The sequence below is a fragment of the Streptoalloteichus tenebrarius genome, from assembly GCF_024171885.1.
GTDB classification, from domain to species: domain Bacteria; phylum Actinomycetota; class Actinomycetes; order Mycobacteriales; family Pseudonocardiaceae; genus Streptoalloteichus; species Streptoalloteichus tenebrarius.
Genome location: NZ_JAMTCP010000004.1, coordinates 172,419 through 228,586, shown reverse-complemented (window position 1 = coordinate 228,586; position 56,168 = coordinate 172,419). Strand labels below are relative to the sequence as shown.

Genomic DNA, 56,168 nt, shown 5'->3' with positions numbered 1-56,168 from the left:
TCGACCTGCTCGGCGGGCGCGTCGGTGTCGGTGACCACCAGGTCGACCTCCTCCAGACCGCACACCCTGCCGAAGCTGGTGCGGCCGAGCTTGCTGCTGTCGGCGACCGCGATCACCCGGGCGCTTGCGGTGACCGCCGCGTGCTTGACCTGCCCCTCGGCCAGGTCGTGCGCGGTGACGCCGTCCCGCGCGCTGATCCCGCAACAGCCCAGCACCAGGGTGTCGAACCGGAGCTGGCGGAAGGTGTGTTCGGTCAGGGGGCCGGTGAAGGCCAGCTCGGTGGGGCGGACGTCGCCGCCGGGCAGCAGCAGGCGGACGCGGTCGGCCGCGGTGAGCACGTTGGCCGTGTGCAGGCACAACGGCAGGACGGTGAGTCGACGGTCGAGCAGCAGCCGGGCGACCTCCAGGGTCGTGGTGCCGCTGTCGAGCACCAGCGACTCGCCGTCGTCGATCAGGTCGGCGACGGCGGCGGCGATGCGCCGCTTGGCGGCGACGTGCTGACGGCCGCGCACCGGGAACGGGGTCTCCTCGCCGGTCAGCGCGCTCACCGCGCCGCCCCGCACCCGGCGGAGCAGGCCGTCGCGTTCCAGGGCGTCCAGGTCGCGGCGGATCGTCATCTCCGAGCAGCCGGTCAGCGTCGCCAGCTCGGCCACGCTGACCCGCTCCGCGTCCCGCAACGCGCGCAGGATCATCTCGTGCCGTTCCGAACTCTCCATGTGTTCATTCGAACAGCAGTGATGTTCGAAAGGCAAGGGGATTGGCGCTCGGCCCTCGCTCGTCCTCGTTCAGCTCAGGCCGGGGACGTCGAACACCAGCTCGGGACGTTCCCAGGGAACACGGGGCGGCTTCGGGGGCACAACCCCCGCCGGACGGGCGCCCATCCGGCGGTAGAAGCCCTCGGCGGGAGGGTGCGAGACCACCCGCACCGCCGGAATCCCCAGACGACGGGCCTGGTCCAGCATGTGTTGGACCAGCACGCGCCCCAGGCCGAGGCCCTGGGCGGCGTCGGAGACGAACAGCAGGTCCAGCTCCGCCGGCTCGACGATCAGGCTGTAGAAGCCCAGCAGGTCACCGTCGTCCTCCACCAGGAACGTGGGGCGGTCGGCGAGGTACTCCGGGGTGAGGCGGTAGCCGGCCAGGATCGAGGCGTAGGAGCCCCGGTAGGCGCCCGAGGCGTGCAGCAACGTCGTCAGGCGCTCGGCGTCCGCCCCCGTCGCCCGCTCAATGCAAAGATCTTGCACGAAGGCAGCCTATGGTCCGGACGAGCGGGCGAAACCGGACGGGTGAGGGGTTGACGCCCCGGGCAAAGTGGTATGGACCACACCGCCTCGCCCGCACGGAGGTAAGCCCTGATGCCGTCCAGCACCCCCAGCACCGGCTACGGCGAGGCGGTGCGCGCGCACCTGACCCGCCTGGAGGAGCACAACGCCGAGGCCCTGGACGAGGCGACCCGACTGGTGCTGGGATGCGTGCGCTCAGGCGGGATCATCCTCACCGCCGGGGCCGGGCACTCGCTGGCCGCCGTCGCCGAGACCTTCTTCCGCGCCGGCGGCCTGGCCTGCGTGCGCCCGCTGTACCACCCGGAGCTGTTGCCCCTGCACGGCGCGCGGGCCAGCACCGTCGCGGAGCGGCGGAGCGGCCTGGCCGAACAGCTCCTGACCGAGGTCGGCATGGGCGAGCACGACGTGGTGGTCGTCTTCTCCACCAGCGGGGTCAACCCCTACCCCGTCGAAGTCGCCCAGCACGCCCGCGCCGCAGGGCGACCGGTCATCGGCGTGACCTCCCCGGCCTCCACCGCCGCCGCGCCTCGCCGTGCCGGCAGCACGTTGGCGGAGGAGGCCACCGTCGTGCTGGACACGCTGGTGCCGCCCGGCGACATCGCCTACCCCGTCGAAGCGCCGTTCACCGCTCCCCTGTCGTCGTTGGCGGTGATGTTCCTGTGGAACTGCGTACTCGTGCGGGTGACGGAGCGAGCGGCGCAGCAGTCGGTGGAGCTGCCGCTGTGGCGCAGCTCCAACGTGGTCGGCAACGACGACTGGAATGCCGAGCTGATGCGCCGCTACCACGACCGCGTCCCACAACTGTGAACCAGCCCGGACACAGCACGGGGACCACGCGAAACCAAGTGGACGCAACCCGCGCCTCCGCGCGATAAAGTGCCAGGTCAGAAAGTGTCGCCCCCGCACCCGCGGGGATGGTTCGAGGTCGACCCGGCCAGGCCCACCCTGCACGACGTCGTCCCCGCACCCGCGGGGATGGTTCGAAGGCATTGTTGCTCGCGGACACGTTCGGCGGGTCGTCCCTGCACCCGCGGGGATGGTTCCTTCCGCTGTGCCTCCCGCATGTCCTCCACGAAGTCGTCCCTGCACCCGCGGGGATGGTTCTCGCTTTGCAGCCAGTGATCCGCCACGTGATGCGTTGTCCCCGCACCCGCGGGGGTGGTTCCGAGGTCGACACCACGGACTACGACAGTGAGGGGTCGTCCCCGCACCCGCGGGGGTGGTTCCTCCCGGACCGCCGCGATGAAGCGCTCGTGACAGTCGTCCCCGCACCCGCGGGGATGGTTCCTGGGCCAACGACCGGGTGTGCCGCGGGTGCCAGTCGTCCCCGCACCCGCGGGGATGGTTCGCAGTAGGTCTGCACATCTCCGCAGGTTCGGCGTCGTCCCCGCACCCGCGGGGATGGTTCGTCGCATGGTGGCCTGCTGGTGATGACCGAGCTGTCGTCCCCGCACCCGCGGGGATGGTTCTCGCGGCCGGGTTCTCCGCCTTCGCCGCCGGGGGTCGTCCCCGCACCCGCGGGGATGGTTCGCCCACGACCCGCCTGTCCGTGGTGCTGCGGGAGTCGTCCCCGCACTTGCGGGGGTGGTTCGCGTCTCCGGCATTGCGCCGCCGTGTTGCGTCGGTCGTCCCCGCACCCGCGGGGGTGATTCTGTTGTCCTGGTTCGACAGCGGGCGCTCGCGTTCACGGTGGTGCGGAGCCATCGACGGGTGGACGGCTCGGTCCTGGTGCGGCGCGTTGGTCGGGGTGGGTTGGCCTGGGTGACGCGTTCGACGGTGGGGCCCGGTGCTTCTCGGACGGTGACGCGGTTGCCTGGTCGGCAACGCGCTCGGATGCCCAACCCTCCAGTTCACCATGCTGGTCTGACGTTCTGGTTCGTCGTCCTCCGTTCGGGAGCGGAGTTGTCCACAGGCTCTCCAGTTGTCCACAGTGGATCTCTGTGCGGTTCCTCGCGGGGTCGTGCGCCGATAGGCTGGAGCGGGGCTCGCCCCCCGGGATGGGTGGGGGGTGTCCTGAGGTAGGGGAAGATCGGGCGGCTGGCGCCCGCCGGGGAAGTCAGGGCGTCGTTCGTGGTGCAGGATGCCGGTGCCCGATCGTCCTCGTAACCGCAGGGATGGCTCCCCGACCGACGGCACCTGGGTCACTGTGCGGTGCGCGAGGAATTCGTGGCGAGTGCCATGCAGAACACTGCCAGGGGCAGCTCCACCAGCACGGCCATGGCCAGCGCGGCCGCCATCTCACTCGATGTCGGCGAGGTGCAGACGTCGAACCACGCATCCACGCAAGTGAGGGTCGCGGTCGCCACGGCGACGAGCCCGGCCCGACGGTCGCTCCGCCGCCACAGCCACGCGGTGACGCCGAGCCCCAGCGCCAACGCGCAGTCCAGCCCGACCCACGCCACGTCCCAGCGCCGCGCCACCACGGTGGAGGGCAGGGTCACCGCGAGCACCACCAGCCACGGGACGAGGGCGGCCGCCGCGACCGTCAACAGCGGCACGGCGTGCCGGAGCAGCCAGGACGGACGACGCGGTGGGCGGGGAGAACAGGTCAACACGACGATCAGCGTTTCGTGTGGACGGCGGCGGGACAGCAGGGACAGCCCCGGCTTCGTCCCTGATCCACTCCCCGACCCCACCCCGGCAAATCCCGACCGCAGTACCTCAGGTGAGGCATGCGCCTCGGAGTCAGGTGGCGCTGGTCAGCCAAGCACAGGCCGAGCCAGGTGAACATCTGGGAAGATCCGCCTGGCACTAGCCGGCCCGGCCTTGCGCCGGACAGCCTTCAGCTTCCGAAACATGTGGACAAAATCGGCGACCACGCAAGATAAACGGCCAGGTCAGAAAGTGTCGTCCCCGCGCGAGCGGGGGTAGCTCGTCCGTTCGGCCTCCCGTGCGGCGAAGAGAAAGGTCGTCCCCGCGCGAGCGGGGGTAGCTCCTCACGTGCACGGTCGCGGTAGTCCTCCGCCGCGTCGTCCCCGCGCGAGCAGGGGTACCCAGCACAGCTCGTCCGTGCGGGTTACTCCCTGTGGTTTACCTCGCGACGATACGTCACATTCGCCGCCGCATCATGTGCGAGACTGCCCTGCGGATCTTGTGTGTACGAGGGGACAAGTTCATGTCAGAGAGCTTCCTGGACCGGATCTCGTTCACCGCCGGTCTGCCCGTGATGGGTGCCGTGGGTGACGCGGGTGGAGCGGTGGTCGCGGGCGGCGGCAAGTTCAGCGTGGACCCGGACCACGCCCAGCAGCTCATCGACGATCTCAGGGCGGTCGTGAAGGAGTTGATTGCGATCAACGCGCAGGCACAGATGCTTGCGGAAGTGACTCCGCCGGCGGAGGACCCGCACAGTCGGCGAGCCGCGCAGGAGATCAGCAAGGTCGCGGTGGGCAAGGATGGCTGCCATCACGAGGCGAACCTGGCCTACCAGGAGGCGATCATGGCCACGATCGCCAGTCTGGAGGCGTCGTTGAAGGCCTACCGTGAGGCGGAGCAGGCCAACATCATGCGGCAGAGGGGTTGAGTGTGCGGCGGGTTGTTGTGTCGGCGGTGGCGGGTTCTGCTTTGGTGGCCCTGGTTGCTGGCTGTTCGTCGAGTGTGGCGGGTCAGCCGAGTGCTTCGGGTGGTGGTTCGGGTTCGTCGGTGTCGGGTGGGTCTGGGAAGGAGCGGTTGTCGCCGCCGTTGGAGCAGCCGGTGCTGGATCTCAAGCCGTTTGAGACGAAGCCGTGCGAGTTGTTGAAGCCTGAGCAGGTCGCGAGTTTGACGAGGGCAGAGCCTCCCGAGTCGAAAGACGGGATCCTGGGTCCGGAGTGCGCGTGGCCTGCTGTCGACCCGGTTCGGGACACCCGTATCTCGTTGACTCTTAATGTCAAGACTGGGGAGGGTTTGGAAGGCACGTACAGGCGCAGGTCCAACTTCGGCCAGTTTAAGGAGTTCCGGGTTGCTGGTTATCCCGGGGTGCACGCGAATGAGAGCGAGAAAGCGGAGGGGATGGGCAACTGTGGCTCAAGGATAGGTGTGTCTGATTCAACGGCGCTCCTCATTATTGTTCAGGCCCGAAAAGGTAACCCTGACTACTCGACCTCGTGTCGCCTGAACGAGAAGATCGCGGAGATGATGATCCAGAACCTCAAGGCCGCGAAGTGACCGCAGCCGCACCTATCAGGGGGTGCGGAGAAGAAGCCACGGCCGCATCCTTGTGGGCTGGCAGCCGTGACTTCTTCGTCCGCCCCTCGGGTCGCCCGTGAACGCCACTCACGGCCGGTGCGCTCGTTCACGCCGACCATGGCTCAGGCCTGCCGGTTGGTGAGTCCCCGTTCCACCAGGGCGAGGCAGAACTCCCGCTCCCTGGCCAGCTTCCTCGGCGCGTGGGCCTTCGTCCTGTTCACCCGGACCTGGAAGTCCATCGCGTTCCCGAATTGTCAGGGCGTCGCGACGACCCCTGGAACTCAGGTCGAAGGCGCCGGGGTCTTTTCCGGGCGTGGGACAGAAGCGCGACAAGAGCGCGTCCACTGTAGACACACTCGCCGCGTTCGACATCGTGGGTCTAGGCCGGCTCCGCGTTCGTCCGCCCGAAGCCGCCGACGACCTCCTCCACCCGGTCCCGACCCCGGTACATCTCCCAGCACAGCTCCGCCAGCACGTCGGGATCGACCCGCTCCACCTCGGTGGACGGGCGCACCGTGGAGTCCGCGTCGAACAGTCGCTGGGCGTCGCTGCGCTCGATCAACGCGGCGATCAGCACCGCTCCGGCGTACACGCCCTCCTCGGCCAGGACGGCGTGCAGGTTGTGGATGTAGTTGCGCAGCCCGGCCAGGGCGATCCCGATGTTGCCCATCAGCGGCACCGGGATCTTCGCGGAGATGCCCAACCCGAACAACAGGGCGCCGTCGCCGCGCTCCCGCATCCCCGGCAGCACTGCGCGGGCCAGGGAGATCGGCGTGCGCACCATGAGGTCGAGGTGGCTGTCGAGGGCGTCGGGGTCAACGTCGAGCACGGGCACCGGCAGCAGGGCGGGCTCCAGTCCGGAGGGGCCGTAGTAGGCGACGTCGAGGGAGCCGAACCGCGCGCTGATCGCGTCGACGAGGGATGGGATTCCCTGGTGGTCCCGGAGGTCGGCAGGGAAGGCGGCGGCCTCGACGCCCTGGCCGGCGAGGTCGTCGACGAGCGCGTCCAGCCTGGTCTTGTTCCTGGCGACCAGCGCGACCCGGAAGCCCTCACGGCCGAACCGCGTCGCGATGGAGCGGCCGAGCCCGGGGCCGGCGCCGAGCACGGCGATGGTGCGTGACATGCGTGTGTGCCCTTCTGAGGAGGTGGGCCGCCTGACCCACCGTCGAAGTTGAGGTGATCCTCAAGTTCGACCGTAGCGCTAACCTGAGGGTGCCCTCAAGTTCTAGGATGGGGACGTGGTCACCGCACGTCCCCTCCGCCGCGACGCCCAACGCAACCGCGAGCTGCTCGTCGCCGCCGCCCGCGCGCTGTTCGCCGAACGCGGCATCGACGTGCCCCTGGAGGAGATCGCCCGGCGCGCCGGCGTCAGCATCGGCACGCTCTACAACCGCTTCCCCCACCGCGCCGCGCTCATCGACGCCGTCTTCGCCGACCGCGTGACGGCCACCGCCGCGTTGGCCGAGCACGCGCTGGCCATGGACGATCCGTGGGAGGGGTTCGTGTTCTTCCTGGAACGCGTCTGCGAACTCCAGGCGACCGACCGCGGCTACAACGACCTCGCGGCCCGGCGCATCCCTGAGGCCACCGCCACCGAGGAGGCCCGACGCCACGGTGAGCGGCTGATGCGGCGGATCGTCGCCCGCGCCCAGGAGGCGGGGGCGTTGCGGGCCGACCTCACCCTGGAGGACCTGGCCTTCGTGTTCTGGGGGCAGGCGCGCACGGTCGAGGCCACGCGGGAGATCGCGCCCGACGCGTGGCGGCGGCATCTCGCCCTGATGCTCGACGGCCTCCGCGCCTCGGCCGCCCACCCGCTCCCCGAACCGCCGTTGCGGCCGGAGGAGGCCATGCAGGCGATGGGCGGCTGCCGCGACTGACCGTCTGCCCGCCGGTGTTCCCGGTCTGCCCGGTGCGCCCGGCGCGCGGCGGACCTCAGGCGCTGTCGCCGGTGGGAACCAGGCTGACCTCGTCGTCCTCGGTCACGTCGACGGTGCCCAACGCCTCCCCCAGGTCCCGGTAGCGGTGGATCATCTCGATCCGCCCGTCCACCACGCGGAAGACGCTGGCCACCAACTGGGGCTCTGGCGGCTCGTCCGGCTCGCCGGGCTCCCCGCCGACGTCACGCCGTCGGACGTCCTGCTCCACCACCACGAACTCGCCGCGACGGAACACCCGACGCGGCACCAGGGTCAGCGCGGAGTGCCCGAACCACTGCCGCACCCAGTCGACGCCGCGCACGCCGCCGTAGGTGCCGCCCACCTCGACGTCCTCGTGCAGCAGCGGGCGGAGCCGGTCGGTCTGGCCGGCGTTGACCGCGTCGTGGAAGTCCAGGACGATCCGCACCTCGGCCGCAACCATGAGGCCCAGTATCGCGGCCGAGGCGCGTCGTCGCTGGTTACAGCCTTACCCAGACCTACAGCTCCACGCCGAGCAGCGCGTCGACCGCGGTGCGGACCAGGGCGGGCGCCGCGGGGTCGCCGCCGTCGCGGCGCGTCAGCGCCTCACTCGCCCAGGCGTCGACGGCGGCCAGCGCCGCCGGGGTGTCCAGGTCGTCGGACAGGTGGTCCCGCAGGCGCGCCACGACCGGCTCCGCCGCCGGACCGGTGGGCAGTGCCACCGCCTCCCGCCAGCGCTCCAGCCGTGTCTGGCCCTGCGCGAGCACGTCGTCGGTCCACGGCCGGTCGGCCCGGTAGTGGCCGGACAGCAGGCCCAGGCGCACGGCCATCGGGTCCACCCTGTCGGCGCGCAGCCGGGAGACGAACACCAGGTTGCCGCGCGACTTGGACATCTTCTCGCCGTCGAGCCCGATCATGCCGGCGTGGGTGTAGTGCCGGGCGAACGGGAACTCGTTGGTCAGGGCCTCGGCGTGCGCGGCGCTGAACTCGTGGTGCGGGAAGGCCAGGTCGGAACCGCCGCCCTGCACGTCGAAGGACATGCCGAGCCGGTTGAGGGCGATGGCCGAACACTCCACGTGCCAGCCGGGCCGGCCGGCGCCCAGCTCGGACTCCCAGGACGGCTCGCCGTCCCTGGCCATCCGCCACAGCAGGGCGTCCAGTGGGTGCCGCTTGCCCTTCCGCTCCGGGTCCCCGCCCCGCTCGGCGAACAACGCGGCCATCGTGGCCTCGTCGTAGTTGGACTCGTAGCCGAAGCGGCCCGAGGCGCGGTGGTCGAAGTAGATGTCGGGGTACTCGGGGTCGTCGACCCGGTAGGCCACGCCCGAGGCCAGCAGCTTGCCGACCACCTCGACGATCTCCGGGATCGCCTCGACCGCGCCCACGAAGTCGCGCGGGGGCAGCACCCGCAGCGCCTCCATGTCCTCGCGGAACAGCGCGGTCTCGCGCATGGCGAGCACGACCCAGTCCTCGCGGTCCCGCTCGGCGCGCTCCAGCAACGGGTCGTCCACGTCGGTGACGTTCTGGACGTAGTGCACGTCGTGGCCGTTGTCGAGCCAGACCCGGTGCACCAGGTCGAACGCCAGGTAGGTCGCCGCGTGGCCCAGGTGCGTCGCGTCGTAGGGGGTGATGCCGCAGACGTACAGGCGGGCGGTCCGCCCCGGCGCCGTGGGTCGCACCTCGGCGGTGGCGGTGTCGAACAACCGCAGGGGACGAGGCGTGCCGGGCACGCGCGGAACCGGAACCGACGACCAGGGTTGCATGTTTTCGACCCTAACGAGGAGCACCGTCAACGAGATGACCGGGCGTCTTTCCCGGTCCTGTCGGGGGCAACCACCCACGGCCGCCATCTGTTCCACGCCACCCGGACGAGTGAGATCACCGCCACGCCCCCGCCACGCCACGTGATCATCAGGTGGCGTGGCGCGGTCGCCGGTCGCGCCGACGGCCCTGCTCAGCGCTGGCCCCTACCACCAACCGGGCATACCGCCCTCGTGACGCTCCGGCCGCGAGACCCCCCACGTCCGGCGTCCCGTGGACGGCCCCGGGAGAGGGCCGTCCACGCCGGCTGCCCGCACCCAGCCTGCTCCTCGCCCAGCAGGGTCAGCAGGGAATCACGTCCGCGCGCACGAACCACGTGTCGACCTGGGCGCGGTGCAGGTGCCCGGACACGGCCCGGTCACCCCCGACCGCCATGGTCGCGTGGATGCGCACCACGCCGTCCTTGATCTCTCCCGACCCGTGCGTCTCGGCCGGAACGTCGTACGTGGTGATCACGTCCCTCGTCGGGTCGTCGGCCGGCATGGTCGAGACGGCGACGCTGTCGACACCCCCGATCAGGGCAACGATCGCGGCATCGGCGATCCCCCGCTCCCTCGCCTGCTCGGTGAGGGAGTCGATCAGTTCACCGTCGTTGACCTCGAACACCCGCACGGGCATTCAATTCCGATCACGGCACCGGACCGGTGGAGCACCGCAGCGGCACACCGCATCGCGCAGCGCGTCAGCGGGGCGGGCGGCGGTGGCGGAGGTAGTCGGCGACCACCGCCGCGCCCAGGCCGTCGACGGTCGGGGCCACGACCCTGCCGCCGGCACGCCGGGCCAGCAGATCCACAAACGCCGCCAGCCGGGGGTCCTCCCCCAGCATGAACACGGTGACGCGGGCGCCGAGGCGGGCGAGGTGGTCGACCTCGCGCAGGGTCACGGCGAGGGTCTCCGGTAGCGGCGGGTAGGCGAAGACCGGTTCGGCGTCGGCCTCCAGGTGGGCGGTGGGCTCGCCGTCGGTGACCACCAGGACCACCGGCAGCGCCTGCGGGTGCCGGCGCAGGTGACGGCCGGCGAGCAGCAACGCGTGGTGCAGGTTGGTGCCCTGCTCCCACACCCCCTCCAGGCTGGTCAGCTCGCCGATGTCCACCACGGACGCGCGCCGGCCGAAGGTGATCAGCCGCAGCGCGTCGGAGCGGTAGCGGGTGCGGACCAGGTGGTGCAGGGCCAGGGCGGTGCGCTTCATCGGCACCCACCGGCCGTCCTGCACCATCGACCAGGAGGTATCCACGCACAGCGCGACCGCCGCGCGGGAGCGCTGCTCGGTCTCCACCACCTCGACGTCGTCCACGGTCAGCAGGGGGCCGCCGCCGGTGGCGGCCCGGCGCAGCACGGCGTTGCCGACGGTGCGGACGGGGTCCCAGGGCTCGCTGTCCCCGAACTCCCACGGCCGGCTCGCGCCGGTGGGTTCGCCGGCCGCGCCCGCGCGGTCGGCCGCCCGGTCCCCGCGTCGGGTGCGCAGGCGGTCCACGACGTCACGCAGCGCGTTCTCCCCCAGTCGCCGCAGCGCCCTGGGGGTCAGCCGCAGCTCCCCGTCCGGGGCGCGTTCCACCAGGCCCCGCTCGCGGAGTTCGCGGTCCAGCTCGGCCAGCCGCCGCAGGTCGGCGACGGCCTCGGGGCCGAGATGGCGGGCCAGGGCCTCCCGGTCGACGTCCTCCAGGCTCGCCCCGGGGTAGGCCTGGCCGAGCTGGTCGACCAGCGCGTCCAGCTCCCCCAGCTCGGCGAGTGCGGCGGTGGCCTCGGCCAGGCCGAGGGGCTGTCGCCCCCGGAAGTGGGCCTGACCGGTCCAGTCGTGGTCCGGGCGGAGCTGGCGCAGGAGCGCGTCGAGCCGGCCCAGCTCGCCGGCCAACCGGGGGTCGCCGAACGCCTGCTGGGTCAGGGTGGCCAGTTCCTCCCGTTGCTCGGGTGTCAACGAGTTCGCCAGGCGTTGCGCGGCGGCGGCGCGCGCGGCGAGCAGGTCGACCAGCTCCTCGACGTCCCGGGGCTTCTCGGGGAAGAACTCGCCGTGTTTGCGGAGGAAGCGCTCGAAGCGTCGCGGTGTGTCGGCGTCGCCCCGGGCGTGCGCGGTCAGCAGGTCGTTGAGGTCGGCCAGCATGCGCCGGATGCGGTTCGCCTCGCCGGGGCCGCTGCGGCGCAGGGCGTCCCGCATCCCCTGGAAGCGTTGCTCCATCACCTGCTGGCCGAGCATCCGCTGGATCTCGGCGTAGTCGTCGCGGGCCTCGCCGGAGCGCCAGTCGTAGTCGGCCAGGTCGTTGACCGCGCGGCCGGTGTCGGGCGGCAGCGCGTCCAGGCGCAGCTCGCGGAAGCGGGCGTCCTCCCCGTCGTCGCCGGCCAGGGCCGCGCGTTCCCGGTCCAGCGCGCGGTCGAGGAGTCGTCGGGCCTCCTGGAGCGTGCCGTCCAGCCGGTGGCGGCGCCGGAGCTGGTCGCGACGCCGCCACAACCGCCGGGTCAGCTCGTCCAGTCCCCGGGCGCCGGCCGCGCCCCTGCGCAGCAGCTCCCGCAGGGCCGCCGCCGGGGAGGAGCCCTCCATGACGTCGCGGCCGATCTCCTCCAGCGCCGCGCGGAGGTCCGGCGGCGGGGCCAGCGGGTCGGGTCCGCCGCGCCAGGGGCCGTAGCGGTAGCGGGGGCCGGGCTCGGTCATGGCCGGTAGACCACCCGGTCGTCGACGACGTCCTTGCCGATGCGGCGGGTGAGGTAGAGCGTCTCCAGCGCCAGCTCGACGGCGGCGGCGATCCGGCCCGGCGGGTCCCCCGGCGACACGCCGAGGCGGCGGGCGACCTCGTGCAGCACGGGCAGCTCGGGCAGGGCCATCAGCAGCTCCCGGGAGGTGACCCGTTCACCGGTGGCCACCGGGTGGCCGTCGGCCACCACGTCGACCAGGGGACGCAGGTTCACCCCGGACAGGTGGGCGGCGGCGGTGTCGGCGAGCGACCGGCGCAGCAGGTGGGTCAGCAGCTCGTTCTCCCCGCCCTCCTCACCCGCCTCGAACTCCAGCTTGCCGCGCAGGACCGCGGGCACCGCCTCCAGGTCGACGGGGCGGGCGATCGCCGGGCGTTCCCCGGTCAGCGCGGCGCGGCGCATCGCCGAGGCGGCGACCGTCTCGGCGGCGGCGATGGCGAACCGGGCCGACACACCGGACCGCTGGTCCACCGAGGGCGCCTCCCGCAGGTGGCGCACGAACCGGGCCAGCACCTCCAGCAGGGGGTCGCCGACCTCGGCGACCAGGTGGGCCTCCTGCCGGACCACGGCGATCTCGGCCTCGATGGTGGAGGGGTAGTGGGTGCGGATCTCCGCGCCGAACCGGTCCTTGAGCGGAGTGATGATGCGGCCGCGGTTGGTGTAGTCCTCGGGGTTGGCGGTGGCCACGACCAGCACGTCCAGCGGCAGCCGGAGGGTGTAGCCGCGCACCTGGACGTCGCGTTCCTCCATGACGTTGAGCAACGCGACCTGGATGCGCTCCGCCAGGTCGGGCAGCTCGTTGAGGGCCAGCACGCCCCGGTGGGCGCGGGGCACGAGGCCGTAGTGGATGGTCTCGGGGTCGCCCAGCGCGCGCCCCTCGGCGACCTTGACCGGGTCGACGTCGCCGACCAGGTCGCCGACGGAGGTGTCGGGCGTGGCGAGCTTCTCGGTGTAGCGCTCGGTCCGGTGCCGCCACAGCACCGGCAGGTCGTCGCCGAGTTCGGCGGCGCGGCGGCGGGACGCCGGGGTGATGGGGGCCAGGGGGTGCTCGCCCAGCTCGGAGCCGGCGATCACCGGGGTCCACTCGTCCAGCAGCGCGGGCAGGGCCCGCAGCAGCCGGGTCTTGCCCTGGCCGCGCTCGCCGAGCAGGACCACGTCGTGGCCGGCGATCAGGGCGCGTTCGAGCTGGGGCAGCACGGTGGTGTCGAAGCCGAGGATGCCCGGCCAGGGGTCGCGTCCGTCGCTGAGCGCGGCGAGGAGGTTGCGGCGGATCTCCTCCCGCACGCTGATCGGGTGATGGCCGGCGGCGCGCAGTTCTCCCGCCGTGCGCGGCAGGTCCTGCGGTGGGGTGGGCACGCTGCTCACCGTCCCGACGCTACGCAGCTTCGGGCCCGTGGTCGACGTGGAGTTGCTCCAGCCCCGAGGGAATTCCTGTCATCACCGTCGGAGAAGAAGTGCTCGCGCGGTGTCGTCGAAGAGGAAGTCGAAGCTCCGAAGAGGAGAAGGAAAAGGAATTCCCGACCGCTCCCCCACGATGAATTGATCATTGCTGGGCGCCCGCGCGCGGTCGGCGTCGGCGCCCTCCCTGTGGCTCGCACCTCGGAATACGGAACTGACTCGTACCCCAAAAGTGTTACGCAGAGTGGCGTGCCCCTCAAAAGCCCCTCATATCCTGGCTCTTCTCCGGCAGCGCTGGCTACGTTGTGCCACGGTCATCGCCGGATAGCAGTTCTCCCAGCCACCCCCCCGACGGCCGCGAGAACCGGTCCTCATGTCGCTGCCCCCGCGACGCCGTCCGGCGGACCTCGTAAGGAAGGGATCTGCCGTGCGGCGTCTGCCGCCCATGTTCCGCGCCCTGGAACTCCGTAACTACCGCATGTGGGCCCTGGCCGACCTCGTCTCGGTCACGGGCACCTGGATGCAGGTCATCGCCCTCAACTGGCTCGTCATGTCCCGGACCGGCTCCGCGAGCGCGGTCGGCGGCGCCATCCTCCTCCAGGCGCTGCCCACCCTGCTGCTGGGCTCGTGGGCCGGCGCCCTGGCCGACCGGTTCCCCGCCCGACGCATCCTGGTCATCACCCAGGGCGCGCACGCCCTGCTCTCGGTCGGCATGGCCGTGCTCGCCGCGGGGCACGCCCCGCTGAGCTGGATCTTCGCCCTCACCTTCGGCGCCGGCCTCGTCGGTGTGTTCGACGGCCCCGCGATGGGCCGCTTCGGCTCGCAGGTGGTGGGCCGCGAGGGTCTGGGCAACGCGCTCGCCCTGGGCTCCATCCTCAGCTCGGCCGGCCGCATCCTCGGCATGAGCCTGGCCGGCGTGCTGGTCGCCGTCACCGGCGAGTCCGTGCTGTTCCTGCTCAACGCGGCCAGCTTCCTCGTCGTCATCGGCGCGATGTTCGTCGTGCGCCCCGACGAGCTGCACCCGCTGGCCACCAGCACCCCCGAGCGGGCCGGTGTCCGCGCGGGCCTGCGCATCCTGCTGCGGGACCGCACGCTGCTGACGCTGTTCGCGCTGGCGTTCGTGCTCTCCAGCCTCGGCCGCAACTACCAGGTCACCATGGCCGCGATGAGCCAGGGACCGCTGGGAGCCGGCCCCGCCGGCTACGGCATGTTGTCCACCGTCTTCGCGGTCGGCACCGTGCTCGGCGGCATCCTGGCGGCGCAGCGCCGCGAGCTGTCGGTGAAGCTGCTGCTCGTCGCCGCCGGCGCCACCAGCGTGCTCCAGTCGGTCAGCGGCACCTCCGGCGGGCTGTGGACCTTCGCCGCCTTCCTGGTGCCGATCGCCGCGGGCGCGGTGATCATCGACACCACGCTGAGCACCCGGGTCCAGCTCGACACCGCCGAGGACCTGCGTGGCCGCGTCGTGGCCGCGCACGGCATGGTCGCCGCCGCCGCCGGCGCGGTCGGCGGGCCGCTGCTGGGCTGGCTGTGCGAGCGGTTCGGCCCCGGCCACGCGCTGGAGAGCGCCGGCGTGGTCACCGGCGTGGCCACCCTGGTCGCCGGCGTGATGCTGCTCGGCCGCCCGCAGTGGCTGCCCCGCTTCACCCGGATCGCGCCGTCCACCGCACCCGGCGCGTCGGTCCCCGCCGTCGCCGCCGAGGAGCAGACCGCACCCCTGCCCGGCCTGGCCCTGGTCACCACCGTGCCCGCGGTGACCACGTCCGTCCCGTCCTCCGCCCCGTCTCCCGTCTCGGCCGGCGCCCCGCGACTGGCCACCGCGGAGGCCTGATCCCCACCCGAACCCCGACGACACGCGTTGAGCGCTCCCCGGCCTCCCGCCGGGGAGCGCTCACGTTTCCGCCGGCCCGCCAGACGACGTCGACGCGGTGCCGGGACACGGGGTAGCCCGCCTTCCCGAACACCGCCGCCATCGGGGTGTTGGTGACGACGACCGGGTCCTGGTGGTTGCGGCAGAGCACGACCAAGCCGACGAGGTCACCGTCGGGCGTGTGCCAGGCGCCACCACTCGCGCGGGCTGGGCACCCAGAGCAGCAGGTCCAGATCCTCCCGTGCGGCCGCGTCGAGACCGGATTCGGCGATCGCGCGACGGGCGTGGGCATGGGCGTCGAGGCTGCCCCGGGTGAACCCGCCGAAACACGTCGAGGAACACCGCGTCGTCCGGTTCGGGTCGGAACTCCAAGCGACCAGGTGGTTCCTGTAAGTCAGTGATCAGGGTGTCTGCGAGTTCTGGCGCATCGTTGGCCGCGGTGACCTGACCGATCGGGCGTGGGCGGCGATCCAGCCGCTGTGGCCGGTGTCGGGGCGTGGCCGCGGATGGCGGGATCACCGACAGGTGATCACCGCGATCCTGAAGAAGCCGCGCACCGGCGCTCGGGGGTGGGACCTGCCCGACCGGTACGGACCGTGGAAGACCGCGCACGAACGGCTGCGCCGCTGGACCACGGACGGCACCTGGCAGCGCATCCTCGACAAGGTCATCGTCAAGGACGACTCCGTCGGCGCGACTCCAGTGGACGATCAGCGTCGACTCGACCCACCCCCAGGCTCACCACCACACAACCGGCGCCCGAAAGGGGGGCTGCGCCAGCGAGTGGACCGAACGGCTCGCCGCCCGACGGCGAAGCCCTCGGCCGATCCCGCGGCGAGCTGACCAGCAAAACCCCACCTCACCGTCGACGGACGTGGCCTACCGATGTCGATCCCGCACACCCCAGGCCGGCGACAACCCACCCCTGCCGCCACCGCTGGAGGCGATCATGGCGCGGCGGGATGGACCCGGCCGGCCACGCACGAGACCGGAGCAGGTGATCGCCGACAGGGCCTCCTCCCATCCGTCGACCCGAGCCGCGCCGCGACCGCGCGGGATCGGGTTCACCAGTCCGGAACGCCCTGACCAGATCACCCGCCGCCGCCCGCGAGGCTCCTGTGGGGGCCGGCCGCCCGGGTTCGACCAGAACGTCTGTGTGGGTCGAAACGTCGTCGAGCGCTGTTGCAACCGGCTGAAGCAGTTCTGCGGCCTAGCTACCCGTTACACCACACGAGCTGCCTACTTCCGGGCCGAACTCACCATCGCCGCCACGGTCCTCTGGCTCCGCACAGACTTACACGGCACGCCCTAGGTGGTCGGGAAGGCCGCAGTCCGGCGTCCACCGGTAGCGGTAGCGCTCGACGAGCAGGGACAGGCTGGTTTTCGCGCGCGGTGTCCATGCGGGAGAGCGCGGCGCGTGACGTCGGGGGCTTCACGTCATGCCGGGGGCAGGCGGAGGGAGTACTCGGCGCGCAGTGGCGCAGCGCGCAGCAGGCGCACGGCCGCGTCGGGGTCGGTGAAGTCGAACTAGTCCAGCGCGAACGGCTTGTCGTCGTCCGGCCCGCTTCACCAGGCGTGGCGCGGGCGACGACCACGCCGTCGCGCGGCACCACCACGTCCATTCGGGGCGGTACTCGCCGTGGGCGGCCATGTTGCCGTAGCGGTCGCCGAACGCGGGAAGCCCACAAAGACCAGGGTCGGGCAGCAACGCGAACAGCGGTTCCTCGCCCGAGGTGTCCTCCCAGACCGGCGCGCTCCCCGGTCAGGTCCTCGACACCCTCGACGCGAGGTGGGAGCGCGTGGTCGTCGTCGTGGCCAGTCGTGGCCACGAGTCCCACCTCTTTCATCGGGCTGACGGCGCACCTGAACCGTCGGCGGTCTCCGCGCCCGACAGCGGAATGTCTGTGGCGGCTCCTCACGCCCGGACCGACCTCAGCGCGCGCTGCCGCTCGCGGTGGGACGGTGGGAACGCAACGCCCCGGTCATCAGGGCGGTCAGCTCCCGGCTGGGGGCGACACCCAGCTCGGCGGCGAACTGCAACCGCACGACCTCGTAGTGCCGTAACGCCTCCATGACGTTGCCCTGCGCCAGGTGGGCAGCCAACACGCAGCGGTGGCCGCTCTCCCGCAGGGGTTCCAGCCGCACGGCCTCCAGCGCGGCGTCCAACGCCTCGGCGTGCCGTCCCTCCCGCAACAGCCGGCGCGACAACGCCTCCATCGCGTGGATGCGGAGCTGCCGCAGCCGCTCCCGTTCGAACAGCACCCAGTCGTCGTACCAGCCGGGGAGCAGCTCTCCGCCGTTCAGACCGGCCAGGTCGAGGTCCTCACCCGACACCCTGGTGTCGGGGCGCAACAGCCGACGCGCCCGCGCGGTGAGGACCCGCATGTCCACCCAGACCGACCGGGCGAGGCCGAGCTGCTGACGTCCGATGTCCAGCGGGTCGCACGCGTACCGCCGTAACCGCCAGATCGTGGTGCGCAGGCTGCCGTACGCGTGGTCCTCGGTGACGTCGGGCCACAGCACCCCGGCGAGCACCGCGCGGTTGACCACGCCGTGCACCGCCAGGTAGGCCAGCAACCGCTGGCAACTGGGCGGCGGGTGCAGGGCGGTCCCGCCCAGTTCCAGGCGGAACCCACCCAGCAGGCACAGCCGGAACGGTCGGTTCGCGCTGACAGTGCCTGGTTCTTCTGGTCGAACACGCAGACCCATGGTTGCCCCCCACCGGACGCACGCTCGCGTCAACCAGGCTGTTCCGCCGTAAGAACCGCGTCAAGGAGACCGACCGGTGCGCGCGGAAAGTTGAACCTGTTGGACCAAACGCCAGCTTTCTCCCTCATCCGGTCGGCCCAGCGCGTTCGGGGGCGTCGTCGCGACCCGCCCTGGCCACCGGGAACGGGAGGATTCCGTGCGACGCGACCCACGGACAAGATCAGCGCAGGGGAACAGCCCCGAGAAGCGACTGGCTGGAGACGCGCCACGTCAGCGGTCGTCCCCTGCCGGCCAGCGTGCGCGCCCGCCTCGGCTGTACCAGGGCCAGCTCCGCCGGCACCGTCGCGCCAACTACCTGGTGGAGAGCGCGATCGTGGTGTTCGCGGCGGCGATCCCGCCACCGCCGCGCTCGGAGCGCCCGCCGCCGTCCCCGCCGTTCTCGGCATCGTGGTGACCGTCCTGACCGGACTGCGCCAGGTGCTGCGTCCGCAGGAGGGGTGGGTGCGCGTGGGGACGACATCGCTCGCGCTGGAACGGGAGGTCGTTCGCTGGAGCGCGGGCACCAGCCCCTACGACGGGGAGGACGCCGACCTCACGCTGGTCAGGACGGTGGAGGATCTCGTCGCGCAGGAGGCGGGCAGGGGGGCGTCCCGCCGCTCGGCCGCCGCCGAGCCCTTCCCACCCCGGCTCGACGGTCGCACCGAGGGCTGAGGCCCCGCCAGACTCGGCCGTGCGTCGAGCCGCGCTGTCGGCTCCTGCCCCGGGACGCCGCACCAGTGACGTCACCGTGACGGAACGAACCGCACACTCCACACCGGGCAACCCGATCGACGCGAACACCTCCCCGCCGAGATCAGGGCGCCCCACCCAGTCCGACGGAGCCGTCACGGGACGGGCGAGGGCCCGGCGGACACGGCCCTTGGTCGTGTCCGCCGGGCCCGGAACCCCGTCTGGTCCCCGACCTCGGCTCCCCTCACCCCGAGGCGCCACCGACCCTGGGGGCGAAGAGGGTGGCCACCAGGGCCCCGACGGCCAGCACACCACCGACCCACAGCACCGAGGTGACACCCAGCCCGTCCGCGACCCGTCCGCCGAGCGCGGCGCCCAGGGCGATCGAGGCGTTGAACACGCCGACGAACAGACCCGACGCCGCCTCCCTGGCGTGGGGCGCCGCGGCGAGCAGCCAGGTCTGGGTCGAGACCGACACGCCGCCGTAGGCCAGCCCCCACACGACCAGCAGCGCCGCGCCGGCGGTCACCGAGGTCCCCAACCCCGGGAAGAGCAGCACCGCGGCGGCCAGCACCGCGCTGATCACCAGCAGGGTGGCGCGGGGCGAACGTCCCGCCCCGGCCGCGCCCACGAAGTTCCCGACCACGCCCGCCACGCCGTAGGCCAGCAACAACGCGCCGATCACCGCGGGCTCGGCCCCGGAGACCTTCTCCAGCACGGGTCGGACGTAGGTATAGGCGGCGAAGTGGCCGGCGATCAGGAAGGCGAGCACGACCAGACCGGTCCGCACGGCCGGTTCCCGCGACAGGCTCGCCATCCCGCCCAGCCGCACCGCCTGGTCCACGGGCAGCCGCGGCAGGAGCACGGCCAGCGCGATCGTGACGACCAGGGCCAACAGGCCGGCCGTGGCCAGGGCGACGCGCCAGCCGGCGGCCTCGCCCACGTACGTCCCGGCCGGCACACCGAGGACCGACGCGACGGCGACCCCGCTGAACACCACCGAGGTGGCGGCCCCGACGGCCGCGGCGGGCACCAGCCTCGGCGCGAGCGAGGCGGCCAGCGCCCAGACACCACCCATCCCGACGCCCACCAGCACGCGACCGGCCATCATCACCGCGAAGTGCGGCGCCCACGCGGTCAGCAGGTTGCCGAGGGTGAGCACCAGCATGAACGCGCACAGCACCGTGCGGCGGTCCGTCCGACCCACGAGCAGCGGAACCAGCGGCCCGGCCACCGCCCCGACCAGCCCGGTGCCGGTCAGGGTCAGGCCGGCGACCCCCTCGCTGACCGCGAGATCCCCACTGATCGGCGTGAGCAGCCCCACGGGCAGCATCTCGGAGGTCACGACGGTGAAGGTGGCCGCGGCCACCGCCGCCACGGCCGCCCAGCCGCGCCCCGGGGACACACCGGGTTCCTCCCGGGGAACGCGGAGGGGCGCGCTTGAGGCTGTCTGTGTCATGGCCTCAGGCAACCGGGGCGTCGGTCGGGGAACAACGACCGGTCTCTCATGCTTCGATTAGTCGGGCTCATCAATGAACGGTCCGGCGGCCACCGGCGGAAGGGACAGCGGCGCATGAGCGGCCTGGACATCCGGGAACTGGAGTGCTTCCTCGTCCTCGCCGAGGAACTGCACTTCGGGCGGACCGGGGAGCGGCTCTACCTGACCCAGGGCCGGGTGAGCCAGTTGGTGCGCTCGCTGGAGCAGCGCGTCGGCGCGCGGCTGGTCGAACGCACGAGCCGGCGCGTGCGGCTGACCCCGCTGGGCGAGCAGTTCCTGGCCGGCCTCAGGCCCGCCTACGACGGGCTGCGCGCGGTGCTCGACACGACCAGGGCCGCCGCCCGTGGTGTGGAGGGCTCCCTGCGGCTGGGCTTCCAGTGCACCGCGAACGACCACCTGATGAACGCCGTCGCCCTGTTCCAGGAGCGGTATCCCCGGTGCGCCGTGGAGATGACCGAAGTGCCGCTGTCCGACCCGTTCGGCCCGCTGCGCCGGGGCGAGGTGGACCTGGCCGCGGTCCTGATGCCGATCGCCGAAGAGGACCTGGTCGTGGGGGCCGTGTTCTCCCGGGGGCAGCAGACCCTGGCGGTCTCGTCCCGCCACCCCTTCGCCCGGCGCTCCTCGGTGTCGGCGGAGGAACTCGGCGACTGCGTCCTGATCGGTGTGCGGAGTGCCGCGCCCCGGTACTGGCGCGCCACGTTGGCTCCCACCACCACCCCTGCGGGCCGGCCGATCCCGGCCGGTCCGACCATGGACACCCTCCAGGAGGGGCTGACCCTGGCGGCGGCGAACCGGGGAGCGTTGTTGCTCTGCCAGCCAACCGCCGAGTACCACCGGCGTCACGCCTTGACGTTCGTCCCGGTGACCGGTCTTCCGGACTCGGAGTTGGGCCTGACCTGGTGCAGGGACCACGAGACCGCACGCGTGCGGGCGTTCGCGCAGGTGCTGTCCGAGGTGGCCGAGCCGACTGCCGACGCCCTGAGCGCCTAGGGCGTGTCTGACGGATCACGGAGCCAGGCGAGCAGGTCAACAAGCTTCAGCCCACCAAGGTAGTCGCGGACCAGCCAGTTGTAGCGGGCGGCGATGCCGCGACAGCCCTTGCACCGGTTGAAGCAGCACCCGACCACGATGCGTCGCTGGTCGATCTGCGTACTGAAGGGGTGGGGATGCCCGCCGGTAGAGCCGCGACGGCGACGAGTTCTCGACCTGATCTCCCCTTCTCCTGGGTAGTCGATCTGACACCACGTCTGGGCCAGGTGTTCGCGGTTGGCGCGGCTGGAGTAGCCCTTGTCCGCGATCACCCGGCTCGCCCCGGGTGGCGGGTCGGCCCGGCCCGGGGCGCCGGAACACGACTGCGGCCATCACCTGCTCAAACAGCGCGCGGTCGTTGATGTCGCCACCGGTCAACACCACCGACAGAGGCCGGCCATGGCCGTCGCACGCGAGGGGATCTTCGTGGTGAGGCCTCCACGGGGAGCACCTGACGGCGTGATCAGCCTGCTCACCGTGCCCGCCGCACGATCGGCCCTTCCCCGGTGTGGGATGCGAAGGTGCGGCGGGCGCCGGCGGCGTGCTGGTGCGCATCGCCCGATGCTGGAGTCGATCGCCACCCTCAGGGTCGGTTCGATCGCCTGTCATCGCTCGTCGGTGAACTCGTGCCTGCGCACCACCATGCGGGATCAAAGCTGATCAACCACACCAACTTTGAGGATACGCACTAGCGGGTAGCGATGCCGCGACAGCCCTTGCATTGGTTGAAGCAGCGCTCGACGGCGGTGCGTCGCTGGTAGATCCGCTTGCTGAAGGCGGGAGGGACGCCCGCCGGGCGAGCCGCGACGGCGACGGGTTCTTGACCTAACCACCCTTCTCCTGGGTAGTCGATCTGATGCCGCGTCCGGGCCAGGTGCTCGCGGTTGGCGCGGCTGGAGAAGCCCCTTGTCCGTGATCACCCGCTCCGGCCTGGTACGCGGGCGCGGCGACCGGTCGGGTAACGCGGATATCGGCCAGACCATCCTCGAACACGATGGCCTGTCGTGGCGTTGCCGGCGGTGAGCAAGATCGACGGCGACCCTCCCCTTGTCGTCGACAGCGGAGGTGGATCGTGGTGATCAGCCGGCTCTGCGGTCGGAGTCCTGTGATGCGACCACGCCCTCTGTGTCACGGGGAGCTGCGCTGTGCTGGTGCACCCGGAGACAGACTGGAGCCCACCGACACCACCCAGTCCCCGCTCCCTGGCCAGGTCCGCCCTCGCACGGACCCGGCCGACCAGGCGACTCCAGGTGCCATCCACGCTTCAGCGTCACCGCCGCTCACCCAGCGTCTGCTACAGAGCCTGAACCGTTCCGGCGCCTACACCAGGGGCACAACCCGTGCCGCCCTTGGAGGCGATGCCCCCGATCAGGCTGAGGCTTGATCACATCACCTGGCCGCCCCGACACGGCGACCGATTCCGACACCGTACGCGCCCACCAGCACACCGCCGGCGCGAACCGGTTGATCACGCTATCGGCCCTCCCGCGGCGGGCCGTCAACCAAGACCTCTCTCGCGGGTGCATGGCCGACCGGCGACCCGCACACATCGGGAGATCGTGGGCAAGGGCTACACCAGTCGCGCCATCCACACCATGCGGCGTCGCGGCGTTCGGGTCACCATCCTGGAACGCCATGACCAGCACGCCGGCTCAAGCAGTTCCCTGCGGTCGCCACCTGCTATGACAAGTCGGCCCTGTACCGCCCCAGGTGCCGCCCCAAGTCCGCCGTTCGCGACGACGGGGGCTCGCCCCGATGCCAGCCGCTGACCAGCGAATCTGTCAGACCCTCGACCGATACTGAACAAGACCCCCACCCGACAGAACGCCCCACGCGGTCGACGCGGCCGCGCGCACCCCGGGGCACCACAGGAGGACCCGGACATGACCCGTTTCGTGGCGCTGCTGCGCGGCATCAACGTCGGCGGACGCCAGAAGGTGGCCATGGCCGACCTCCGCGCGGTGTTGGCCGGACTCGGTCACACCGAGGTCAGGACCCACCTCCAGAGCGGCAACGCGGTGTTCACCGCTCCCGACCGGCCCACCGACGAGGTGGCGACCGAGATCGAGCGGGCGATCCACCGCGAGCTGGACCTGACCGTGAAGGTTATGGTCCGCACCGCCGAGGAGCTGCGCGCCGTGGTCGAGGGCAACCCACTGGAGGTGGGCGACCCGGCCCGGTTCCTGGTGTCGTTCCTCGACCGGGCGCCGGACCCCGCCCTGCTCGACACCCTCGATCCCGCCGCCTACGCGCCCGAGCAGGTGCGGCTCGGCGCGCGGGAGCTGTACCTGTCGTTGCCCGACGGCATCCACCGGGCGCGACTGCCGCAGGTCCTCGACCGGCTCCTGAAGGCCCCGGCCACGGCCCGGAACTGGAACACCGTCACCAAGCTGCTCGCGATGGCCGAGGACCGAGCCTGATCAAGTCCATAGTGGACAGACTCCCCCGGTCGACGCGGCGTCACCCCGCGTCCCCTCGCAGGGGAGGCGATCTTCCCCCTGTCGGTGCCATTGGTTACGTTCTGGAGGTGATCTCCTCCCCCACGTCCTGGGCGGACGGCCCACTGGTGGCTTTCGACGTGGAGTCCACCGGCCTGGACCCCGCCACCGACCGCGTGGTGACGGCGACCGTCGTGACGATCACCCCGGGTCAGCCGCCACAGGTGCGCACCTGGTTGGCGGACCCGGGCGTGGAGATCCCGGCCGAGGCCTCCGCCATCCACGGCATCAGCACCGAGCACGCCCGCCAGCACGGCCGGGACGCGGCCACCGTCGTGGCCGAGATCGCCGACGCGCTCACCGAGGTCTGGTCGCCGCGGGTCCCGTTATGCGTGTTCAACGCCCGATTCGACCTGTCCCTGCTCACCGCCGAGCTGTGGCGGCACCACCGCCGCCCGTTCCCGGTGGCCGGACCGGTGGTCGACCCGATGTGCCTGGACCGGCACCTCGACCGCTACCGCAAGGGCAAGCGGCACCTGGAGGCGCTGTGCGAGCATTACCAGGTGCGACTGGACCACGCGCACACCTCCGCCGGCGACGCGTTGGCGTGCGCCCGCCTCGCGTGGCGCCTGGCCAAGCGCTTCCCCACCGAGGTCGGCCAGGTTCCCCTGGCGGAACTGCACGAACGACAGGGCGTCTGGCACGCGCAGCAGGCCAGGGGGTTCGCCGACTACCTCGACCGCCTCGCGGCCCGCGCCAGCGACCCGGCCGAAGCCGCGAAGCTGCGGTCCCGCGCCGAGGGTGAGCGCGCCGGGGCCGACCAGTGGCCGGTTCGCGCGCCGTCGTCCACGACCCTGTCGGAGGAGCTGGGGGCGTGACCGAGCGGATCTGGCTGGACGTGCCGTTCCCGGAGAAGGACGAGGCGAAGGCGGCCGGGGCCCGCTGGGACCCGGCCGCGCGCCGCTGGTACGCGCCCAGGTCCGGCATCGCCGCGCTGGAACGGTGGGCCGCCCTGCCCGAGGTGCCGGACCTGCTGCCCGGCGAGGACCGGTCGTTCGGCTCCGGCCTGTTCGTCGACCTGGTGCCCTCCTCGTGCTGGTTCACCAACGTCCGCTCCTGCGTGGTCCCCAGGGACTGGGAGCGGCTGCGTCGCATGATCCTCGGCAGGGCCGGGCACCGGTGCGAGGCGTGCGGGCAGGGCGAGGACCGGACGAGCCGCCGGTGGCTGGAGGCCCACGAGCGCTGGTCCTACGACGAGGGCCGCCGGGTGCAGGCGTTGCGCCGGTTGATCTGCCTGTGCACGCCCTGCCACACCACCACCCACTTCGGGCTCGCGGAGGTGCGAGGACTGCGGCAGGCCGCGCTGGCACAGTTGCGCCAGGTCACCGGGATGAGCCCGGCCGAGGCCGAGGCGCACGTGGCCGAGGCGTTCGCGGTGTGGCGCCAGCGGTCGCAGGTGGTCTGGGAGCTGGATCTGAGCATCCTCACCACCGCCGGGATCACCCTCGCTCCTCCACCGGGGGCACGGGAACGCGCGGTGATCGCCGAACGCACGCTGGACCACCAGCGACGGTGAACCACACCCAACCCCCGCGGACGGGACGAGGGGCCGCTCAGGCGGTGCGCGGGCCAGGCAGACCGGGCAGCGGAGGACGGAACTCCGGGCAGTAGTGCCAGCCGCTGCCGTCGGGCAGCGGGACCTGCATGACCAGCCTCCCCCACGACCGCATCTCGCCCATGGACCGGATCGCGTCCCGGACGTGCTGGGCGCGCCGGCCCCCGTCCTCGGTCCGCCACGCCTGCTCCAGGGACAGCAGCATCGACGAGTAGGCGGCGTTGAACGCGTCGAGGGCCATGGCCACCGGCCGCCCCGTCGGGTTGTTCACCGGGTCGGCGGCCCATCCGCCGGCCGGCACCTCCCCGACCGCGTGCGCTCGGGGCAGGGAGACCGGGTCCCCGGCGAACACCCACCTGCCGTCCACGTTGACCAGCCTGCGCCCGTGGTACAGCTCGCGGAACGCGTAGTAGTGGGACAGGTCCCCCTCGGGGGTCCACTGTGGACTGCTCGGCGAGGTGTGGGTGCCCTCGCCCTGCTCGGTGATCACGTCGATGCTGGTGAGCACGGTCCCGTGGTCCCGCATCGCGACGATGTCGTTGCCGGGGCCGTGCCTCGGCATCGCCTGTTCGATCTGGCGTCGGGTGTCCAGCGGCGGCGCCAGGTCCTCGAAGGCCTTCCTGATCCTCCGGTAGAACGCGCCGATCGAGGTGTGGTCCTCCCCGCGCGCCAGGGGCTGGTCCGGTTTCTCGATCTCGGAGTACATGTCCAGCGCGGACCGGGTCAGCCCGGTCAGGCGCACCTCCACCTCGGGGCGGACGCCACCGGGCAGCGGCCCCGGGTAGTGGGGCAGCCGGGCGGGGTCGGACAGGACGGGCGCTCCCCCGATCGCGGACAGCATGTTGCCGACGAGCCCGAGGTGCGACATCTCGTCGAAGATGATCTCGCGGATCGTGCGGTGCACCGCGCTGTCCGCCTCGGGGCTCATGATCGACCAGAGCCCGCACGCGTAGGGCGGGATCGTCGCCAGCTCCAGGAACAACGCGTTCTGCAACGCCTGGCGGAGCCAGTCCAGGTCGACGTTCTCGTCCGGCACCGCCATCAACTGGACGATGGCCGCGTTCCTCTCCGACGTCACGGTCGTCACGGTCGTCACGGTCGCACCCCCGGTCCTCGCGTTCACCCGTCCGGCGGCACTGGCTCCCCTGGCAGCGCCAACGGCCCCGACCACGGTCGCAGAGGCGCGCACCGGCCGCAGTCCGCGAACACGGAGGGGGGACCGCGCCAACCTGGCCGCTCCGATGCGGGAGCGACACGAGAAGCCGGTCGGCGCTGTCGGTCCTCTGCGCACTGCCGGTCCTCTGTGCACAGAGCGACCGTCGCCCTCGCCTCTCGCCGTCGAGGTCGAGGTCCACCACGGCAGGCGCGAGCGCGCCCGGCGGAACTGGTCATGGTGGTGGGGACGCCGGCCAGCCGCCGCCGAGCGCCCCCGCCAGCTTCCCCACCACGGGCGGAAGACCAGCGCCAGTGCCGACTCTGTGGACTTTTCCCCGCTCCGGCGACCGGTCACCATGCCCCCAGAGTCGGTCTACCGAGGAGAGATGAGCGCGTGCCCCGGGCACATCACCCCAGCGACGACGAGGAACCCTCGTGGCCACACTCCTTCGACGGCGTCGTCGGCCGCCTGGAGCACCTGCCGAAGGCGGCCGACGTGCCCGCGTGGCACCCCGAAGCCTCCACCCCCGCGTCACCAGCGCCGCCGCGTCCCCGGGTGCGGGACCTGCGGGTCTCCATCCGCCTCGGCACCCTGATGGTCCTGGCCGTGCTGAGCGCCGCCGTGACGGTGGTGCAGCACGCCATGGGCGACGAGCCGTGGGACCTGATGGGTGTGCTCGTGTCGTGGGTCGGGCTCGTGCTGCTGGGCGTCCTGGTCCCGGTGGCCGCGATGTTCGTCCTCGCCGGGTTCTTCCTGGCCGCGCGGCGGCGCTCCCGATGACCGGCGTGTCGTCCCGGAGCCGGGCGGTCCCGGGCGCCCTTCCTTGCCTGACCCGACAACGACCAAGATCGAGAGTGATCGACGGCGCCCCCGCCCTGGTTCTTCCGCGTGCTCTCGTTCCTCGAACGGGTGGTGATGCCTCGGGACGCTGGCTCACTCGAACGAGGAGGCATTAGACCTTCCTCGCACGGGTTCCGTCCGCTGTGGACACGCGCCGTCGAGTGGGCGCGGGCGACGGGACCAGGAATGAGGACACCCTTCCATGCGACGTCGGCACGTGGTGTTGTCGGCCCTCCTCGGCCTGCTGTCCGCCGGACTCCTGACGCCCCCGGCCTCGGCCGCCGGGGCCGACACCCGGTTCGAGATCAGCAACCATCGTTTCGGTCAGTGCCTGGACCACGACGCGGAGGGAAAGGTCTATGTCAAGGACTGCACCCGGGACATGGAGAACCGTTACCAGCGGTGGCGGTTGGCCAGGCAGTCCAACGGCGAGTTCACCCTCCAGGGCGTGGCCACCGGCCGGTGCGCGGAGTTGAGCGGGTTCAAGCCCACCACCAGTCCCTGCGACGGCGGCAAGGCCGAGCAGCGGTGGCGGATCGTGAGTGACCCGAAGATCGCACCCTTCGTCCTCATCCAGGGTGTGACGAGCGGTCGCTGTCTCTTCCAGGGCAACAGGAACATGATGGTCGGCGCGGGCTGCTCGGTGGACGACGCCCGCGACCGCTGGCTGGTCAAAAAGCAGTGACACCGAGTGGCCGCGGTGGCCAGGGGCGCGCGGTCCCGACCACCGCGGCCACCCCGCTCTGGTGTGATCACCGCCCCGTTGGCTCGATCAGGGCTCGACCGTCACACAGGAGCCGCCGGTTCTCACCGAGTGCGCGCCTTGCGAAGTGCGCCCGCACCGCGGGCCGGGTGACGGCGAACAGCAGGGTCAGCAGCACCACGCCTGCGCGAGGTGGCCGATCCTCATCCACAGCGGGAACTGGGCGCTGACGACCATGAAGACCTGCCCGGCGCAGCCGAGCGCCGCGAAGAGCAACACCCCGGACGTAGGTGGAGCACCGCCCCCTCCGGAGACGGGTGGCGAGGCGCAGGCAGACGGCCCCGACGACCAGGACCGAGACCGGCCGGATCCACAGGACGTCCTCCAGTGTGGACCGGGCGCGGACGTCGCCGCCGGCGAGCGTGGCCACCTGGTAGTCGAGGATGCCGTCCCGGAACACGAACGCTAGGCGCCGCGAAGGCGGCGCTTGATCGCCAGGTTGACGTACAGCGGTCGGATCACCGGCCGGAGCGCGGTGTCGCCCGCCGGGGTGGGGGGCGGTCGCGGTCAGGATCACGGACAGGAGTGTCTCCCCTCGGAGGGCGTGGACGCCCAGAAGCAGCGGCTGGTCGCCCCGAATGAGGCGCGGGTGACCGGCGGCCACCGCCGGGCGGAAATCACCCCTGACCCGGACCGACGAGTCGTTAGCCCGACGGGGGTGCGGGGTTCGGCTACCGCGCCGTCTTCCGCCGGTGGCGGCGGACCGCGTCCCGGTTGGCGCACACCCGCGAGCAGTAGCGCTGCCGTCCGCCGCGACTGAAGTCGACGAACACGAACCGGCATTCTGGGAGCGCGCACCGACCCAGCCGGTGCATCCCCGTGGCGGTGAGGTGTTGCGCCGCCGCGACGGAGACCACCGCCCGCAGGGCCGCGGCCAGGGGGACGTCGTCGTCGCGGTAGTGCAGGTGCCAGCCCGTCCCGTCGTGGTCGGTGATCCTCGGGTACGCGGCGGCCTCGGCCAGCAGGGCGTTGAGCAGCGCGACCCTGCGCTCCTCGCTGGCGGCGTCGACGATCTCGACCCAGCGCCCGACCAGGGCGCGTACCTCGGCCAGGTCCCGAGGGCGCGCCGGGATGTCCAGCCTGATGCGGGCGCACCGCTCCCGCAGGTCCGCCAGGTCGGTCACGGGCGTGTTCGTGAGGTCGGTCACCAGGCGCAGGGTGTCGACGTAGTAATGGTTTTCCTGCACAAGACCATTACATCATCGTGCTGGGCATGTCCGCCTCACTCGACTCCCCCGCACCCCCGGCGACCGCGACACCCGTCTCGTGGCGCCCCCTGGTCGCCGCCTGCCTCGGCACCTTCCTGCTCGTCCTCTACACCACGATCGTCACCGTGGCGCTGCCGAGGATCGGCGCGGACCTCGGCGGCGACTTCACCGCGCTCCAGTGGGTGGTCGACGTCTTCACCGTCGCGCTCGCCGGGCTGCTGCTCGGCATGGGCTCGCTGAGCGACGCGCTGGGCCGCAGGCGGGTCTACCTCGCCGGACTGGTCGCCTTTGGACTGTCCACACTGGCCTGCGGAGTGGCGGGCTCCGTCACCGCGCTGGTCGCCGCCCGCGCGGCCCAGGGCGTGGCGGGGGCCGCGATGTTCGCCACGATCCTGCCGCTGGTCGGCCTCACCTACCACGGCCAGGCCAGGGCGAGGGCCTTCGCCGTGTGGGGCACGGTCGCCGGCGCGGGCGGCGCCGTGGGCACCGTCGCCGGCGGAGTGCTCGCCGACCTCCTCGGGTGGCGGTGGATCTTCCTCGCCTCGCTGCCGCTGTGCGTGGCGGCCCTGATCCTCGCCGTGACCTCGCTGGCGGAGAGTCCGCCCGGCGGCCAACGGGTCGACGTCCCCGGCATCGTCGCCTTCACCCTGGCGGCCACGGCCATGACCTACACCGTCATCAACGGCGGCGACCACGGCTGGGGCGCGACGGGAACACTCGTCGGCGCGGGGGTGGCCGCGCTGGCGGTGGTGGGGTTCGTCCTCGTCGAACGCCACAGCCGGGCCCCGATGGTGCCGCCGTCGCTGTTCGGCACCCGCGCGTTCGTCGGCGTGCTGGTCGTCGCGTTCAGCTACTACTTCGCCGCCTTCGGCGCGCTGCCGGTGGTGTCCCTGTGGTTGCAGGAGACCACCGGACTGGGGCCGACGGCCACCTCCGTGGTGCTCGCCCTCCAGGTCGTGGTGTTCTTCCTGGTCTCCGCGCTGCTCAGCGACCGGCTGCACCGTCCGGCCCCGAGCCTGGTGCTGGGCGGCGCGACCGTCCTCATCGGACTGGGCTGCGCCGCGGCGGTGCTCGTGCTGGCCGCCCCGGGCTGGCCCGCCCTGCTGCCCATGCTGGTCATCACCGGCTTCGGGGCGGGCATCGTGTCCCCGGTCTTCCCCGCGGTGGCCATCGCCGCCGTGCCACCCAGCTACGGCGGCACGGCGGGCGCGGCGGCCAACAGTTCCCGCCAGCTCGGCCTGGCGTTGGGCATCGCCCTGTGCGGCACGATCTACCGGGGCCACGGCCAGGACACGACCGGCGGGGTCGTCCAGACCCTGCTGTGCTGCGCCGCGCTGGCCATGGCCAGCGGGCTCGTGGCCGCGCACCTGCTGCGCCGGCCCCGACAGCAGAACCGATCGGACCAGCCCAACCAAGCAGACCGGTCGGACCAGTCGCGTCAGCCGAGCCAGCCTGACCACACCTGACCCTTCACCCGGTCCTGACCCGTCCACGCGCGCGGTGTGGGCGGGTCAGGACCGCCGGGGCGGCGGGCAGGTCAGCGACGCAGCTCCAGTCGGGGCACGTCCAAGGGCTCGAAGCCCAACACCTGACCGTAGAAGGACAACTCGGCTTGCAACGCCGTCACGATCGTCTCGGCCCGCCGGAAACCGTGCTGCTCCCCGGGGAACGCGAGGTAGGCGTGGGGGATGCCGCGCCCCTCCAACGCCGTGACCAGCCGCAGGCTCTGCTCCGGCGGGCAGATCTCGTCCTCCAGGCCCTGCAACAACAGGATCGGCCCCGCCAACCGGTCGACCCGGTTCACCGGCGACCGGTCCCGGTACCGGTCGGCGGTCTCGGGCAACGGGCCGATGAGGCTGTCCAGGTACCGGCTCTCGAAGTCGTGGGTCTCGCCCTCGGACCAGCCGGTCAGGTCGAGGATGGGGAACATCGCCGTGCCGCACCGGTAGGTGCCCACTGAGGTCAGCGACGCCGCCGTGGTCCACCCGCCGGCGCTGCCGCCCCGGATCGCCAACCGCTCGGGGTCGGCGGTGCCCTCGGCGGCCAACGCCTCGGCCACGGCCGCGCAGTCGGCGACGTCCACCACGCCCCAGTTCTCCCGCAGCCGTTCCCGGAACGCCCTGCCGTAGCCGGTGGACCCGCCGTAGTTCACCGCCACCACGCCGACGCCCCGGCTGGTGAAGTAGGCGATGTCGAGCTGGAGCACCCCGAACACCCGGCCGGTCGGTCCACCGTGGACGTGGACCAGGTACGGCGGCCGCTCCCCCCCGGGACCCTCGTAGTCGGGGTTGGCCGGCGGGTAGACGTAGGCGGGGATCTCCTGGCCGTCGGGGCCGGGGAACACCCGCTGGACCGGCTCGGGCAGGTAGCGCGGGTCCGGCAGCGCCGACGGCTGCTCCCCCAGCGCCACCAGCTCGCCCGTGGCCAGGTCGACCCGCGCGACGGTCGGGTGCCGCCGGGGCCCGGACACCACGCCGGCCACGCCGTCGCCGACGGCGGTCAGGGTCGCGCCCCACACCCCGCCGGCTCCGTCCACATCGGAGTCCACGTCGGTCAACCGGCCCGAGGCGGCGTCCAGCACGGCCAGCCGCCCGGCCCGCAACACCGCGTACCGGTCCTCGCCCAGCCGGGCGAACCAGCGCGCGCCGGTCTGCCACAGCGGCCCGCCCAGCTCCTCCTCACACGGGTGGAGGTTGCGCACGGTGCCGTCCAGCCCGATCCGGTGCAGGTTCCACCAGCCGTCGGGGTCGGTCAGCGCGCACAGCGCGTCGGGGCCGTCCCACTCGACCTGGCAGACCGCCTCGCTCGGACCGCCGGCGACCACGCGATGCGGCCCGAACACGCCGCCGGTCAGCTCGGCGACGCACAACTCGGTGCCGTCCCACGGCATCGCCGGGTGGTTCCAGCCGAACCACGCGACGTGCCGGCCGTCCGGGCTGGGCTTGGGGCCGGACAGGAAGTGGTGGCTGGCGGCCAGCACGCGCACCGCCGAGGCGTCCTCGGCGGCCGCGCCGTCCACCGGCAACGCGACCAGGTCCCGGCGCACGTCGGTGCGCAGGTCGCCGGTGACGGACTCCCGCACGCACCAGATCTCGGAGCCGTCCGGGGAGACGGTCGGCTCGGCGTAGCGGTGGCCGTGCGGGCGCTCGGGAGCCGGGCTGATCGGCCGGGGCGTCGCCCCCGCCGCGTCCGGGTCCACCAGGTACACCCGCTGGTCGTCCCAGTGGGTGAAGACGAGTCGGTCGCCCTCGGCGGTGGTCACGACCGCCCACGGCCGCCCCCCGTACTCGTGCACCCGGTTGCGCACGTTCCACGGGGCGGCGAGCACCTCGCGCGGCGGCTCGCCGGGCGCGGCCCGCACCAGGGCGACCCGGCCGCCCTCGGCCGGCCGCCCCTCCGCCCACCAGATCCGGTCACCGTGCGCGCCCACCCACTGCGGGGTGCGCGAGGACGCCGCGACGTCCTCGGCGGTGATCGGTGACTGCCACGCTCCGAAGGGTGCGATCAAGGCCACCCGCGCACCCTACGCCGGGTGGCCGCGCCCGCGCCGGAAACCCGGCCGCTTCCTGCCGTCCTGTCTCATTCGCCGGACAGGTCCAGCACCCACCGTTGACGGACGAGGTCGTGGCCGAACGCGCGGTGGGGCTCCTCGGCCGCCAGCACGAACCCGCTCCCGCGGTACAGCCGTCGCGCCGCCTCCAGCACGTCCTCGCCCCACGCCTCGATCCGCCGGTAGCCGGCCTCCCTGGCGAACCGCACGCAGCGCTCGACCAACGCCGCGCCCACGCCCCGCCCCCTGGCGGTGGGTTCGACCAGCAGCAGCCGGAGCTGGGCGGTGGTGGCGTCCTGCGCCGTGCAGAACACGCAGCCCACCGGCTGGCCGAACAGCTCGGCGATCCACGCCGCCTCGCGCCCGCTGTCGTGCCGGGTCGCCTGGTCGCCCACCATCTGGGCCACCGCGGCCTCGAACGTCACATCCCAGCCGTGCTCCTGCGCGTAGAGGGCGCCGTGGCGGTGCACCACCCAGCCGTAGTCGCCGGGCCGCGGCGGGCGCAGCACGAGCCGGGGTCGCGCGGCGGGCGCGAAGGTGGGGTCCAGCAGGGTGTGGATGACCTCCATCGCCGAGGTCAGGCGCCGCTGCTGGTCGTCGTCGAGGTGGTCGAGCAGCTCGCGCACCTGGCGGGCCGAGCGGCTGTCCAGCTCGGCGTAGGCGGCCCGCCCCCGGTCGGTCAGGCGGATCACCTGGCGGCGGGCGTCGGCCCGGGAGCGCTCCCTGACCACCAGCTCGGCCCCCTCGAACCGGGCCAGCAGCCGGCTCAGGTAGCCGGCGTCGATGTCGAGGTCGCGGCGCAGGGCGGCGACCTCGCTGGTGCCGACCTGCGCCAGCTCGTGGAGCACGCGGGCCTCGGTCAGCGAGTAGGCGGTGCCCAGCAGGTGGTCGCGCAGCACGCCGATGACATTGGTGTAGAAGCGGTTGAACGCCCGGACGGCGGCGACCCGGTCGTCTGGAACGGCCACCTGGGACTCCCGGCTCCCCCACGGAAAGTTGACGCGGTCAACAATAGGTGGGCCGGTGTGACCCCGACAACGGTCTGTCCGCTCAGGGCGGACAAACCCACGGGCCCACACGGCCCGCCCGGAGGTGCTTCCCCGGTTCCGGTGGCCTAGGGTCGGAGGCGTCATGGGCCGTGTCATTCACGTATTCCGCCAGCCCGACCGGTTCGTCGCCGGCACCGTCGGGCAACCCGGCGATCGCGTCTTCTACCTCCAGGTCTCCGAGGCCGCGCGCACCGTCAGCGTCATGCTGGAGAAACAGCAGGTCGCGGTGCTGGCCGAGCGACTGACCGCGTTGTTGGAGGAGGTGCGGCAGCGCTTCGACGCCGAGGTGCCCGCCACCGCCCCCGAGGACCTGGTCGACACCGAGCCGCTGGAGGTCCCGGTCGAGGAGGAGTTCCGGGTCGGCACGATGGGGCTGGGCTGGGACTCCGAGAGCGAGGCCGTGGTCATCGAGCTGCTCGCGATCACCGAGGAGGAGGTCGACGAGTCGGTCGTGCTCGACGACACCGAGGAGGGGCCCGACGCGGTGCGGGTCTTCCTCACCCCCGGCCAGGCGCGCGCGTTCGCCGAACGGGCCGAGCGGGTCGTCGCCGCCGGACGTCGCCCCTGCCCGCTGTGCGCCGAGCCGCTGGACCCCGCCGGCCACATCTGCCCCCGACAGAACGGCTACCGGCGCGTCGAGACCGCCGAGGGCGAGTGAAGGACCCGACGTGCACCCAGCGGACCCGGGGGCGACCGCGCTGTTGACGCACGGCCGGATCGAGGTGCGCGGACGACTCGTCGACGCGTCGAACGCCACCCTGTTCTGCGAGGTCAGCCACGACGGCGTGACCGCGGAGGCCGTGTACAAGCCGGTGCGCGGCGAGCGCCCACTGTGGGACTTCCCCGACGGCACCCTCGCCGGCAGGGAGGTCGCCACCTACCTGGTGTCGGCGGCCAGCGGCTGGGACCTGGTGCCGCCGACGGTGCTGCGGGACGGCCCGTTCGGCCCCGGCATGGTCCAGTTGTGGGTGGACACCGACCCCGAGCGGGAGCTGGTCGACGTCGTGCCGCCGGAGAAGGTGCCCGAGGGGTGGCGCGCGGTGCTGCGGGCCCACGACCGGCTCGGCGAGCCGGCGGTGCTCGCGCACGCCGACCACCCCGGGGTGCGGCGGCTGGCCGTGTTCGACGTGGTGGTCAACAACGCCGACCGCAAGGGCGGGCACGTGCTGCACGGGGTGGACGGCTCCGTCTACGGCGTCGACCACGGCATCTGCCTGCACGTCGAGGACAAGCTGCGCACCGTCCTGTGGGGATGGCTCGGCGAGCCGTTGCCGGAGGAGGCCGTGGCGGTGCTGCGCCGCCTGCGTGAGGACGTCGACGGGGCGTTGGGCGAGCAGCTCGCCGAGCACCTGACCCGCAAGGAGGTGCAGGCCGTGGCGGACCGGGTGGACCGGCTGCTGGCCGGCGGGGTGTTCCCCGCGCCCTCCTCGGAGTGGCCGGCGATTCCCTGGCCGGCGTTCTGACCCCGGCTCCCGACGGTTCACCCGCGTGGCGGGGGCGCCGCGGCGCGCCGCCTCCGCCACGCCTGACCCGGGTCCCAGGTGGGCCGGTCGTGGGTGAGCGGCCGGCAGGCCACACCCAGCAGGAACGCCGACAGGTGCCCCACGTCGTCGTAGGTCCGGTTCACCACCAGCGTGAGGGCCAGCAGCGTGAACATGACCAGGCCGTAGCGGGCTGACCAGGGCCGGGCCAGCCGCCACACCAGGACGCCGGCGGCGGCCGCGACGCCGTAGCTCGCGCCGACGTCGACGCCGAACACCAGGGCCCGGCTCTCCTGGCCGAGGTGGATCCGCAGCGCCAGCAGCCCCTGGGCGACCAGGGTGCCTCCGGCGTGCCCGGTGACCACCACGGCCAGCCAGCGCAGGGTGCCCAGCCACCGTTCCAGCGGGTGGAGGAAGACCAGGAACATCACCAGGAACTGCGCCAGGCCGAGCCAGACCAGCACGGCGCTCGGCGAGATCCAGAACGCGCTGGCCACCAGTACCCGGAACGGGTGATGCGCGAGCTGGTAGAGGTTGGTGCTGCGCCGCACCAGCAGCCGCTCCTGCACCCACTCGGGCAGGCTGGCCAGGACCACAGTCGTGGCGGTCAGCGCGAGGAACCACAGGGTGGTGCCCGGCGCCCGCCGCACGAACCGGCCGACGACGGCTGCGCTGCTCACGGCTGACACCGCGTCATGCTACGAACCGCTCCGGCCCGGCGGCGGCGAACGAGCCGGTGACCCCGGTCTCGTCGAACTCGTCGAACGCGGCGGACCGCCGGCACGCCGGGCGGACGATGGTCATCGGCTGGCAGGCTGGGGACATGACGACCACGCCGACCACCCGTCGTTGGCCGACGAGCTTCGCCGACCGCCTCACCGCTCCCCTGCCCGGTCCCCGGCACATCCTGCGCGCCCTACGCGAGGGCGCCTTCCGCGCCTCCACGGCGGAGGCCGACCGGATCCCGGTGCGCCGCGACGGCGCCCTGCCGGACCTGGCGTCCGGCTCGGCCTCGGTGACGTGGGTGGGGCACGCGACGTACGCGCTGCGGTTGGGCGGGGCCTGCGTGCTCACCGACCCGGTGTGGTCGGCGCGCATCCCCGGTGTGCCGCGCCGGATCACCCCGCCCGGGCTGGCGTGGTCCGCGCTGCCCCCGGTGGACGCGGTGGTGATCAGCCACAACCACTACGACCACATGGACGCCCCGACGTTGCGGCGGCTGCCCCGCACGACCCCGGTCCTGGTCCCCGCCGGGCTGGGGACGTGGTTCCGGCGGCGCGGGTTCCGGGCCGTGGTGGAGCTGGACTGGTGGGAGTCGGCGGAGGTGGCGGGGCTGCGGTTCGACTTCGTCCCCGTCCACCACTGGAGCCGGCGCGCGTTGTTCGACACCTGCCGCAGCCTGTGGGGCGGGTGGGTGGTGACCGCGCCGGACGGCCCTCGGCTGTTCCACGCCGGCGACTCCGGCTACGGCCCCTTCTTCGCCGAGATCGGGCAGCGGCTTCCCGGCATCGACGTGGCCATGCTGCCGGTGGGCGCCTACCACCCCCGCTGGTTCATGAAGGCGGTCCACATGGACCCGGACGAGGCGGTGCGGGCCGCCGGGGACGTGGGCGCGCGGCGGATGGCCACCATGCACTGGGGCACGTTCGTGCTGTCCGGGGAACCGTTGCTGGACCCGCTGCTGCGGACCCGCGCGGCCTGGCGCGAGGCGGGCCGGGACCGGGAGGACCTGTGGGACCTGGCGGTCGGCGAGACCCGCGTGGTGACCGCCGAGGCGACCGACCGCTCCTGACGAGGCCCGGTGGGGACGGCTAGGGCGTGTCTGGTGGATCTTGTTGTTGGGGTGGGGCGGAGTCCTTGTTCCTGGGCAAGGAGTTGGTGTCCGGTGCGACGCGGGGCGGTGTGGGAGCCGTTGTTGCCGGATCGATCGCCGTGTCGGGGCGGCAGGGTGGTGTGTTCCCGCCTCAGCCTGATCGGGGGCATCGCTTCCCAAGGACCCGATTGGGTGTGTCGCGGCGGGAGGTGCCGGAATGGTTCGGGCTCTGTGGCAGACGCTGGGTGAGCGGCGGTCACGCTGAAAGCGTGGACGGCACGTGGAGTCGTCTGGTCGGCCAGGTCCGAGGGCGGACCTGACCAGGGAATGGGTGGCGTCGGTGGACTCCAGCCTGTCTCCGGGTGCACCAGCACAGCGCAGCTCCCCGTGACACAGGGGGGCGTGGCCGGATCACAGGAAACCGACCGCGGAGCCCGCTGACCACCGCGTCACCGCCTAGTCACCGCACCCGCGTGCCAGGCCGGAGCAGGTGATCGCGGACAAGGGGCTACTCCAGCCGCGCCGACCGGGAACATCTGGCCCGGACGCGGCACTAGATCAACCCTTCAGGAGAAGGACGACCAGGTCGAGAACCCATCGCCGTCGCGGCTCGGCCGGCGGGCGTCCCTCTGCCTTCAGTACACAGATCGACACGGGACGTGGTCGGGTGCTGCTGCAACCGGTTCAAGGGTTGTCGCGGCATCGCCGCCCGCTAGGACCGGCTGGTCCGCGACTGCCTTGGTGGGCTGAACCTTGTTGGTCTGCTCGCCTGGCTCCGTGATCCGTCAGACACACCCTAGGGCCGTTCCCGCCAGGCCTGGTCGTGGCGCGTCAGGCGGGGGCCGACCTGAGCGAGCCGACGAGGTCGAGCATCTCGGCCCGGTACAACGCGGCCGGGTCGGTGGACACCGCGCCCAGGTGGCCGTAGATCTCCAACGTGACCAGCCCGTGCAGCCGGCCCCACACGCGCAACGCGAGTGCGACCACGGAGGGCGAGAGGTCGTCCACATCGGCCCGGATCTTGTCCAGGTAGCTCGCCGGGAAGTCGGACCAGTCGAAGCCCTCGGCGTTGCCAGCGTCGTTGGCGTTGTTGGCGGCGTTGGTTGACGTGGTGCGCCCGGCGGCGCACGCCTCGGCCACCAGCCGGTTGAGTCCACAGCAGACACGGCGCGCGGCCTCGGCGGCCGGGCCGCCGGCTGGCGCTTCGTAGCCGGGGACCGGGTCGCCGTAGACGAGGCGGAACCCCTCGGGGTTGGCCAGCGCCCACTCCCGCAGGGCCAGGCCCCAGGCCAGCAGGCGCGCGCCCGGGTCGGTGGCGGGCGCGGCGTCGCGCGCCCGCTCCAGCGCGTCCGCGAGTGAGGCGCTGACCTCGGCGACCAGCGCGGTGACCAGGTCGTCGCGTGTCGGGAAGTAGCTGTAGATGGCGCGCGCCGTCATGCCCATCTCCCTGGCGATGCCGCGCAGGGAGATCGCGCCGGGACCCTCGGCGGCCATCTGCCGCAGGGCGATCGCGGTGATCTCGCGGGTGGTCTCCGCGCGGAGCCGCTCCCGCCGGCTCAACTTCGGACCGGTCGTCGCTGACACGCTTGACACCCTACCCCGTTGCGATACTCTTCGGCGGCGCAAAAGTACACGGCGTTTCCTATTTCTACGCCGGGTAGGCACGGACCGCTCACCGAGGGAGAACCGCCATGACCGCTTACGTGATCGTCGAGGCCGAGGTGCTGGACGAGGTGAGGGCGCTGGAGTACCGCCGGCTCGCGGAGCCATCGATCGCCCGGTACGACGGCCGCTACGTCACCCAGGCCGCGGTCCCCGAGGCCGTCGAGGGCACGTGGCCCGCGTCCCGGGTGATGACCATCGTGGAGTTCCCGTCCCTGGAGCGGGCCAGGCAGTGGTACTCCTCCCTCGAGTACGCCAGGGCGAGGGCGGCGCGCGAGGGCGCGATCGACCTGCGTCTGCTCTTCACCGAGGGCAGGCTCGCCGAGCCGATGCCCGCCTGAGCCCTCGGCCGGATCTCCTTGCGCCTGAACCGAACGCGTTCATCCACATAGGACAAGAGCGCCCCGTTGCCAGCACCCTCCGCACCGGGGTTCGGCCCGCCTGCGGAGCGCCGACAGAGCGGTGTGCGCAGGCCAGGGAGACCCCCGCGCGGGAGTGAAACGCCGGCAGTGACTGGTCAGGCGTTCGCCGGTCAGCGCGCCGCGTTCCGACGTTCCCGGAGCGCGGCGCCCAGGGCGCGGAGCGCGGGCACGGCCGCGGTGAGCGCCTCCCGCTGGTCGGCCGGCAGGGTGGCGAGGGCGTCGGCGAAGATCTCCGCCCACGAGTCCTCGATCAACGCCATGCCGTGCTCGGCTCCCCTGGTGGGGAAGAGCTGGACGGCGCGCCGGTCGTGGGGGTCGGGCTCGCGCCGGACCAACCCGAGGGCGACCAGGCCCCGCACGGCGGTGCTGACGTTGCTCGCGTGCAGGCCGAGTTCGCGGGCGAGGGTGCTGGTCCCGACGCCCGGCGAGTCGAGCACGAAGCGCAGCACGTCGAGATCGGTGGGCGGCAGCGGCGCCAGGCCGGACTCCGCCACTCCCCGGAAGCGCAGGACGCGGGTGAGCGCGTAGAGCGCCGGGGTGAGTCGCCGGGCCTCGCGCAGCAGGTCCTGGCCGTCGTCGGATTCGTCCTTGCTCACCCCCCGATGGTAGAGATAGTTATAGATACATAACCATAGCTAGCGACGGATTCTCTCGCCCTCACTCAGGAGCAGCCATGACCGTCTCCGCCTCCGCCCGTCCCGACCGCGAGGTGACACCACCCCCACCACCGGCCCGGCTCACGGCGGCGCTGGCCCTGCTGTCGTTCGTCGAGCCGCTGGCGACCAACATGTACCTGCCGGGTTTCCCGGAGATGACCGGGGAACTCGCCACCGACGCCGCCGGCGTCCAGCTCACGCTCACCGCCTTCCTGGTCGGCCTCGCGGTCGGGCAGTTGGTGCTCGGCCCCCTCTCCGACCGGTACGGACGCCGGACGCCGATCCTGGTCGGCACCGCGGTCTGCACGGTGGCCACCGCCGTGTGCGCCGTGGCGCCCACCCTGGAGGTCCTGATCGCCCTGCGGTTCGTCATGGGCTTCAGCGGCGCGGCGGGCGTCGTGGTCGGACGGGCCGTCGTCACCGACGTCACCAGCGGACCGGTGGCCGCGAGGATCTTCGGCATGCTGATGGCCCTCGGCGGCATCGCGCCCATCGTGGCGCCGCTGGCCGGCGGCGTCGTCGTCAGCGACGCGGGCGGCTGGCGCGCGGTGTTCTGGGTGCTCGCGGCCACATCCGCGCTCATGTTCCTGGCCGCGTTGTTCTTCGTGCCGGAGAGCCTGCCCGCGGCGCGACGGCACTCCGACGGGGCGCGGGGCACGCTCCGGGCCGCGGCCTCCGTCCTGACCAACCGCCAGTACCTCGGCTACATGCTCGCCTTCTGCCTCACCGCCGGAGCCCTGTTCTGCTACATCGCCGCCTCACCGTTCCTGTTCCAGGACGTGCTGGGCTTCGACGTCGGCGAGGCGTCGGTCGTCTTCTCCGCCGGCGCGCTCACCGCGACCCTCTCGTGCGTGGCGGCGGCCCGGCTGGTGTCCCGCCACCGCCCGGAGTCCCTGCTGGCCACGGGCCTGGTCGTGCTGGTCGCGGCCAGCGCGGCTGCCCTGGCCGTCACCCTCGCCGGAGACCTCACGCGCTTCTGGGCGCTGGGGCTCATCGGCGTCGGGTTCCTGGGGCTGGGCCAGGTCTTCGCCGCCGCGCCCGCCCTCGCCCTCCAACGCGTGCCCCACGCGGCCGGCACCGGATCGGCGGTGCTGGGCACGGTCCAGAACGCGCTGGGCGCGGCCGTCTCTCCCCTGATGGGCATCGCCGGCAGGCACACCGTGGTGCCGTTGTTCCTCGGCATGACCCTGTGCGCGCTCGGCGCCGGGCTCGCCCTGCTGCTGACCAGGGCGCGGCCCACCGTGGCGCGTCCGGCCGTCCCCACGCTGCCCTAGAACCTGTCCTCAAAGCCAGATGAGCAGCGCGGCCAGATCGACCATCCCTCGGTAGGAGGTGGCGGTCTTGTCGAACCGGGTCGCGATGGCACGAAACCGCGTACGTGGATCGTCGTGGTGGGTCCCCACGGGACCGAGGCGATGGCGTGATCAACTGGCTCACGGTGCCCGCCGCCGGTGTGTCCGCCCCCTGTGTGGGAGGCCGTCGTGCGGCGGGCGCTGGGGGCGTGCTGGTGCGCATCGCACGATGCTGGAGTCGATCGCCACCCCCGGGGCGGGTTCGTTGATCGCCTCAGCGATCACCCGCGCCTCTGTCACCAGGGTGGTCCCGGTTTCGGTGGGCGACCATCGCCAGAACTGGTTGTCGACGCCTCTTCCCCGGCCCCTGTCATTCCGGCAGGTCACGCCACGCCACACCGGTCTTGGCCTGGAACAGCATTCCGTTGATCACCCGGAACCTCGTTCGTCCAGGGGCGTCCTTTCGCACCGGAAGGGGGCAGCAGCGGTTTGATCGCCCGCTACTGCTCGTCGGTCAACTCGTGCCCGCGCACCAAAACCTAAGATCACACCAGATCAGCCACACCAGCTTTGAGGACAGGTCCCAGAACCTCGCCCACCACGCCCGTTCGGCCGAGCGTCCTTCGACAGGGCTTCGGTTACTGTCGCGAGGGTGGCGACCGGGGCCGAGTTCGACGCGGGGTATCTGCGGTGGCGGGCCAGCGAGGCCCACGCGGCCCTGATCGGGGAGGGTCTTCCCACGCGGGTCCAGCCGTTCTCCTTCGTGCCGCTCGCCGGCCTCGCGTCGGTCCTCGACGCGCTGGCGCTCAGTCCCGGCCAGACACTGGTCGACCTGGGCTGCGGCCGGGGCGGCCCCGGCCTGTGGTTGGCAGAGCAGGCACGTGCCCGACTGATCGGTGTCGACGCCTCCCGTGTGGCGGTCGCCGACGCTCGGCAACGGCAACACCTGTTCCCGACGGTGCCGCACGCGTGCTTCACGGTCGCGGAGGTCGCCACCACCGGGTTGCCGGACGCGTGCGCGCACGCGGTGGTCTCCATCGACGTGCTTCAACTGGTCGATGACCAACCCGCGATGGCGCGAGAGGCGGTGCGGCTGCTGCGGCCGGGAGGCCGGCTCGCCCTCACCACCTGGGAGGGGTCTGGTTCGGCGCCACAGCGTTTTCCCCGCGACCTCGCCGGATTGCTCGCCGATGCCGGACTGCGCGTCGACGCCATCGTCGAGCAACCCGCGTGGGCGAAACGGCAGTACGACATCTATGCGCGGGCGGCAGCCGCCGCCGAAGCCGGCGGTGACCCGGCCGTTGAGGACCTGGCCGCAGAGGGACGCCGCGCGCAAGCCTGGCGGCACGCGGTGCGCCGGGTGCTAGTCACCGCGCACCACCCAGCCTCTCCACAGCCGTAGCGTTCCGGGGAGGGGCGGCTTTGCCGCAAGAAGCGGGGCTGATCAGGTCGGAGACGACGGTCAACGACCGTGCATGACCTCCAGGTCGTCGATGACGCGCCGCTGGAGACCGAACACGACTTCAGTGCGGGCCTCATCGTGACTCCCACGTCCGTCATCCGCACCTGGCGAGATCACGCGGGCACCTCGGCGGTGACCCGCCAACACCGTCCCCCGTCCGTCCACCCGGCGTGGAGCGTGCCGCCGACCAGGGCCAGCCGTTCCCGCATCCCGGTGAGCCCGTAGCCGGTCCGCTCCTCACCGCGACCGCCCCCGAGCACCTCGTTGCGCACCTCCAGCCGCACGGAATCGTCCCCATAGGACAGTTCGATCCGGACGGACGCGCCCGGGGCGTGCCTGGTCACGTTGGTGATCGCCTCACGCGCGACGCCCACCAGGGCGACCGTCGTGGCAGGCGGGAGCGGACGCTCCCGGCCGGTCGTCACCACCTCCACCGCGCCGTGGTGGTCCGCCCGGTACCGCTCGGCGAGGACCATCAGAGCCGACGGGAGGGACGGGACGTCGTCGCGCAACGCGGCCACGGCGTTGCGCGCCTCCACCAGTCCCTCCTCGGCGAGCTGGTGGCACCGGCGCACCCGCTCGCGGGCAGCCGCGCGGTCACCCCGCTCCAGCAGCGCGTCGACCACCTTGAGCTGGACGCTCAACGCGCCGAGCGAGTGCGCCAGCACGTCGTGGATCTCCCGCGCGATCCGGGCGCGCTCGTCCAACGCCGCCGCCCTGGCCTGTTCCCGCCGCACCAACAGGCTCTGGCGGAGCAGGACCTCGGACTGCTCGGCGCGGAGCCGGTGCTGCCGCCGGTTCAGCCCGAGCAGGGTGAGCACCAGGACCAGCAGTGCGTAACCCAGCACGTCCTCGACCGACCGACCGGCCAGCAGGCTGCTGCCCACGGTCAGCCCGAGGCATCCGGCCACGGCCACGCCGAGCTGCCATCCCCTCGGCGTCGCCCACGCGGCGAACCGGCCGAGCACCACACAGACGGCGATCACCGCCGTGGAGTCCTCGGCCGGCCCGACCGCGGCGGCCGAGACCGCCGCGCCGAGGACGACCGCGATACCCGCCCACCCGGGCCGCCGCCGTTCCAGCAGGAGATAGAGGAACCAACACAGCAGGGTCACCAGGTAGGCCCCGTACACCCACGGCGACCCCTCCCGGACGGTGGCCACCGCGACGACCAGGACCCCGGTGCCAAGGACCTGGATCACCGCGTGGGACAGGTCCGCCCCGGACACGGGCCGGGCGCCCCCAGGTGCGGTCATCGCGTCGCTTCCCGTCCTCCTCCGGCCCACGCGGTGACGCTATCTCCTGCCCGCCCTACGCCAGATGATCACCATCGCGACGAGTGCGAGAACGGCCACGACCAGCACGATCCCGAACTCCCACACCTTGTGCAGGAGAAGTTCGACGACGATGTCGTGTCCGTTGTCCCCGGCGAGCGTCCCGTGCCTGTCCATGGGTCAGCGTCGCCTTCCCCGCCGGTTCTCCATCCACGCCCGGAACACGGGTTCGGCGTACTTGCGGGCGTCGTCCAGTCGCCCTTTCCGCCGCAACACGACCAGGACGGCGAAACCGACGACCACGAGGATCGCCACGCCCACCGCGATGACGGCGAACCGGAGCAGCAGGAAGGTCATGACGCTTCCACTGTCGAGTGCCAGGTTCATTGTTCTCGTTCCCTCCGAAGAATGCGGGGGAACGGTAGGTCCGTGGAGGGGCGGAGAAGGACCACCCCGGGGTGGAGATCCGGGTGGAACTACTCCCCGTCACCACTGCGCGGAACGTCCCGTTTCACGTCGGACACCTGTTTTCGTCACCGTGATGTTTGACGTCGCCCCTCCTGACCGGCTTCCGGCGAGCGGAGGCCTGACCCGGGCGGCGCTAGGTTGTGCCAACGGGAACGACAGGTGTGGGGTGGTGGCGGTGCCCGTTCCCTCCGAGGAGGAGACGATCCGGGTCCTGGTCGTGGACGACCAGCAGGCCGTGCGGGAGGGGCTGGCCGCGTTGGTCGGCCTGACCGACGGGTTGGAGGTCGTCGGCCAGGCCGGGGACGGGGCCGAGGCCGTGCGGCTGGCGGCCGAGACCGCGCCGCACGTGGTGTTGATGGACCTGCGCATGCCGATCATGGACGGGGTCGAGGCCACCGCGCGGCTGCGCCGCGACCACCCTGGGGTGGCGGTGCTGGTGCTGTCGACCTACGCCGACCAGGAGCTGGTCGTGGCGGCCCTGTCCGCGGGGGCGCGTGGCTACCTCACCAAGGAGGCCAGCCGCACGCAGATCGAGACCGCGATCCGCTCGTGCGCCCACGGACAGTCCACCCTGGACGCTGCGGTGTCGGCGCGGCTGGTCGCCAGCCTCCCCGGAGCCGGAGCCGGAGCCGGGGGCGGGGCCGGGGCCCGGTGGGGGTCGGGGCGCCGTCCCCTCCCCGACGGGCTGACCCGGCGGGAGGGGGACGTGCTGGTGCGCATCGCGCGGGGCCTGACCAACCGGGAGATCGCCCGCGAGCTGTGCGTCGAGGAGTCCACGGTCAAGACCCACATCAACAACGCCTTCGCCAAGATCGGCGCACGGACCCGCAGCGACGCCGTGCGCTACGCGTATCGCCAGGGGCTGGTCGAGCCCTGACCTGACGCGCGGCGGACACGCGTCAGGTCAGGGCTCACTGAGCGGGGTGCCTCGACCTCGGGGCACGCGCCACGATCTCCCAGGGTAGTCCGGGTCACCGCGTCGCGGCCACGGCATTGACGGCCGGAGCCAGCACCTCGGACGCGAAGACGTCGATCGACCGGGGCGAACGACCCAGCACGCGCCGCACGCCGTCGCCCAGGCCCGAGGCCGGCTCGGCCAGGTAGTTCCGGTACAGGTCCTCCAGGCCGGTCAGGGTGTAGGAGGACATCCCCGCCTCCCGGTACCGCGCGCGCCAGGCGTCGTCCAGTGGCACGTCGACGAACCGCACCGGCCGGCCCAGCGCGGCGGCGAACCGCTCCGCGATCGCCGGCAGCGTCAGCTCCTCCGGGCCGCTCAGCTCGACGTCCCCGCCGACGGGCTCGTCCGCGAGGAGTTCGGCGACCGCGACCTCGGCGATGTCCCGCGCGTCCACGAAACCCCGCGCGCCCACCCCCGCCGGGTCCGGCAGCGACCCCTCGGCGAGCGCGACGGCCGTGGACAGGAAGTTCTGCATGAACCGGTCGGGGCGCAACACCGTCAGCTCCGGCACCCCGGCCTCGGTCAGGCGGCCCACGATCTCGTCGTGCACCCCGGTGACGGCGTCCGGCGTGATCCCAGGGCCGAACGCCCGCGCGCCGAGCTTCACGATCCGCCGCACGCCCGCGTCGAGCGCAGCCAGGCCGAAGGCGGTCTCGACGGCGACCTGGTCGTCGCCGAACGGGTGGGCGAGGTAGAGCCGCTCGACCCCGGCCAGCGCCCGGCGCACGTCCTCCGGGTCGGCGGCGTCGCCGAGGACGATCTCGCCACGCACCGCTCCCACCGCGCTCGCGCCGCGCTCGGAACGGACCAGGTACCGCACGTCCTCCCGGTTCCGCAGCGCGTCGGTGATGTGCCGCCCCACGTTGCCGTTCGGCGTGGTGATCAAGAACATCGAGGCTCTCCCCCAGGTCGGTCCCGCTCACTCCTGATCACATCACGGCCACGGAGAACGCCGACGACCTGGTGCGCCTCCACCTTCCCCTCCCCCTCGGCCGAAAGCGCTTGGTCCGCGCGGCCGGGGACCCCAGGATCACCTCCTGAAGATCGCCGCGAGGGGGAGCGCCATGGCCAGCCGCCAGGTGGGGGCGACACCGGATGATCTCGGTCGTCTCCAGGCGCTGGCGCGACGCCTCTGGTCGCCCGACCGCCGGTTCCACGTCGACGACCTGGTATGGGGCTGGCACTCGGTCCCCGGCGCGGCGGCGACGTTCCGCACCGCGTTCTGGCAGGACGGCGAGGCGGTGCTCGCCGGGGCCTGGGTGGAACCGCCCGGCCATCTGGAGCTACTCGCGGACCCCGGGGCGGCAGACCTGCTGCCCGAGGTCCTCGACTGGTTCGACTCGGTCGCCGCCGGCCGCGACCGTTCCTGCCTGGTGATGGAGGGCGATGTCCAGGAGCGCGGGGCGCTCCGCGACGGTGGGTACCGCCCCCAGGAAGGCGGCCCCTTCTTTCCGCGACACGCCCACGACCTGGTCGCCCTTCCCGAGGCGTCCCTGCCGGACGGGTTCACGATCACCCACGTCACCAGGGACGACGCCGACCGGAGGGTCGCGGCGCACCGCGCGGGCTGGTCGGACTTCGGCTCCCACGTCACCGGGGAGAGCCACCGGCGCGTCATGGCCTGCCCGCCCTACCGCACCGCGACTGACCTCGTCGTGGTCTCGCCGGGCGGAGAGGGGGTGGCGTCGGCGCTGGGCTGGGCTGGTACGACGAGACCACCAGGACCGGCCTGGTCGAGCCCGTCTCCTGTGCTCCCGCGTTCCGGGGCCGCGGCTTGGCCAGGGCGGTCAACATCGCCCTCCTGACACATCTTCCGATCACCGGGCGCGAGCGGCGCGGTGGTCCTGCCGCGCGGCGACGCCGCCCACCCGGTGCCTCGGCGGCTGTACCGGTCCCTGGGCCACCAGCCCGGTGCGCGCACGCCTCCACACCCAGCGGTGACACCGTCAACGGCAGTGACGACGCCGTGCCGCTCTCCTCGGACCGCCTGACCTCCCCCGGCTCCGACGTGGTCAGTCGATCTGCACGCTGCTGCCGTACTGGAAGACCCCGCCACCGCCAGGGGGAATCAGGGCGACCATCGTGCCCGAGCACTCGGCGTCGTCGAAGACGGAGGCCATGCTGTCGGTGTTGTTCGCGATCGTCATCGGGTACTGCTCGCTGGCGAAGCAGCCACTCGGGTCCTGGTGCCGCTTGCCGTCGACCACCAGCGTCCCCTGGGCCGCCTCCGCCGGGCCGGGCGCGGTCACGGCCGCCGCGACGGCCAGGGCGAGGGCTGCCAGCGTCGTCACCACAGGTCGCATGATCCGTCCCTCCTGGTCACCGGCGGCGTCCACGCTCCGCCACCTACCGCGAGGGTCTGTCGCCCGCTCGCCGGCGCCCACTCCGACCCGACATCACCAACCGTCCGGGTTACTCGCTTCACCTGGTCCAGTCGCGACCCGGGAAGTGCGGGGCGACGCGCGGGCAGGCTCGACGCACCCGTCGATGGCCGGTAACGCCCGTTGATGGTCGGCGGGGCGCGCTTGACCCTGCCACCGTGTGAGGCCCTGAACTGGAGGGCGTCATGGTCACGATCGGAGATTTCGCCAAGTACGGGCGCGTGTCGGTGCGCATGCTGCGCCACTACGACGCCATCGGGCTGCTGCGGCCCGCCCACGTCGATCCGTCCAGCGGCTACCGCTTCTACGCGGCGGCGCAGCTCGCGCGGCTCAACCGGATCATCGCGTTGAAGGAGCTGGGGTTCACCCTCCAGCAGGTGCGGTCGATCCTGGACGAGCGCGTCAGCGTCGAGGAGCTGCGGGGCATGCTGCGGCTGCGGCGGGCCGAGCTGGCGGCGGCGATGGCCGAGGCCGCGTCCCGGCTGGCCCAGGTCGAGGCGAGGCTCCGCAGCATCGAGAGCGAGGGCCGCATGTCGCGGGACGACGTCGTGCTCAAGAGGATTCCGCCGGTGCGGGTGGCCGAGCTGACCACCACGGCCGCCAGCTACGCGCCAGAAGACATCGGACCGGCCATCCGCCCCCTCTACGAGGAACTGTGCCGGCGGCTGGACGCCGCGGGCGTGGTTCCCACCGGACCCGGGATCGCTTACTACGAGGACTCCCCGGAGGGCGACGGCAGGATCGTCGTGCACGCCGGCGTCGTCGTGTCCGAGCGGACACGCGGCGGCCAGGGCCTCTCCGTGGTCGACCTGCCCGGCTTCGAGGCGGCGACGATCGTGCACCGGGGCTCCATGGACGGCGTGCTGGCCAGCGCGCAGGTCCTGGCCCGGTGGATCGACGCGAACGGCTACCGGTCGGCCGGCTACGCGCGGGAACTCACGCTGGAAGCCCCGGAGGACCTGTCCCGGTGGGTGACCGAGCTCCAGGAGCCCGTCACCCGCGCCTGAGGCCAGCGCACCCCGCCGTCCGCTCCCCGTCACCCGAGGTCGATCATGCTCGCCTACGAGGGGTCCAACCCGTACTGCTACACCCACTCGCTGTCGATGGTGCTCGGCTCGCTGGCCCCGCCGCCGGCGGTGATCGAGACGCTGACCTGCTCGCCGTTCGGCGTCGAACTGGTCGGGGGCGCCACTCCCCTGTTCGACCCGTACGGATGGGACCCCGAGATCGGTGTCGACACCGCCCTCGACCTGCTCGGGTGGCGCTGCCAACGGCACCACGGAGGCACGCCGGAGCAGGCCGTGGAACGCCTGCGGGCCGCCTGCGCCCAGGGACCGGTGATGGTCGGCCCGGTCGACATGGGATTGCTGCTGTACCAGCCGGAATCCGGCGCTGCGGACGGCGCCGACCACTACGTGGTGGTGCTGGCCGTCGAGGACGACACGGTCGTCCTCCACGACCCGCACGGCCACCCGTTCGCCACGTTGCCGACCGAGGCGTTCCTGGCCGCCTGGCGCGCCGAGGCCGTCCCCTACGTCGACACGTCGTTCGTGATGCGCACCGACTTCGCGCAGGAGCGCGAGGTCAGCGTGGGCGAGGCGCTGCGGACCTGTCTTCCCCAGGCGATCCGGTGGCTGGAGGGCCGCGACGACCGGCCGATGCCCCCGGGATCGCTCGGGGGCGCAGCCGCCCTGCAACGGCTGGCCGTCCAGGTCGAGCAGGGCCTCGACCCCGAGGTGCGGGCCATGCTCGCCGTGTTCGCGGTCCGGGTCGGCGCCCGCCGACTCGCCGGCGCCGCACGCTGCCTGGCACTGCTGGGCCTGTCCGACCCGGCCGGGATCGCCGCCGAACAGGCCCGTCTGCTCGGGAGCGCGCAGTATCCGCTCGTCGCGCGGGACGACCAGGCGCTGGCGCGGGTGCTGCGACAGTTGGCCCCGACCTACGAGCGCCTGCGCGACGCCCTCACGGCGGCCGTCGACCAGGCGCACCTGAGCACCACGACGGGAAGGGGTGACCTGCCGCCGTTTTCTTCCTAGGCTCGCCCCGTGGGCCGTGGAACTGATCACGACGCGGGGTCCGGAGTGGACGAAGACCTGACGGCGGCGGGACGGCCGAGGGAACGGCCGCGCCGGCTGCGCCCCGGGCAGCGCGTCGCGGTGGTGGCGCCGGCGGGGCCGGTCGAGCCGGAGCTGCTGGAGCGCGGCGTGGCCATCCTGCGGTCCTGGGGTCTGGAGGTGGTGCTGGGCGAGCACGTCCTCGACCGGCACCCTGGCCTGGACTACCTCGCCGGCCGGGACCAGGACCGCGCCGCCGACCTGGAACGGGCGTGGTGCGACCCGGAGGTCGCGGCCGTGTTCTGCGCCAGGGGCGGCTACGGCAGCCAACGCGTCCTCGACCTCCTCGACTGGGCGGCGATGCGCCAGGCCGGCCCGAAGCTGCTGGTGGGCTCCAGCGACATCACCGCCCTGCACGGGGCGTTCGCCACGCGTCTGGACCTGGTGACGGTGTTCGGCCCGATGGTGGCCACCCGGGCCTTCGCGGCCGACGAGGCCGCCGCCGACCACCTGCGGCGCAGCCTGTTCACCCCGCACGAGACGACGGTGCTGCGCCGCGACGGCGCGATGGCGTTGGTGTCGGGCCGGGCCAGCGGGCTGGTGGTGGGCGGGAACCTCAGCCTGCTGGCCTCCGGCGTCGGCGATCCCCTGGCGCCGCCCTCGGCCTCCGGCGCGCTCGTGCTGCTGGAGGACGTCGGGGAGGACCCCTACCGGCTGGACCGCATGGTCACGCAGTTGGACAGGGCTGGCTGGTTCGACGGTGTGCGCGGGATCGTGCTCGGGTCCTGGGTGGACTGCGGACCGGTCGAGGAGGTGCGGTCGGTGCTGGCCGAGCGCCTGTCCGCCCACGGCGTGCCGGTGTTGTGGGAGTTGGGCTTCGGGCACTGCGTGGGCCAGTTGACGGTGCCGCTGGGCGTGCGGGCCGTGCTGGACGCCGACGCCGCGACGCTGACCCTGCGCGAACCCGCGTTGCGTTGATCTGTCGCGGGTGAGTCGACCACCGGTTGTTAGGCTGTGCTTGTTAGATTGGGCCCATGACGTTCTTCTTCCGACTCTGACGCGACCGCTGGCGGGTTGCGGACATCCCCTCGCCAGCGATGCGGGGCGGTGACGACACCGCTCCGGGTCGCGACGTGGGAGAAGATCAAGTGATCTCTTGTGTGCCGGCGCGCGTGCGCGCCGGAGACGCACCGCGTCCTGGCGCCGTCGTCACGTCGTGACGGCCGCGCGCCTGGTGGCGCGGACGGTGCGGGGCATCGAGCCGGTGGTGGTGGAGGAGATCCGCCATCTCGGGCTGGGCGAGGTCGAGCGGGTGGGGCACCGCGAGGTGTGGTTCCGCTGCGCCGACCCCGGCCCCGCGGTGTTGGGACCGCGCTGCGTAGACGACGTGTTCCTCGTGGCCGCCACCGTGAGGGGCGTGGGACGGGACCGGGCCAGCCTGCGACTGCTGACCGAGGTGGTCGCCGCACTGCGGGTGGAGCCGTTGCTGGCGCTGCGCGAGCGCTGCGACGGCTCCCCTGCTGTGTCCACTGTGGACGTTTCCGCGTCCTTCCTCGGGCGCCGCAACTACTCGCGGTACGACCTGGAGGACGCGGTGGGCGAGCCGCTCGCCGCCGCGACGGGCCTGCCGTACCACAGCAGGCGGGGCGGACTCGCCCCTCCGCCGGGCGGGCTGTCGTGGCGGCTCACGGTGGAGGAGGACCGCGCGCTGTTGGCATTACGGATCAGCGCACGCCCCCTGCACCGCAGGCCTTATCGGCAAACCACGCGGACCGGAAGCCTGCACCCACCGCTGGCCGCCGCCCTGGTGCGACTGGCGCAGCCACGCCGGGGCGCCCGGTTGCTCGACCCGTGTTGCGGCGTGGGAACGGTGCCGATCGAGGCGGCCCTGCTCGACCCAACCTTGTCCGTCCTCGGCAGCGACCAGGATCCGACCGCGATCGCGGGAGCGGTCGCCAACAGCGCGAACACACCCATCGCGTGGGCGGTGGCCGACGCCGGCCGCCTGCCGGTCGCCACGGGTTCGGTCGACGTCGTGGTGAGCAATCCGCCCTGGGACCGCCAGGTGCCTCCGGCTGGAGTCCTGGCCCGACAACCACGTCGGTTCTGGCGGGAGATCCGTCGGGTGCTGACTCCCGAAGGGCGGGCGGTGCTGTTGATGCCCGACGTCGAGGAGTGGCTGCCCCACGCGGCCAGCGTCGGACTGGAAGTCGTCGACCGACGCCCGGTCAGCCTGTTCGGCTCCCACCCGGAGATCGTCCGACTGGCGGTGAGATAGCCGAGGCACCACGTGTGATCGGGAGAACGGCTGGCCTCGGGGCTCGCGCAACTCGCCGACCCCCGAGGCCAGCCCTGACACTCGACCTGCCGCCACACGAGAGCATCCCCACCCCCGCCTGCGCGGGGAGCACCTCATCGGTCGGGGTCGGCACCGTATGACCACCGATCACCCCCGCATGCGCGGGAAGGATGCCGTGAGCCTATCCAGGCTGCGGCGAGGGACCGACTCACCCCGCGTACGCGGGGAAGACCTGGTCGTGCTCAGCCAACCACCGCATGACCTGGACACACCCCCGCGTGCGCGGGGAAGACAGAGCGCAGGGCGTGCACAGCACCAGGTGCCAGGACTCACCCCCGCGTGCGCGGGGAAGACACGATGTCGATCCGGTGTCCGGCCTGACGAACCGACTCACCCCCGCGTGCGCGGGGAAGACCCTTCGCGACCTGGGCTAACAGGAGGGCGTTACCAAAACTTGACCTTGTGCGCGTCGGTTCAGTGCGGTGCCTCCTCGGGAAGCCTCTCCTGTTCCCACAACCTGTAGATCTTCGTTCATTCGATGCCGTGCTGGGGCCGAATCCCGGCTCTTGGTGTCACCAGGAGGTCGCGCGCACCACGTCGTGCGCGATCTCCTGAACGGATCGGCCGTCGGTGGGGATGCGGACGGTGCCGGGCGGCGCCACCTCGTCCAGCTTCCGGGCCATCGTCCGGCTCCGCTCGACGTGCGCGGCGAGCTGGGAGCCGATCTCGCGTCGGGCCAGGCGTTCCCGGACGGTTTCCTCCTCGGCGGTGAGCAGGACCCGCGTCGTCATGACCGGGCCGCCGCCCATGGCCCGCCGGATCATCGGTTCCTCCAGCACGCTGACCGTGTTCGTGTAGATCAGGCGGTGCTGGCCGAGGGCGACGTAGTTCGCCCAGATCGAGGCGAGGTTGCGTTCGGTGATGCGCGTGCGGAGCGGGTCGTCGGTGGGCGCGGGGTGGATCTGGTCCAGGAAGTCGCCCTCCACCAAACAGTGCGCGGTCCCCTTCCCCCGCAACAGTTCGGAGACCTCCCACGCCACCGAGGTCTTCCCGACGCCCGAACGCCCACCGATGAGCAACAGTGCGAACGCAGCCACGGCCGCAGAGCCTGGCAGAGCATCCGAGACCGGAGCACGCGGATTTGCCCGGCGGGGAGCCACTCTCCCCCGGCCGCGTCCGCCACCTTCGGCGGGGCGGCCGGGCGGGGGGTGGCCGCGTCAGTTTCGGTAACGCCGGAGTTCCCGTCGTGCCAACGACATCCGGTGCACCTCGTCCGGTCCGTCGGCGATCCGCAGCATGCGGGCCTGCGCCCACAGCATCGCCAGCGGGAAGTCCTGGCTGACACCAGCGCCGCCGTGGGCCTGGATCGCCTTGTCGATGACCCATTCCGCCATCGCCGGCGTAGCGATCTTGATGGCCTGGATCTCGGTGTGCGCGCCCCGGTTGCCCACCGTGTCCATCAGCCACGCCGTCTTCAGCACCAGCAGCCTGGCCTGTTCGATCCGCACCCTGGACTCGGCGATCCACTCCCCGATCACGCCCTGCTCGGCCAGCGGTCGGCCGAAGGCGACGCGTTCGGTGACCCGCCGGCACATCAGCTCCAGCGCCCGCTCGGCCATCCCGACCAGCCGCATGCAGTGGTGGATGCGGCCGGGACCGAGCCGGGCCTGCGCGATGGCGAAGCCCTCGCCCTCACCGCCGAGCACGTTGGCCACCGGCACCCGCACGTCCCGGAACTCGATCTCGGCGTGCCCGCCGTGCGGTCCGTCCGTGTAGCCGAAGACGGTCAGCCCGCGCCGGACGTGGACGCCAGGGGTGTCGCGGGGCACGAGCACCATGCTCTGCTGCCGGTGCCGTTCCGCGTCGGGGTCGGTCTTGCCCATGACGATGAACACCGCGCAGCGCGGGCTCATCGCCCCGGAGGAGAACCACTTGCGCCCGTTGATCACGTAGTGGTCGCCGTCCCGCTCGATCCGGGTGGCGATGTTGGTGGCGTCGGAGGAGGCCACCTCCGGCTCGGTCATGCAGAACGCGGAGCGGATCTCCCCTTCCAGCAAGGGTTCCAGCCACTGAGACCGCTGTTCCGGCGTGCCGAACTCCGCGAGCAGTTCCATGTTGCCGGTGTCGGGGGCCGAGCAGTTCAGCGCCTCGGGCGCGAGCGCCGGGCTGCGCCCGGTCAGCTCGGCCAACGGCGCGTAGGCCAGGTTCCCCAACCCCGCGCCGAACCGCTCGTCGGGCAGGAACAGGTTCCACAGGCCGCGCCGCCGCGCCTCCGCCTTCAGCTCGGCCAGCACGGGCGGGGCGTCCCACGGGTCGGCGGCGTTGGCGACCTGCTCGGCGTACACGGGTTCGGCCGGGTACACGTGCTCGGTGAGGAACTCGGTCAGCTCGGCCCGCAGCCGCTCGGTGCGTTCGTCGAACGCGAAGTCCATCACGCCTCCTCGTCCAGGGTCGCCAGGCCGCCCGCGACCAGCGCGGGCACGTGCTCGCCGATCCGGTCGAAGCCCGCCCCGACCGTCCGCCCCTGGCTGTGGCGGTAGTGGATGCCCTCCAACACGACGGCGAGCTTGAACATCGCGAGGGCCACGTACCAGGACAGGCGGGACAGGTCCGCCCCCGTCCGCTCGGCGTAGCGGCGCACCAGCTCGTCGGCGCCGGGCATGCCGGGCGCGCTGGCCGCCTCGCCCGTGACCAGGTGCACCGCGCCGTGGCCCCCGTCCCAGTAGAGGACGAACAGGCCGAGGTCGGCGAGCGGGTCGCCGAGGGTGGCCATCTCCCAGTCCAGCACGGCGGTGATCCTGGCGGTCTCGGGATCGACCAGCACGTTGTCCAACCGGTAGTCCCCGTGGACGATCGCGGCCCTCGGCGAGTCCGGGACGGTGGCGGCCAGTCGGGCGTGCAGGTCGTCGACGCCGGGCAGCTCACGGCTGCGCGAGGCGTCGAGCTGCTTGCGCCAGCGGGCGACCTGCCGCGTCAGGTACCCCTCCGGCCGACCGAAGTCGGCCAGCCCGACCCGCTCCGGGTCGAGGGTGTGGAGATCGGCGAGCACGTCGACCAGGGCGTGGGACACCGCTCGGGCGCGGGTCGGCCCGAGGCGGGTGGTGTCCTCCCGACCGCGCAACACCACGCCCGGCACCTCCGCCATGACGTAGAACGGAACACCGAGCACGGACGGGTCCTCGCACAACAGCACCGTCTCGGGCACCGGAACAGGTGAGTCAGCCAGGGCGCTGATCACCCGGTGCTCACGGGCCATGTCATGGGCGGTGGCCAGCACGTGCCCCAGCGGCGGACGGCGCAGCACCCACCGGTGCTCCCCGTCGCTGACCCGGTAGGTCAGGTTGGAGCGCCCACCGGTGATCAGCTCGGCGGACAGCGGTCCGGACACCAGGCCGGGGCGCCGGGCGTCCATCAGGGACCGGACGGCGTCGAGATCGATGCCGGGCGGGGTCACCACGTCACCTCCGCGAGGGCGGGCAGCAGGCGGGCCAGTTCCCCGCGCGTGGTGGCGGCGTCCACGTGGTGCAGGCCGGTCATGCCGACCGCCACCGCCGCCTCCACGTTGAACGGGAGGTCGTCGACGAACACGCAGCGACGCGCGGGCAGGGCGAGTCGCTCGACCAGCAGGGTGTAGATCGCGGCATCGGGCTTGCGCAGCCCCACCTCGCCGCTGATGACCACGACGTCGAACAGCTCGGCGAGCAACTCCGTCGGGTAGGTGTTGCCCCAACTGTTGGACAGCAGGGCCGTGGCCAGGCCCGCGGCGCGCGCCGCCCGGACCAGGCGCAGCATCTCCTCGTCCGGGCGCATCCCGGCGAACATGCGCGTCAGCAGGCCCTCGGCCGGGACGGGACGACCGTCTCCGGTCCGCAACCGGGCCGCGAGCAGGCGCTCGAACTCCCCGGGAGGCAGGGTGCCGTTCTCCAACCCGTGCACCGGGGAGTCCTGGCTGGCAGAGTCGTACCACTCGCGCAGCGCGGCGTGGTAGCTCGCCGGCTCGATGCCGTCGCTGGTGAGCCACTGGTGCACCGACGTCGCGACCGAGGTGGTGAGCACCCCGCCGTAGTCGAGCACCAGGGCGTGCCGTTCGTCGCCCATGGCAGGCACCGTACCGACCAGTTGGTATGCGCACAACGGACGGGCGATGTTGTCCCTCCGATGCCGGACGGCGGCCTTCCCAGGGCGGCGCGCCGGCCGTAGCGTGGGGCGGGTGCGGATCATGATCTCGGCGGACATGGAGGGCGTCACCGGGGTGACC

Annotated in this window: 54 protein-coding genes, 1 pseudogene and 1 CRISPR repeat array (2 of these 56 cut by a window edge); of the genes and pseudogenes, 27 read left to right on the top strand and 28 right to left on the bottom strand. The window is 72.5% G+C overall.

Features of this window, described 5'->3' with window-relative positions; all coding sequences use genetic code 11:
- Positions 1–716: the 5' portion of a DeoR/GlpR family DNA-binding transcription regulator gene (locus LX15_RS06315; RefSeq protein WP_253668534.1), read on the bottom strand. 40 nt of this gene lie to the left of the window's left edge; the window shows 716 of its 756 coding nt (coding positions 1–716); its start codon is at positions 714–716; its stop codon lies beyond the left edge, outside the window.
- A gap of 69 nt (positions 717–785) precedes the next feature.
- A complete protein-coding gene (locus LX15_RS06310) occupies positions 786–1,241 on the bottom strand; it encodes a GNAT family N-acetyltransferase (RefSeq protein WP_253668533.1) in 456 nt (151 codons plus the stop codon).
- A 111-nt stretch (positions 1,242–1,352) separates the two neighbouring features.
- On the opposite strand from LX15_RS06310, the gene LX15_RS06305 reads away from it, so the two are divergent.
- Positions 1,353–2,087: an SIS domain-containing protein gene (locus tag LX15_RS06305; protein WP_253668532.1), complete on the top strand. Its 735-nt coding sequence runs from the start codon at positions 1,353–1,355 to the stop codon at positions 2,085–2,087.
- A gap of 86 nt (positions 2,088–2,173) precedes the next feature.
- A CRISPR array of direct repeats spans positions 2,174–2,932; the repeat unit is 28 nt; unit sequence GTCGTCCCCGCACCCGCGGGGATGGTTC.
- 489 nt (positions 2,933–3,421) lie between these two features.
- On the opposite strand, the gene LX15_RS06300 is transcribed toward LX15_RS06305, so the two are convergent.
- The gene (locus LX15_RS06300; RefSeq protein WP_253668531.1) at positions 3,422–3,835 is read right to left on the bottom strand and encodes a hypothetical protein; all 414 of its coding nucleotides are present in this window, start codon (positions 3,833–3,835) and stop codon (positions 3,422–3,424) included.
- Between the two features lie 560 nt (positions 3,836–4,395).
- Between LX15_RS06300 and LX15_RS06295 the strand changes: the two genes are divergently transcribed.
- Both LX15_RS06295 and LX15_RS06290 read left to right on the top strand, forming a co-directional pair.
- Positions 4,396–4,800: a hypothetical protein gene (locus tag LX15_RS06295; RefSeq protein WP_253668530.1), complete on the top strand. Its 405-nt coding sequence runs from the start codon at positions 4,396–4,398 to the stop codon at positions 4,798–4,800.
- A gap of 2 nt (positions 4,801–4,802) precedes the next feature.
- Complete coding sequence (locus tag LX15_RS06290; RefSeq protein ID WP_308213416.1) at positions 4,803–5,423, top strand: DUF3558 domain-containing protein; 621 nt, start codon at positions 4,803–4,805, stop codon at positions 5,421–5,423.
- Positions 5,424–5,823: 400 nt separating this feature from the next.
- On the opposite strand, the gene LX15_RS06285 is transcribed toward LX15_RS06290, so the two are convergent.
- Positions 5,824–6,567, bottom strand: coding sequence for an SDR family NAD(P)-dependent oxidoreductase (locus LX15_RS06285; RefSeq protein ID WP_253668529.1), 744 nt, complete (start codon positions 6,565–6,567; stop codon positions 5,824–5,826).
- A gap of 115 nt (positions 6,568–6,682) precedes the next feature.
- Here LX15_RS06285 and LX15_RS06280 point away from each other — a divergent pair, with 115 nt between their 5' ends.
- Positions 6,683–7,321, top strand: coding sequence for a TetR/AcrR family transcriptional regulator (locus LX15_RS06280; RefSeq protein ID WP_253668528.1), 639 nt, complete (start codon positions 6,683–6,685; stop codon positions 7,319–7,321).
- 55 nt (positions 7,322–7,376) lie between these two features.
- On the opposite strand, the gene LX15_RS06275 is transcribed toward LX15_RS06280, so the two are convergent.
- From LX15_RS06275 to LX15_RS06255, 5 genes are all read right to left on the bottom strand, one after another.
- Positions 7,377–7,802, bottom strand: coding sequence for a nuclear transport factor 2 family protein (locus LX15_RS06275; RefSeq protein WP_253668527.1), 426 nt, complete (start codon positions 7,800–7,802; stop codon positions 7,377–7,379).
- Positions 7,803–7,857: 55 nt separating this feature from the next.
- A complete protein-coding gene (mshC, locus tag LX15_RS06270; RefSeq protein WP_253668526.1) occupies positions 7,858–9,099 on the bottom strand; it encodes a cysteine--1-D-myo-inosityl 2-amino-2-deoxy-alpha-D-glucopyranoside ligase in 1,242 nt (413 codons plus the stop codon).
- Positions 9,100–9,439: 340 nt separating this feature from the next.
- A complete protein-coding gene (locus LX15_RS06265; RefSeq protein ID WP_253668525.1) occupies positions 9,440–9,775 on the bottom strand; it encodes a PCC domain-containing protein in 336 nt (111 codons plus the stop codon).
- Positions 9,776–9,839: 64 nt separating this feature from the next.
- Positions 9,840–11,801 carry a vWA domain-containing protein gene (locus LX15_RS06260; protein ID WP_253668524.1) on the bottom strand — a complete coding sequence of 654 codons (1,962 nt, stop codon included), beginning with the start codon at positions 11,799–11,801 and terminating at the stop codon, positions 9,840–9,842.
- Positions 11,798–13,204: an ATP-binding protein gene (locus tag LX15_RS06255; protein ID WP_253668523.1), complete on the bottom strand. Its 1,407-nt coding sequence runs from the start codon at positions 13,202–13,204 to the stop codon at positions 11,798–11,800. Before LX15_RS06255 ends, LX15_RS06260 begins: the two co-directional genes overlap by 4 nt.
- 460 nt (positions 13,205–13,664) lie before the next feature.
- Here LX15_RS06255 and LX15_RS06250 point away from each other — a divergent pair, with 460 nt between their 5' ends.
- Complete coding sequence (locus LX15_RS06250; protein ID WP_308213415.1) at positions 13,665–15,065, top strand: MFS transporter; 1,401 nt, start codon at positions 13,665–13,667, stop codon at positions 15,063–15,065.
- A gap of 465 nt (positions 15,066–15,530) precedes the next feature.
- Positions 15,531–16,416: pseudogene (locus LX15_RS06245) on the top strand (IS5 family transposase).
- Positions 16,417–17,036: 620 nt separating this feature from the next.
- Here LX15_RS06245 and LX15_RS06240 read toward each other — a convergent pair.
- A complete protein-coding gene (locus LX15_RS06240) occupies positions 17,037–17,813 on the bottom strand; it encodes an AfsR/SARP family transcriptional regulator (protein ID WP_253668522.1) in 777 nt (258 codons plus the stop codon).
- Here LX15_RS06240 and LX15_RS32240 point away from each other — a divergent pair.
- Positions 17,703–18,524 (top strand): DUF4231 domain-containing protein, encoded by an 822-nt coding sequence (locus LX15_RS32240; protein WP_308213414.1) that lies wholly within the window; start codon positions 17,703–17,705, stop codon positions 18,522–18,524. The two genes, LX15_RS06240 and LX15_RS32240, sit on opposite strands and share 111 nt — an antisense overlap.
- A gap of 262 nt (positions 18,525–18,786) precedes the next feature.
- On the opposite strand, the gene LX15_RS06230 is transcribed toward LX15_RS32240, so the two are convergent.
- Positions 18,787–19,947 (bottom strand): MFS transporter, encoded by a 1,161-nt coding sequence (locus tag LX15_RS06230; RefSeq protein WP_253668521.1) that lies wholly within the window; start codon positions 19,945–19,947, stop codon positions 18,787–18,789.
- A gap of 168 nt (positions 19,948–20,115) precedes the next feature.
- Between LX15_RS06230 and LX15_RS06225 the strand changes: the two genes are divergently transcribed.
- Positions 20,116–21,030 carry a LysR family transcriptional regulator gene (locus LX15_RS06225; RefSeq protein WP_253668520.1) on the top strand — a complete coding sequence of 305 codons (915 nt, stop codon included), beginning with the start codon at positions 20,116–20,118 and terminating at the stop codon, positions 21,028–21,030.
- Here LX15_RS06225 and LX15_RS06220 read toward each other — a convergent pair.
- Positions 21,027–21,341 (bottom strand): hypothetical protein, encoded by a 315-nt coding sequence (locus LX15_RS06220; RefSeq protein ID WP_253668519.1) that lies wholly within the window; start codon positions 21,339–21,341, stop codon positions 21,027–21,029. The two genes, LX15_RS06225 and LX15_RS06220, sit on opposite strands and share 4 nt — an antisense overlap.
- A 1,611-nt stretch (positions 21,342–22,952) precedes the next feature.
- On the opposite strand from LX15_RS06220, the gene LX15_RS06215 reads away from it, so the two are divergent.
- From LX15_RS06215 to LX15_RS06205, 3 genes are all read left to right on the top strand, one after another.
- The gene (locus LX15_RS06215; RefSeq protein WP_253668518.1) at positions 22,953–23,489 is read left to right on the top strand and encodes a DUF1697 domain-containing protein; all 537 of its coding nucleotides are present in this window, start codon (positions 22,953–22,955) and stop codon (positions 23,487–23,489) included.
- Positions 23,490–23,596: 107 nt separating this feature from the next.
- Positions 23,597–24,385 (top strand): exonuclease domain-containing protein, encoded by a 789-nt coding sequence (locus tag LX15_RS06210; RefSeq protein WP_253668517.1) that lies wholly within the window; start codon positions 23,597–23,599, stop codon positions 24,383–24,385.
- A complete protein-coding gene (locus LX15_RS06205; protein ID WP_253668516.1) occupies positions 24,382–25,083 on the top strand; it encodes a DUF5710 domain-containing protein in 702 nt (233 codons plus the stop codon). The genes LX15_RS06210 and LX15_RS06205 overlap by 4 nt, the downstream gene beginning before the upstream one ends.
- A gap of 37 nt (positions 25,084–25,120) precedes the next feature.
- Here LX15_RS06205 and LX15_RS06200 read toward each other — a convergent pair whose 3' ends face one another.
- Positions 25,121–26,200 carry a ferritin-like domain-containing protein gene (locus tag LX15_RS06200; protein ID WP_253668515.1) on the bottom strand — a complete coding sequence of 360 codons (1,080 nt, stop codon included), beginning with the start codon at positions 26,198–26,200 and terminating at the stop codon, positions 25,121–25,123.
- Positions 26,201–26,671: 471 nt separating this feature from the next.
- On the opposite strand from LX15_RS06200, the gene LX15_RS06195 reads away from it, so the two are divergent.
- A complete protein-coding gene (locus tag LX15_RS06195; RefSeq protein WP_253668514.1) occupies positions 26,672–27,058 on the top strand; it encodes a hypothetical protein in 387 nt (128 codons plus the stop codon).
- A gap of 262 nt (positions 27,059–27,320) precedes the next feature.
- Complete coding sequence (locus LX15_RS06190; RefSeq protein WP_253668513.1) at positions 27,321–27,803, top strand: RICIN domain-containing protein; 483 nt, start codon at positions 27,321–27,323, stop codon at positions 27,801–27,803.
- 749 nt (positions 27,804–28,552) lie between these two features.
- Here the strand turns inward: LX15_RS06190 and LX15_RS06185 are convergent.
- A complete protein-coding gene (locus tag LX15_RS06185; RefSeq protein ID WP_253668512.1) occupies positions 28,553–29,068 on the bottom strand; it encodes a CGNR zinc finger domain-containing protein in 516 nt (171 codons plus the stop codon).
- A 26-nt stretch (positions 29,069–29,094) separates the two neighbouring features.
- On the opposite strand from LX15_RS06185, the gene LX15_RS06180 reads away from it, so the two are divergent.
- Positions 29,095–30,555: an MFS transporter gene (locus LX15_RS06180; protein WP_253668511.1), complete on the top strand. Its 1,461-nt coding sequence runs from the start codon at positions 29,095–29,097 to the stop codon at positions 30,553–30,555.
- A gap of 71 nt (positions 30,556–30,626) precedes the next feature.
- On the opposite strand, the gene LX15_RS06175 is transcribed toward LX15_RS06180, so the two are convergent.
- Positions 30,627–32,603: a S9 family peptidase gene (locus tag LX15_RS06175; protein ID WP_253668510.1), complete on the bottom strand. Its 1,977-nt coding sequence runs from the start codon at positions 32,601–32,603 to the stop codon at positions 30,627–30,629.
- A 65-nt stretch (positions 32,604–32,668) separates the two neighbouring features.
- The gene (locus LX15_RS06170; RefSeq protein ID WP_253668509.1) at positions 32,669–33,607 is read right to left on the bottom strand and encodes a bifunctional helix-turn-helix transcriptional regulator/GNAT family N-acetyltransferase; all 939 of its coding nucleotides are present in this window, start codon (positions 33,605–33,607) and stop codon (positions 32,669–32,671) included.
- Between the two features lie 163 nt (positions 33,608–33,770).
- On the opposite strand from LX15_RS06170, the gene LX15_RS06165 reads away from it, so the two are divergent.
- Positions 33,771–34,346, top strand: a complete 576-nt coding sequence (locus LX15_RS06165) for a DUF3090 domain-containing protein (protein WP_253668508.1) — start codon at positions 33,771–33,773, stop codon at positions 34,344–34,346.
- A 10-nt stretch (positions 34,347–34,356) separates the two neighbouring features.
- Positions 34,357–35,151: an SCO1664 family protein gene (locus LX15_RS06160; protein ID WP_253668507.1), complete on the top strand. Its 795-nt coding sequence runs from the start codon at positions 34,357–34,359 to the stop codon at positions 35,149–35,151.
- A gap of 17 nt (positions 35,152–35,168) precedes the next feature.
- Here LX15_RS06160 and LX15_RS06155 read toward each other — a convergent pair whose 3' ends face one another.
- Positions 35,169–35,849: a rhomboid-like protein gene (locus LX15_RS06155; RefSeq protein WP_253668506.1), complete on the bottom strand. Its 681-nt coding sequence runs from the start codon at positions 35,847–35,849 to the stop codon at positions 35,169–35,171.
- Between the two features lie 143 nt (positions 35,850–35,992).
- Between LX15_RS06155 and LX15_RS06150 the strand changes: the two genes are divergently transcribed.
- Positions 35,993–36,961 (top strand): MBL fold metallo-hydrolase, encoded by a 969-nt coding sequence (locus tag LX15_RS06150; RefSeq protein WP_253668505.1) that lies wholly within the window; start codon positions 35,993–35,995, stop codon positions 36,959–36,961.
- A gap of 852 nt (positions 36,962–37,813) precedes the next feature.
- On the opposite strand, the gene LX15_RS06145 is transcribed toward LX15_RS06150, so the two are convergent.
- On the bottom strand, positions 37,814–38,566 hold the full coding sequence (locus tag LX15_RS06145) for a TetR/AcrR family transcriptional regulator (RefSeq protein ID WP_253668504.1): 753 nt from the start codon (positions 38,564–38,566) through the stop codon (positions 37,814–37,816).
- Positions 38,567–38,673: 107 nt separating this feature from the next.
- On the opposite strand from LX15_RS06145, the gene LX15_RS06140 reads away from it, so the two are divergent.
- On the top strand, positions 38,674–38,985 hold the full coding sequence (locus LX15_RS06140; RefSeq protein WP_253668503.1) for a DUF1330 domain-containing protein: 312 nt from the start codon (positions 38,674–38,676) through the stop codon (positions 38,983–38,985).
- A 191-nt stretch (positions 38,986–39,176) separates the two neighbouring features.
- On the opposite strand, the gene LX15_RS06135 is transcribed toward LX15_RS06140, so the two are convergent.
- Positions 39,177–39,662 carry a MarR family winged helix-turn-helix transcriptional regulator gene (locus LX15_RS06135; protein ID WP_253668502.1) on the bottom strand — a complete coding sequence of 162 codons (486 nt, stop codon included), beginning with the start codon at positions 39,660–39,662 and terminating at the stop codon, positions 39,177–39,179.
- 77 nt (positions 39,663–39,739) lie between these two features.
- Here LX15_RS06135 and LX15_RS06130 point away from each other — a divergent pair, with 77 nt between their 5' ends.
- Positions 39,740–40,996, top strand: coding sequence for a multidrug effflux MFS transporter (locus LX15_RS06130; RefSeq protein ID WP_253668501.1), 1,257 nt, complete (start codon positions 39,740–39,742; stop codon positions 40,994–40,996).
- A gap of 670 nt (positions 40,997–41,666) precedes the next feature.
- Positions 41,667–42,416 (top strand): class I SAM-dependent methyltransferase, encoded by a 750-nt coding sequence (locus LX15_RS06125; RefSeq protein ID WP_253668500.1) that lies wholly within the window; start codon positions 41,667–41,669, stop codon positions 42,414–42,416.
- Between the two features lie 173 nt (positions 42,417–42,589).
- On the opposite strand, the gene LX15_RS06120 is transcribed toward LX15_RS06125, so the two are convergent.
- The 3 genes from LX15_RS06120 to LX15_RS06110 are packed head-to-tail and all read right to left on the bottom strand — an operon-like array spanning position 42,590 to position 44,137.
- Entirely contained in the window at positions 42,590–43,732 is a 1,143-nt protein-coding gene (locus LX15_RS06120) for a sensor histidine kinase (protein ID WP_253668499.1), read from the bottom strand.
- Positions 43,733–43,771: 39 nt separating this feature from the next.
- Complete coding sequence (locus LX15_RS06115; protein WP_253668498.1) at positions 43,772–43,927, bottom strand: hypothetical protein; 156 nt, start codon at positions 43,925–43,927, stop codon at positions 43,772–43,774.
- Positions 43,928–43,930: 3 nt separating this feature from the next.
- On the bottom strand, positions 43,931–44,137 hold the full coding sequence (locus LX15_RS06110) for a hypothetical protein (RefSeq protein WP_253668497.1): 207 nt from the start codon (positions 44,135–44,137) through the stop codon (positions 43,931–43,933).
- Between the two features lie 256 nt (positions 44,138–44,393).
- On the opposite strand from LX15_RS06110, the gene LX15_RS06105 reads away from it, so the two are divergent.
- Positions 44,394–45,095 carry a response regulator transcription factor gene (locus tag LX15_RS06105; protein ID WP_253668496.1) on the top strand — a complete coding sequence of 234 codons (702 nt, stop codon included), beginning with the start codon at positions 44,394–44,396 and terminating at the stop codon, positions 45,093–45,095.
- 94 nt (positions 45,096–45,189) lie between these two features.
- Here LX15_RS06105 and LX15_RS06100 read toward each other — a convergent pair whose 3' ends face one another.
- Positions 45,190–46,068, bottom strand: a complete 879-nt coding sequence (locus LX15_RS06100) for an NmrA family NAD(P)-binding protein (protein ID WP_253668495.1) — start codon at positions 46,066–46,068, stop codon at positions 45,190–45,192.
- 172 nt (positions 46,069–46,240) lie between these two features.
- On the opposite strand from LX15_RS06100, the gene LX15_RS06095 reads away from it, so the two are divergent.
- Positions 46,241–46,981: a hypothetical protein gene (locus LX15_RS06095; RefSeq protein ID WP_253668494.1), complete on the top strand. Its 741-nt coding sequence runs from the start codon at positions 46,241–46,243 to the stop codon at positions 46,979–46,981.
- A 207-nt stretch (positions 46,982–47,188) separates the two neighbouring features.
- Here LX15_RS06095 and LX15_RS06090 read toward each other — a convergent pair whose 3' ends face one another.
- The gene (locus LX15_RS06090; RefSeq protein ID WP_253668493.1) at positions 47,189–47,479 is read right to left on the bottom strand and encodes a hypothetical protein; all 291 of its coding nucleotides are present in this window, start codon (positions 47,477–47,479) and stop codon (positions 47,189–47,191) included.
- 263 nt (positions 47,480–47,742) lie between these two features.
- On the opposite strand from LX15_RS06090, the gene LX15_RS06085 reads away from it, so the two are divergent.
- From LX15_RS06085 to LX15_RS06070, 4 genes are all read left to right on the top strand, one after another.
- Complete coding sequence (locus LX15_RS06085; RefSeq protein WP_253668492.1) at positions 47,743–48,564, top strand: MerR family transcriptional regulator; 822 nt, start codon at positions 47,743–47,745, stop codon at positions 48,562–48,564.
- A 45-nt stretch (positions 48,565–48,609) separates the two neighbouring features.
- Positions 48,610–49,593, top strand: coding sequence for a YobF C-terminal domain-containing protein (locus tag LX15_RS06080; protein ID WP_253668491.1), 984 nt, complete (start codon positions 48,610–48,612; stop codon positions 49,591–49,593).
- A 45-nt stretch (positions 49,594–49,638) separates the two neighbouring features.
- Positions 49,639–50,589, top strand: coding sequence for a S66 peptidase family protein (locus LX15_RS06075; RefSeq protein WP_253668490.1), 951 nt, complete (start codon positions 49,639–49,641; stop codon positions 50,587–50,589).
- 238 nt (positions 50,590–50,827) lie between these two features.
- On the top strand, positions 50,828–51,889 hold the full coding sequence (locus tag LX15_RS06070) for a methyltransferase domain-containing protein (RefSeq protein ID WP_253668489.1): 1,062 nt from the start codon (positions 50,828–50,830) through the stop codon (positions 51,887–51,889).
- A 593-nt stretch (positions 51,890–52,482) separates the two neighbouring features.
- Here LX15_RS06070 and LX15_RS06065 read toward each other — a convergent pair.
- The 4 genes from LX15_RS06065 to LX15_RS06050 all read right to left on the bottom strand — a co-directional run bounded on the left by LX15_RS06065 (position 52,483) and on the right by LX15_RS06050 (position 56,008).
- Positions 52,483–53,007 carry an AAA family ATPase gene (locus tag LX15_RS06065; RefSeq protein WP_253668488.1) on the bottom strand — a complete coding sequence of 175 codons (525 nt, stop codon included), beginning with the start codon at positions 53,005–53,007 and terminating at the stop codon, positions 52,483–52,485.
- A gap of 120 nt (positions 53,008–53,127) precedes the next feature.
- Entirely contained in the window at positions 53,128–54,342 is a 1,215-nt protein-coding gene (locus LX15_RS06060) for an acyl-CoA dehydrogenase family protein (protein WP_253668487.1), read from the bottom strand.
- A complete protein-coding gene (locus tag LX15_RS06055; protein WP_253668634.1) occupies positions 54,342–55,322 on the bottom strand; it encodes a phosphotransferase family protein in 981 nt (326 codons plus the stop codon). The genes LX15_RS06060 and LX15_RS06055 overlap by 1 nt, the downstream gene beginning before the upstream one ends.
- 38 nt (positions 55,323–55,360) lie before the next feature.
- Entirely contained in the window at positions 55,361–56,008 is a 648-nt protein-coding gene (locus LX15_RS06050; protein ID WP_253668486.1) for an HAD-IA family hydrolase, read from the bottom strand.
- Positions 56,009–56,120: 112 nt separating this feature from the next.
- Here LX15_RS06050 and LX15_RS06045 point away from each other — a divergent pair, with 112 nt between their 5' ends.
- Positions 56,121–56,168, top strand: partial view of a M55 family metallopeptidase gene (locus tag LX15_RS06045; RefSeq protein ID WP_253668485.1) — the 5' end (the start) only. It continues 780 nt past the right edge of the window; only the first 48 of its 828 coding nucleotides appear in the window; it begins with the start codon at positions 56,121–56,123; its stop codon lies beyond the right edge, outside the window.

What these genes read in the sequence shown, in the direction of transcription:
- LX15_RS06305 (WP_253668532.1), top strand. Translation starts at nt 1,353, where the DNA reads ATGCCGTCCAGCACCCCCAGCACCGGCTACGGCGAGGCGGTGCGCGCG.
- LX15_RS06295 (WP_253668530.1), top strand. Translation starts at nt 4,396, where the DNA reads ATGTCAGAGAGCTTCCTGGACCGGATCTCGTTCACCGCCGGTCTGCCC.
- LX15_RS06285 (WP_253668529.1), bottom strand. Translation starts at nt 6,567, where the DNA reads ATGTCACGCACCATCGCCGTGCTCGGCGCCGGCCCCGGGCTCGGCCGC.
- LX15_RS06275 (WP_253668527.1), bottom strand. Translation starts at nt 7,802, where the DNA reads ATGGTTGCGGCCGAGGTGCGGATCGTCCTGGACTTCCACGACGCGGTC.
- mshC (WP_253668526.1), bottom strand. Translation starts at nt 9,099, where the DNA reads ATGCAACCCTGGTCGTCGGTTCCGGTTCCGCGCGTGCCCGGCACGCCT.
- LX15_RS06265 (WP_253668525.1), bottom strand. Translation starts at nt 9,775, where the DNA reads ATGCCCGTGCGGGTGTTCGAGGTCAACGACGGTGAACTGATCGACTCC.
- LX15_RS06260 (WP_253668524.1), bottom strand. Translation starts at nt 11,801, where the DNA reads ATGACCGAGCCCGGCCCCCGCTACCGCTACGGCCCCTGGCGCGGCGGA.
- LX15_RS06240 (WP_253668522.1), bottom strand. Translation starts at nt 17,813, where the DNA reads ATGGGTCTGCGTGTTCGACCAGAAGAACCAGGCACTGTCAGCGCGAAC.
- LX15_RS06225 (WP_253668520.1), top strand. Translation starts at nt 20,116, where the DNA reads ATGAGCGGCCTGGACATCCGGGAACTGGAGTGCTTCCTCGTCCTCGCC.
- LX15_RS06215 (WP_253668518.1), top strand. Translation starts at nt 22,953, where the DNA reads ATGACCCGTTTCGTGGCGCTGCTGCGCGGCATCAACGTCGGCGGACGC.
- LX15_RS06190 (WP_253668513.1), top strand. Translation starts at nt 27,321, where the DNA reads ATGCGACGTCGGCACGTGGTGTTGTCGGCCCTCCTCGGCCTGCTGTCC.
- LX15_RS06180 (WP_253668511.1), top strand. Translation starts at nt 29,095, where the DNA reads ATGTCCGCCTCACTCGACTCCCCCGCACCCCCGGCGACCGCGACACCC.
- LX15_RS06165 (WP_253668508.1), top strand. Translation starts at nt 33,771, where the DNA reads ATGGGCCGTGTCATTCACGTATTCCGCCAGCCCGACCGGTTCGTCGCC.
- LX15_RS06150 (WP_253668505.1), top strand. Translation starts at nt 35,993, where the DNA reads ATGACGACCACGCCGACCACCCGTCGTTGGCCGACGAGCTTCGCCGAC.
- LX15_RS06140 (WP_253668503.1), top strand. Translation starts at nt 38,674, where the DNA reads ATGACCGCTTACGTGATCGTCGAGGCCGAGGTGCTGGACGAGGTGAGG.
- LX15_RS06130 (WP_253668501.1), top strand. Translation starts at nt 39,740, where the DNA reads ATGACCGTCTCCGCCTCCGCCCGTCCCGACCGCGAGGTGACACCACCC.
- LX15_RS06120 (WP_253668499.1), bottom strand. Translation starts at nt 43,732, where the DNA reads ATGACCGCACCTGGGGGCGCCCGGCCCGTGTCCGGGGCGGACCTGTCC.
- LX15_RS06115 (WP_253668498.1), bottom strand. Translation starts at nt 43,927, where the DNA reads ATGGACAGGCACGGGACGCTCGCCGGGGACAACGGACACGACATCGTC.
- LX15_RS06110 (WP_253668497.1), bottom strand. Translation starts at nt 44,137, where the DNA reads ATGAACCTGGCACTCGACAGTGGAAGCGTCATGACCTTCCTGCTGCTC.
- LX15_RS06100 (WP_253668495.1), bottom strand. Translation starts at nt 46,068, where the DNA reads ATGTTCTTGATCACCACGCCGAACGGCAACGTGGGGCGGCACATCACC.
- LX15_RS06095 (WP_253668494.1), top strand. Translation starts at nt 46,241, where the DNA reads ATGGCCAGCCGCCAGGTGGGGGCGACACCGGATGATCTCGGTCGTCTC.
- LX15_RS06090 (WP_253668493.1), bottom strand. Translation starts at nt 47,479, where the DNA reads ATGCGACCTGTGGTGACGACGCTGGCAGCCCTCGCCCTGGCCGTCGCG.
- LX15_RS06085 (WP_253668492.1), top strand. Translation starts at nt 47,743, where the DNA reads ATGGTCACGATCGGAGATTTCGCCAAGTACGGGCGCGTGTCGGTGCGC.
- LX15_RS06080 (WP_253668491.1), top strand. Translation starts at nt 48,610, where the DNA reads ATGCTCGCCTACGAGGGGTCCAACCCGTACTGCTACACCCACTCGCTG.
- LX15_RS06060 (WP_253668487.1), bottom strand. Translation starts at nt 54,342, where the DNA reads ATGGACTTCGCGTTCGACGAACGCACCGAGCGGCTGCGGGCCGAGCTG.
- LX15_RS06055 (WP_253668634.1), bottom strand. Translation starts at nt 55,322, where the DNA reads ATGGACGCCCGGCGCCCCGGCCTGGTGTCCGGACCGCTGTCCGCCGAG.
- LX15_RS06050 (WP_253668486.1), bottom strand. Translation starts at nt 56,008, where the DNA reads ATGGGCGACGAACGGCACGCCCTGGTGCTCGACTACGGCGGGGTGCTC.